55 protein-coding genes and 1 tRNA gene (2 of these 56 only partly in view) are annotated in these 55,139 nt (G+C 64.4%); 36 read left to right on the top strand and 20 right to left on the bottom strand.

The genetic code is table 11. The annotated features are described in order from the left end of the window. From F8R15_RS09730 to F8R15_RS09720, 3 genes are all read left to right on the top strand, one after another. On the top strand, positions 1–181 hold the final stretch of the coding sequence (locus F8R15_RS09730) for a DUF6691 family protein (RefSeq protein ID WP_152844432.1). The gene continues 470 nt to the left of window position 1, outside the view; only the last 181 of its 651 coding nucleotides appear in the window; the start codon falls outside the window, past its left edge; the stop codon is at positions 179–181. Positions 182–222: 41 nt separating this feature from the next. Then, positions 223–975, top strand: coding sequence for a sulfur transferase domain-containing protein (locus F8R15_RS09725; RefSeq protein ID WP_152844431.1), 753 nt, complete (start codon positions 223–225; stop codon positions 973–975). Positions 976–1,044: 69 nt separating this feature from the next. Then, a complete protein-coding gene (locus F8R15_RS09720) occupies positions 1,045–1,836 on the top strand; it encodes a hypothetical protein (protein WP_078570904.1) in 792 nt (263 codons plus the stop codon). A 9-nt stretch (positions 1,837–1,845) separates the two neighbouring features. Here the strand turns inward: F8R15_RS09720 and F8R15_RS09715 are convergent, their stop codons facing one another. Further along, a complete protein-coding gene (locus tag F8R15_RS09715; protein ID WP_152844430.1) occupies positions 1,846–2,430 on the bottom strand; it encodes an ImuA family protein in 585 nt (194 codons plus the stop codon). 111 nt (positions 2,431–2,541) lie between these two features. Further along, the gene (locus F8R15_RS09710; protein WP_152844429.1) at positions 2,542–3,360 is read right to left on the bottom strand and encodes an alpha/beta fold hydrolase; all 819 of its coding nucleotides are present in this window, start codon (positions 3,358–3,360) and stop codon (positions 2,542–2,544) included. A 327-nt stretch (positions 3,361–3,687) separates the two neighbouring features. On the opposite strand from F8R15_RS09710, the gene F8R15_RS09705 reads away from it, so the two are divergent. Next, positions 3,688–3,894, top strand: a complete 207-nt coding sequence (locus F8R15_RS09705) for a cold-shock protein (RefSeq protein WP_078520927.1) — start codon at positions 3,688–3,690, stop codon at positions 3,892–3,894. 78 nt (positions 3,895–3,972) lie between these two features. Here F8R15_RS09705 and F8R15_RS09700 read toward each other — a convergent pair whose 3' ends face one another. Continuing rightward, complete coding sequence (locus F8R15_RS09700; protein WP_152844428.1) at positions 3,973–4,584, bottom strand: thioredoxin family protein; 612 nt, start codon at positions 4,582–4,584, stop codon at positions 3,973–3,975. Positions 4,585–4,878: 294 nt separating this feature from the next. Then, on the bottom strand, positions 4,879–7,629 hold the full coding sequence (gene acnA, locus F8R15_RS09695; RefSeq protein WP_152844427.1) for an aconitate hydratase AcnA: 2,751 nt from the start codon (positions 7,627–7,629) through the stop codon (positions 4,879–4,881). Between the two features lie 284 nt (positions 7,630–7,913). On the opposite strand from acnA, the gene F8R15_RS09690 reads away from it, so the two are divergent. The 6 genes from F8R15_RS09690 to F8R15_RS09665 all read left to right on the top strand — a co-directional run bounded on the left by F8R15_RS09690 (position 7,914) and on the right by F8R15_RS09665 (position 11,974). Beyond that, positions 7,914–8,780, top strand: coding sequence for a DUF1223 domain-containing protein (locus F8R15_RS09690; RefSeq protein WP_368731028.1), 867 nt, complete (start codon positions 7,914–7,916; stop codon positions 8,778–8,780). 206 nt (positions 8,781–8,986) lie between these two features. After that, the gene (gene rpsF, locus F8R15_RS09685; protein WP_078520924.1) at positions 8,987–9,340 is read left to right on the top strand and encodes a 30S ribosomal protein S6; all 354 of its coding nucleotides are present in this window, start codon (positions 8,987–8,989) and stop codon (positions 9,338–9,340) included. Between the two features lie 22 nt (positions 9,341–9,362). Then, positions 9,363–9,587 carry a 30S ribosomal protein S18 gene (gene rpsR, locus F8R15_RS09680; protein ID WP_038073027.1) on the top strand — a complete coding sequence of 75 codons (225 nt, stop codon included), beginning with the start codon at positions 9,363–9,365 and terminating at the stop codon, positions 9,585–9,587. A gap of 12 nt (positions 9,588–9,599) precedes the next feature. Next, positions 9,600–10,223: a 50S ribosomal protein L9 gene (gene rplI / locus F8R15_RS09675; RefSeq protein WP_078520923.1), complete on the top strand. Its 624-nt coding sequence runs from the start codon at positions 9,600–9,602 to the stop codon at positions 10,221–10,223. Positions 10,224–10,432: 209 nt separating this feature from the next. Then, positions 10,433–11,596, top strand: a complete 1,164-nt coding sequence (locus F8R15_RS09670; RefSeq protein ID WP_152844426.1) for a YihY/virulence factor BrkB family protein — start codon at positions 10,433–10,435, stop codon at positions 11,594–11,596. A gap of 87 nt (positions 11,597–11,683) precedes the next feature. Then, a complete protein-coding gene (locus F8R15_RS09665) occupies positions 11,684–11,974 on the top strand; it encodes a hypothetical protein (protein ID WP_152844425.1) in 291 nt (96 codons plus the stop codon). 109 nt (positions 11,975–12,083) lie between these two features. On the opposite strand, the gene tig is transcribed toward F8R15_RS09665, so the two are convergent. The 3 genes from tig to F8R15_RS09650 form a co-directional block, all read right to left on the bottom strand. Further along, positions 12,084–13,412, bottom strand: a complete 1,329-nt coding sequence (gene tig / locus F8R15_RS09660) for a trigger factor (RefSeq protein ID WP_152844424.1) — start codon at positions 13,410–13,412, stop codon at positions 12,084–12,086. A 501-nt stretch (positions 13,413–13,913) separates the two neighbouring features. After that, complete coding sequence (locus F8R15_RS09655; protein WP_152844423.1) at positions 13,914–14,846, bottom strand: hypothetical protein; 933 nt, start codon at positions 14,844–14,846, stop codon at positions 13,914–13,916. A 119-nt stretch (positions 14,847–14,965) separates the two neighbouring features. Further along, positions 14,966–15,049 (bottom strand) — tRNA-Leu (locus F8R15_RS09650). A 173-nt stretch (positions 15,050–15,222) separates the two neighbouring features. On the opposite strand from F8R15_RS09650, the gene F8R15_RS09645 reads away from it, so the two are divergent. Both F8R15_RS09645 and F8R15_RS09640 read left to right on the top strand, forming a co-directional pair. Continuing rightward, entirely contained in the window at positions 15,223–15,762 is a 540-nt protein-coding gene (locus tag F8R15_RS09645; protein WP_172976198.1) for a Hint domain-containing protein, read from the top strand. A 211-nt stretch (positions 15,763–15,973) separates the two neighbouring features. Then, entirely contained in the window at positions 15,974–16,705 is a 732-nt protein-coding gene (locus F8R15_RS09640; RefSeq protein WP_152844421.1) for a Crp/Fnr family transcriptional regulator, read from the top strand. Positions 16,706–16,711: 6 nt separating this feature from the next. Here the strand turns inward: F8R15_RS09640 and F8R15_RS09635 are convergent, their stop codons facing one another. Next, complete coding sequence (locus tag F8R15_RS09635; protein ID WP_078520910.1) at positions 16,712–17,467, bottom strand: Crp/Fnr family transcriptional regulator; 756 nt, start codon at positions 17,465–17,467, stop codon at positions 16,712–16,714. 215 nt (positions 17,468–17,682) lie between these two features. Between F8R15_RS09635 and F8R15_RS09630 the strand changes: the two genes are divergently transcribed. From F8R15_RS09630 to F8R15_RS09615, 4 genes are all read left to right on the top strand, one after another. Then, positions 17,683–17,880, top strand: coding sequence for a hypothetical protein (locus F8R15_RS09630; RefSeq protein ID WP_078550005.1), 198 nt, complete (start codon positions 17,683–17,685; stop codon positions 17,878–17,880). 76 nt (positions 17,881–17,956) lie between these two features. Next, positions 17,957–19,357 carry a surface lipoprotein assembly modifier gene (locus F8R15_RS09625; protein ID WP_152844420.1) on the top strand — a complete coding sequence of 467 codons (1,401 nt, stop codon included), beginning with the start codon at positions 17,957–17,959 and terminating at the stop codon, positions 19,355–19,357. Positions 19,358–19,641: 284 nt separating this feature from the next. Further along, positions 19,642–22,059: a calcium-binding protein gene (locus tag F8R15_RS09620; RefSeq protein ID WP_152844419.1), complete on the top strand. Its 2,418-nt coding sequence runs from the start codon at positions 19,642–19,644 to the stop codon at positions 22,057–22,059. A 26-nt stretch (positions 22,060–22,085) separates the two neighbouring features. Continuing rightward, on the top strand, positions 22,086–22,691 hold the full coding sequence (locus tag F8R15_RS09615; protein ID WP_152844418.1) for a hypothetical protein: 606 nt from the start codon (positions 22,086–22,088) through the stop codon (positions 22,689–22,691). A gap of 181 nt (positions 22,692–22,872) precedes the next feature. Here F8R15_RS09615 and F8R15_RS09610 read toward each other — a convergent pair whose 3' ends face one another. From F8R15_RS09610 to F8R15_RS09600, 3 genes are all read right to left on the bottom strand, one after another. Then, positions 22,873–24,177 (bottom strand): HlyD family type I secretion periplasmic adaptor subunit, encoded by a 1,305-nt coding sequence (locus F8R15_RS09610; RefSeq protein WP_152844417.1) that lies wholly within the window; start codon positions 24,175–24,177, stop codon positions 22,873–22,875. Beyond that, on the bottom strand, positions 24,174–25,904 hold the full coding sequence (locus F8R15_RS09605) for a type I secretion system permease/ATPase (protein WP_368731027.1): 1,731 nt from the start codon (positions 25,902–25,904) through the stop codon (positions 24,174–24,176). Before F8R15_RS09605 ends, F8R15_RS09610 begins: the two co-directional genes overlap by 4 nt. A gap of 129 nt (positions 25,905–26,033) precedes the next feature. Beyond that, positions 26,034–27,599: an NAD(P)H-hydrate dehydratase gene (locus tag F8R15_RS09600; RefSeq protein ID WP_152844416.1), complete on the bottom strand. Its 1,566-nt coding sequence runs from the start codon at positions 27,597–27,599 to the stop codon at positions 26,034–26,036. A 186-nt stretch (positions 27,600–27,785) separates the two neighbouring features. On the opposite strand from F8R15_RS09600, the gene F8R15_RS09595 reads away from it, so the two are divergent. Together F8R15_RS09595 and glnA are read left to right on the top strand one after the other, a co-directional pair. Further along, positions 27,786–28,124, top strand: a complete 339-nt coding sequence (locus F8R15_RS09595; RefSeq protein WP_152844415.1) for a P-II family nitrogen regulator — start codon at positions 27,786–27,788, stop codon at positions 28,122–28,124. Positions 28,125–28,195: 71 nt separating this feature from the next. Then, positions 28,196–29,602: a type I glutamate--ammonia ligase gene (gene glnA, locus F8R15_RS09590; protein WP_098411178.1), complete on the top strand. Its 1,407-nt coding sequence runs from the start codon at positions 28,196–28,198 to the stop codon at positions 29,600–29,602. Positions 29,603–29,664: 62 nt separating this feature from the next. Here the strand turns inward: glnA and F8R15_RS09585 are convergent, their stop codons facing one another. After that, positions 29,665–30,174 (bottom strand): GNAT family N-acetyltransferase, encoded by a 510-nt coding sequence (locus F8R15_RS09585; protein ID WP_152844414.1) that lies wholly within the window; start codon positions 30,172–30,174, stop codon positions 29,665–29,667. Positions 30,175–30,428: 254 nt separating this feature from the next. Between F8R15_RS09585 and F8R15_RS09580 the strand changes: the two genes are divergently transcribed. The 14 genes from F8R15_RS09580 to F8R15_RS09515 all read left to right on the top strand — a co-directional run bounded on the left by F8R15_RS09580 (position 30,429) and on the right by F8R15_RS09515 (position 43,318). Further along, positions 30,429–30,860, top strand: coding sequence for a glyoxalase superfamily protein (locus tag F8R15_RS09580; protein ID WP_152844413.1), 432 nt, complete (start codon positions 30,429–30,431; stop codon positions 30,858–30,860). 81 nt (positions 30,861–30,941) lie between these two features. Beyond that, complete coding sequence (locus F8R15_RS09575; RefSeq protein ID WP_152844412.1) at positions 30,942–31,496, top strand: sugar O-acetyltransferase; 555 nt, start codon at positions 30,942–30,944, stop codon at positions 31,494–31,496. A 64-nt stretch (positions 31,497–31,560) separates the two neighbouring features. Next, positions 31,561–32,490, top strand: coding sequence for an ACP S-malonyltransferase (gene fabD, locus F8R15_RS09570; protein ID WP_152844411.1), 930 nt, complete (start codon positions 31,561–31,563; stop codon positions 32,488–32,490). A gap of 220 nt (positions 32,491–32,710) precedes the next feature. Beyond that, positions 32,711–33,448, top strand: a complete 738-nt coding sequence (gene fabG / locus F8R15_RS09565) for a 3-oxoacyl-[acyl-carrier-protein] reductase (protein ID WP_078521048.1) — start codon at positions 32,711–32,713, stop codon at positions 33,446–33,448. 215 nt (positions 33,449–33,663) lie between these two features. Then, positions 33,664–33,897, top strand: coding sequence for an acyl carrier protein (locus F8R15_RS09560; RefSeq protein WP_075775036.1), 234 nt, complete (start codon positions 33,664–33,666; stop codon positions 33,895–33,897). A 108-nt stretch (positions 33,898–34,005) separates the two neighbouring features. Next, a complete protein-coding gene (gene thpR / locus F8R15_RS09555; protein ID WP_152844410.1) occupies positions 34,006–34,578 on the top strand; it encodes an RNA 2',3'-cyclic phosphodiesterase in 573 nt (190 codons plus the stop codon). A gap of 120 nt (positions 34,579–34,698) precedes the next feature. Beyond that, on the top strand, positions 34,699–36,108 hold the full coding sequence (locus F8R15_RS09550) for a GGDEF domain-containing protein (protein WP_152844409.1): 1,410 nt from the start codon (positions 34,699–34,701) through the stop codon (positions 36,106–36,108). Positions 36,109–36,230: 122 nt separating this feature from the next. Next, entirely contained in the window at positions 36,231–37,493 is a 1,263-nt protein-coding gene (gene fabF, locus F8R15_RS09545) for a beta-ketoacyl-ACP synthase II (protein WP_078550030.1), read from the top strand. Continuing rightward, positions 37,493–38,659: an endolytic transglycosylase MltG gene (mltG, locus tag F8R15_RS09540; protein ID WP_152844408.1), complete on the top strand. Its 1,167-nt coding sequence runs from the start codon at positions 37,493–37,495 to the stop codon at positions 38,657–38,659. The genes fabF and mltG overlap by 1 nt, the downstream gene beginning before the upstream one ends. A 106-nt stretch (positions 38,660–38,765) precedes the next feature. Next, positions 38,766–39,182, top strand: a complete 417-nt coding sequence (locus F8R15_RS09535; RefSeq protein ID WP_253732505.1) for a hypothetical protein — start codon at positions 38,766–38,768, stop codon at positions 39,180–39,182. Beyond that, the gene (locus F8R15_RS09530) at positions 39,064–41,577 is read left to right on the top strand and encodes a glycoside hydrolase TIM-barrel-like domain-containing protein (RefSeq protein ID WP_172976197.1); all 2,514 of its coding nucleotides are present in this window, start codon (positions 39,064–39,066) and stop codon (positions 41,575–41,577) included. Before F8R15_RS09535 ends, F8R15_RS09530 begins: the two co-directional genes overlap by 119 nt. A gap of 1 nt (position 41,578) precedes the next feature. Further along, a complete protein-coding gene (locus F8R15_RS09525; protein ID WP_152844406.1) occupies positions 41,579–41,875 on the top strand; it encodes a hypothetical protein in 297 nt (98 codons plus the stop codon). 77 nt (positions 41,876–41,952) lie between these two features. After that, positions 41,953–42,759, top strand: coding sequence for a serine O-acetyltransferase (gene cysE, locus F8R15_RS09520; RefSeq protein ID WP_152844405.1), 807 nt, complete (start codon positions 41,953–41,955; stop codon positions 42,757–42,759). 124 nt (positions 42,760–42,883) lie between these two features. Further along, entirely contained in the window at positions 42,884–43,318 is a 435-nt protein-coding gene (locus tag F8R15_RS09515; protein WP_152844404.1) for a DUF4174 domain-containing protein, read from the top strand. 72 nt (positions 43,319–43,390) lie between these two features. Here F8R15_RS09515 and F8R15_RS09510 read toward each other — a convergent pair whose 3' ends face one another. The 4 genes from F8R15_RS09510 to F8R15_RS09495 all read right to left on the bottom strand — a co-directional run bounded on the left by F8R15_RS09510 (position 43,391) and on the right by F8R15_RS09495 (position 47,681). After that, a complete protein-coding gene (locus tag F8R15_RS09510; protein ID WP_152844403.1) occupies positions 43,391–44,761 on the bottom strand; it encodes a pyruvate dehydrogenase complex dihydrolipoamide acetyltransferase in 1,371 nt (456 codons plus the stop codon). 12 nt (positions 44,762–44,773) lie between these two features. Next, complete coding sequence (locus tag F8R15_RS09505) at positions 44,774–46,162, bottom strand: pyruvate dehydrogenase complex E1 component subunit beta (RefSeq protein WP_152844402.1); 1,389 nt, start codon at positions 46,160–46,162, stop codon at positions 44,774–44,776. Positions 46,163–46,176: 14 nt separating this feature from the next. After that, positions 46,177–47,202 (bottom strand): pyruvate dehydrogenase (acetyl-transferring) E1 component subunit alpha, encoded by a 1,026-nt coding sequence (gene pdhA / locus F8R15_RS09500; RefSeq protein ID WP_078520888.1) that lies wholly within the window; start codon positions 47,200–47,202, stop codon positions 46,177–46,179. A 182-nt stretch (positions 47,203–47,384) separates the two neighbouring features. Continuing rightward, positions 47,385–47,681, bottom strand: a complete 297-nt coding sequence (locus F8R15_RS09495) for a septum formation initiator family protein (RefSeq protein ID WP_152844401.1) — start codon at positions 47,679–47,681, stop codon at positions 47,385–47,387. 278 nt (positions 47,682–47,959) lie between these two features. Here F8R15_RS09495 and F8R15_RS09490 point away from each other — a divergent pair, with 278 nt between their 5' ends. Further along, positions 47,960–48,907 (top strand): glycosyltransferase family 92 protein, encoded by a 948-nt coding sequence (locus F8R15_RS09490; protein ID WP_172976196.1) that lies wholly within the window; start codon positions 47,960–47,962, stop codon positions 48,905–48,907. Here F8R15_RS09490 and F8R15_RS09485 read toward each other — a convergent pair. The 3 genes from F8R15_RS09485 to pgk form a co-directional block, all read right to left on the bottom strand. Further along, a complete protein-coding gene (locus F8R15_RS09485; RefSeq protein WP_152844399.1) occupies positions 48,866–49,822 on the bottom strand; it encodes a hypothetical protein in 957 nt (318 codons plus the stop codon). The genes F8R15_RS09490 and F8R15_RS09485 overlap by 42 nt on opposite strands. 182 nt (positions 49,823–50,004) lie before the next feature. Beyond that, entirely contained in the window at positions 50,005–50,898 is an 894-nt protein-coding gene (locus F8R15_RS09480) for a fructose bisphosphate aldolase (RefSeq protein WP_152844398.1), read from the bottom strand. A gap of 223 nt (positions 50,899–51,121) precedes the next feature. After that, entirely contained in the window at positions 51,122–52,318 is a 1,197-nt protein-coding gene (pgk, locus tag F8R15_RS09475; protein ID WP_078570940.1) for a phosphoglycerate kinase, read from the bottom strand. Positions 52,319–52,498: 180 nt separating this feature from the next. Between pgk and F8R15_RS09470 the strand changes: the two genes are divergently transcribed. Together F8R15_RS09470 and F8R15_RS09465 are read left to right on the top strand one after the other, a co-directional pair. Then, the gene (locus tag F8R15_RS09470) at positions 52,499–53,005 is read left to right on the top strand and encodes a peptidylprolyl isomerase (protein ID WP_078540619.1); all 507 of its coding nucleotides are present in this window, start codon (positions 52,499–52,501) and stop codon (positions 53,003–53,005) included. Beyond that, entirely contained in the window at positions 52,998–53,603 is a 606-nt protein-coding gene (locus F8R15_RS09465; protein WP_078540620.1) for a peptidylprolyl isomerase, read from the top strand. Before F8R15_RS09470 ends, F8R15_RS09465 begins: the two co-directional genes overlap by 8 nt. Positions 53,604–53,717: 114 nt before the next feature. Here the strand turns inward: F8R15_RS09465 and F8R15_RS09460 are convergent, their stop codons facing one another. After that, positions 53,718–54,653 (bottom strand): nucleoside hydrolase, encoded by a 936-nt coding sequence (locus F8R15_RS09460; protein ID WP_152844397.1) that lies wholly within the window; start codon positions 54,651–54,653, stop codon positions 53,718–53,720. 195 nt (positions 54,654–54,848) lie between these two features. On the opposite strand from F8R15_RS09460, the gene F8R15_RS09455 reads away from it, so the two are divergent. Next, on the top strand, positions 54,849–55,139 hold the 5' portion of the coding sequence (locus F8R15_RS09455; RefSeq protein ID WP_078570942.1) for a hypothetical protein. It continues 483 nt past the right edge of the window; 291 of the gene's 774 nt are visible here — the first part of the coding sequence; it begins with the start codon at positions 54,849–54,851; its stop codon lies beyond the right edge, outside the window.

The raw sequence follows: 55,139 nt of genomic DNA, 5'->3' as shown, positions 1-55,139 counted from the left end.
CGGGCTGCCGGAATGGGTGATCCTGCTGGCGCTGATCATCATCGCCGCCGTGGGCTTCCGCCTCGGCACGATCCTCGAGCGGTCGCGCGGCGGTCCGTTCACCGCCGAAGAAGTCTGCGCCCCGGATGACGAGGCCGACGAGTTCGCCCTGACGTCGGCATCGGCAGATGCGCGCGGGTAACGGTTTGTAATACGGACGAAATTCTAGGGAGGAAAAAGTCCATGAAACTGCATAAGAAACGCAAGAGCCTGCTACGCGCCGCGATGGTGCCGGTGACTGCGGTCGCGATGAGCGCCGCCGTTCCCGCCACCTCCAGCGCGCAGGCGACCAACCCCTGCGCTCCGGCCGTGACGAACCCCTGTGCGCCGGCCAACCCCTGCGCACCGGCGGCCGCCAACCCTTGCGCACCGGCGGCTGCAAACCCCTGTGCGCCCTCGGCGGCCAAGGCCGCGGATGCGGCTAGCGACGCGGCGCCGATGGCCAGCGGGCCCTATGACACCACCGTCAAGGCAACCCAGGCGCCCTATGGCGACAAGATGCCCCCGATCGTCGACAACTACCTGCGCGCGACGCCCTATGTCGGCACCGGTGGCTTCATCGACCCGACGGGCATTCCGATGCTCAAGATGCTCGGCTTCAAGACCGTCGTGAGCCTGCTCAAGCCCGACGAAGGCGCGCCGAACGAGGGCGATCTCGTGCAGAAGGCCGGGATGAACTACATCCAGATCTCCGTTCCGACCAAGGCGCCGACCGAGGAACAGGTCGCCGAATTCGCGAAGATCGTCGAAGATCCGGCGAACTATCCGATCCTGCTGCATTGCGAGAGCTCGAACCGGGTGGGCGCGATGTGGGCGCTGTACCGCGCGTCGAAAGGCGTGCCGAACGAGATCGCCATCGAGGAGGGCCGTCAGGTCGGTCTGAAGACCTCGCGCGAACCGGCTGTGCGTGAAATGCTCGGCATGGAGCCGCTCTGAGCGCAGATGCCGCGATGACAAGGACGGGGTCAGCGCCTAGGCTGGCCCCGTTCGCATGAGGAGAGACCGATGACCCGACCCGAAACGCCCTCCGAGATGTCACCCGACAGCGCCAACCCGGCGACGCCCGCACCCACGCTGCGCATCGCCAATCCCGGGATCGAGGGGCTGCCGCGTGCGCGCCTGGAAGAGATGCACGACGCGGCCGAGACCGTGCTCGAATGCGAGACGGTGCTGGCGAAATCGGGGATGAGCGTGGTGTCGGAAGTGCTGCGCGGGCAGGGGGATTTTCTGGTCTGGTCGCGCTACCCGCAGGGCGATGTCTTCGACACCGAGACGCATTGCCACTATTTCTACCACGCCCATGATGCGCGTGAGATGGCTGAGGGCGAGAACGGGCATTTCCACCTGTTCATGCGGCCCGAAGGGATCATTCCGGGGTTGGAGCCGTGGGACCTGCCCGGTGCGAAGATCCCCGAGGACCGGGCGGCGCGCTTCGTTCATATCGGCGCGATCAGCGTGGATGCGAAGGGCCGGGCGATCCGCATTTTCACCACCAATCGCTGGGTCACGGATGAATGCCTCTACCGCGCCGAAGACATGATCCGGCTGCTCGATCATTTCGCGATCGAACTGGCGCACCCGAACTGGGCGGTGAACCTGTGGCTGAGCGGAATGGTCACGCTCTATCGTCCGCAATTCGCGGCGCTTCTGCGGGCCCGCGATGCGCAGATCGAGGCATGGCTGGCGGATCATCCGGGCAGCGAGGTGCTGGAGGATCGCGGCTTGCAGAATATCAGTCAGTGGCCCGTCGATCCGGTCGCCCAGATCGGCGCGATCGAGGACAAGCTCGACCTCTGAACCGCGGGGCTACACCGGCACGCTCGAGGGCGCGCAGTCATTGACCGAGAGGATCTCGGGCGCGCGGGTCTTCGCGTTCCACTCCACCTCCCAGGCGCGGCAGGGGCCGGATTTGTTCTTCAGCTGCCGCCAGCGCAGCCGGGGCGAGTCCACCCCCTCGCGCAGCAGCTTGTCGTAGATGGGCATCGCGTGCCAGCGCGTCTCCGCCGCGTTCGAGCCGCCATCGGGCAGGATCAGGCACAGCCCCGTCGCGCGGCCCTCCTTGGCGGCCAGTTGCAGTCGCCGCCCGGCCGTCAGCCCGATCTCGCGGGGCAATTCCCCGATCACCAGCGGCACCGAGCCGTCGCGCAGCGCCTCTTCCATCACGGCGAGCGTGTCGGTCTGGTCCTTGCCGCGCGCCAGCAGAAGCCGCGCCGGATCGAAGAAGCTCACCAGCCCGCGCGGATTGAGCCCCTCGCGGCGATGCCGCTCGTTCACCCAGAGGATCGGCCCCGTGGTGCTGGCGCAGGCCGCGCAGGCGAAGCTCGTGGTGCCGATGCCGCAGACCTCATGGGTGCGGCCTTCGCGCAGGGGGAACGGGTAGGGCGTGGTCATCGATGCGGCGGCGGATCCGGGTGAAACAAAACATGAACATTGTAGGCAAGAGAAACCCGGCCTGCAAGGGATCGCAGGCCGGGCAAACAGAATGCCGAAAGCGGCGCGGCGTTATCTCAGGAACTCGAGCAGCGCGATGTTGAACTCTTCCGAATGGGTCACGTTGCAGCCATGCGGCGCGCCCTTGATCGTGAAGAACTGGCTGTCGGGGATCGCGTGGTAGGTTCGCGCGCCGGAGCCTTCGAGCGGCACGATCGCGTCGCTGTCGCCGTGGATCACCAGAACGGGCACGCGCACCGCCTCCAGATCCTCGCGGAAATCGGTGGTGCCGAACGCCTCCATGCAGCCAAGTGCTGCGCTCTGGTCGGACTGGTTGCACAGGGTCACCGCCTGTTCGCATTCCTCGGCAGAGGCTTTGAGATCGCCGTCGACGCTGTAGAAATTCTCGACGAATTGCGGGAAGAACGCCTCGCGCCCGTCGCGCAGGCCCTGTTCCATCTCGCCTGCGGCTTCCTTGGTCAGCGGACCGTCGGGATTGTTCTCGCTTTGCATCAGGCAGGGCGTCACGGCGGAGGCGAAAACAGCGGCGCGCAGCCGGTCCTCGCCGTGGTTGCGGATGTAGCGCGCGACCTCGCCGCCGCCCATCGAGAAGCCCACCAGCGTAACGTCGCGCAAATCCATCGCGGTGAGGATCGCATCGAGATCGGCGGCAAGCGTGTCGTAATCGAAGCCTTCGGTGGGTTTTTCCGCCAGACCGAAGCCGCGGCGGTCATAGGTGATGACGCGGTGACCGGCGGCGATCAGGGCCGGGACTTGTTTTTCCCACGCCTTGCCCGAGAGCGGCCAGCCGTGGATGAGAACCACGGGCCGACCCGAGCCGCCATGGTCGATTGCGTTGAGTTGGCCGGGGCCGAGCGGGGCTGCTGTCATGGGGGTCCTCCTGCGTCTTCAGCGTTTGAAGATCTCACCTGTTCACTGAAGTAACGCAGGCGACGCAGGCAAAGGTCCGAAATCTCATATATTTTTTGCATGTTTTCACGCCTCGGCGGGAGGGCGCCGAATTCCGTCGATCGCGGTGCCGTGCAACCCCCTCACATGCTTTGATCATTGCAATTAGCGCCCGTTCGCCTTATGTGTTCTCTCGCTACGTTTGATTCCCAGATGCACTGTCTCCTTACGGCTTCAGTTTGCTTTCAAGAACTGACTACGCCGAGCTGACGCATTTCGCAGGCAGCATAATTTAATAGGAGACTCACGATGGCCGAAGGTACCGTGAAATGGTTCAATAGCACCAAGGGTTATGGCTTCATCGCACCGAACGATGGCGGCAAAGACATCTTCCTTCACATCTCCGCCGTTGAGCGCGCTGGCATCCAGCGTCTCGATGACGGTCAGAAAGTGACCTACGATCTGGAAACCGGCCGTGACGGCCGCCAGTCGGCAGGTAACATCGCGCTCGCGTAAGCTGAGCCCGTGTGACGGTTTGAGACGGCCCGTGCAATCGCGCGGGCCGTTTTCATTTGGGCTTTCTAAAGGGCCCGATCACCAGACGTCCGGGTCGATGCCCTTCGCGCTGAGCTCCGAGAACTTGTCCTGCAAGAAGCGCTGGAACGGTTGATCCGCGTAAGCGCCGCTCGCGACATATTCGAGTCCCGACAGATGGTGGAAGGGCTTGAAATAGCCCGGCATTCTGAAGGCTTCGGCCTCGCTCAGGCTTTGCGCGCCCGCATTCGCGGCCGGGATCAGCACCTGCGTCGGCGTGAAATTCACCGCCCATTTCTGCGCCAGCGCGCGTTCCTCCAGAGCCTCACCGTCGAAATCGGTGACTTCGCGCGCACCCCAGAGATCGAGCTGCACGACCATGTAGCTCTTCTCGATCAGCCCGGTGATCTCGGGCCGCTCGAAATTCACCAGATGCATCTCGCGGCAATAGGGGCAGCCGCGCTGCTCGAAGAGCACCAGAAGCCCCTTGCCCTGATCGGCAGCCTCCTGAAGATCCTCCCCGAGATCGAGAAAACCCTCGTGGAAGAAGGGCTGCTGATAGAGCCCGCCATCGCCCATCACCGCCTCGGCCTGCACGGGCCGCGCGCCTCCCAACGCGCCTCCCACTGTCATCGCCCCGACTGTCAGGGCCAACATCTCGCGTCTGTTCATCGCGTCGTCCTCCCTTTTGAGAGGGGAAGTATAGCACAGGCGGTGGGTTTGGCGGGAATTACGCGCTGAGCGCCGCGCCCGGCCTCGGGTGGGCGCTCGTGAGATGCGGGCGAGGGAACTTTATTTCTCCATCGCCCCGACGGCCTAGTCTCAGTGGTGCAGTGCAGTCGCGCCCTCCCGGGGGGGGGTCGGGCGCGGCCCGGGCTGGCCGCCCGGGCGAAAGTCGGATCGCTCCTCCCAAACGAAAAAGGCCCCGCGCTCGCGGGGCCTTCTCCAATCTCGTGACCGTCAGCCTCAGGCATTGGCGAGGTTGCGCAGCACGTAGTGCAGCACGCCGCCGTTCTTGAGGTATTCGATCTCCACCGCGGTATCGATCCGGCTCTTGAGCTTGATCTCCTTGGTGGTGCCGTCCTTGTAGGTGATGGTGCAAGGCACGATCGACTGCGGCTTGATTTCGCCTTCGAGACCTTCGATCGAGACCTCTTCCTCACCGGTGAGGTTCAGATCCTTGCGGGTCTGGCCTTCGGTGAACTCGAAGGGGATCACGCCGAAGCCGACGAGGTTGGAGCGGTGGATACGCTCGAAGCTTTCCGCGATCACGGCCTTGACGCCGAGCAGGTTGGTGCCCTTCGCCGCCCAGTCGCGCGAGGAGCCTGCGCCGTATTGCTCGCCACCGAAGATCACCAGCGGCTTGCCGGCTTTCTCATAGGCCATCGCCGCGTCGAAGATCGATGTCTGCTCGCCATCGGGGCCCTTGGTGTAGCCGCCCTCGACGCCGTCCAGCATCTCGTTCTTGATGCGGATGTTGGCGAAGGTGCCGCGCATCATGACTTCGTGGTTACCACGGCGCGAACCGTAGCTGTTGAAGTCCTTCGGCGCGACCTGACGCTCGACCAGGTATTTCCCGGCCGGGGTGTCGGGCTTGAACGAACCCGCGGGCGAGATGTGGTCGGTGGTCACGAAATCGCCCAGCACGGCGAGGATACCCGCGTCCTTGATGTTCGAGATCGTGCCGGCTTCCGGCGACATGCCTTTGAAGTAGGGCGGGTTCTGGATGTAGGTCGACTGCGGCGGCCAGTCATAGGTTTCGCCGCCTTCGACTTCCACGCCCTGCCACTTCTCGTCGCCTTTGAAGACATCGGCGTATTTCTCGATGAACTTCTCGCGGGTGACGACCTTCTCGACGAGATCGGCGATCTCTTTGTCCGAGGGCCAGATGTCTTTCAGGTAGACGTCCTTGCCGTCCGGCGTCTGCGCGATCGGGTCGCTCGACAGGTCGATGTTCATGTCGCCGGCCAGCGCGTAGGCCACCACGAGGGGCGGGGACGCGAGGTAGTTGGCGCGCACGTCGGGCGAGATCCGGCCTTCGAAGTTCCGGTTGCCCGAGAGCACCGAGGTCGCGATCAGGTCGTTGTCGTTGATCGCCTTCGAGATTTCCGGCTGGAGCGGACCCGAGTTACCGATACAGGTGGTGCAGCCGTAGCCCACGAGGTTGAAGCCGACCGCGTCGAGATCTTCCTGAAGGCCAGCGGCTTCCAGATATTCCGACACGACCTGCGAGCCAGGCGCCAGCGAGGTCTTCACCCACGGCTTGCGGTCGAGGCCCAGTTCACGCGCCTTGCGCGCCACGAGACCCGCGCCGATCAGCACATAGGGGTTCGAGGTGTTGGTGCAGGACGTGATCGAGGCGATCACCACCGAACCGTCGCGCAGTTCGTAATCCTCGCCCTCGACCTTGGCAGTCTTGCCGATGGTGACCGATTTGGTCGCGATCGGGCCTTCGGCGGCCATGTTCTTGGCTTCCGACGAGATGTCGATGCCACGGTAATCGGCAACCACGCCTTCGAACGCGTCGGCGGCGTTGGTCAGCGCGACGTAGTCCTGCGGACGCTTCGGACCCGAGATCGCCGGAACGATGGTGTTCATGTCCAGCTCGAGCGTCGAGGAGTAGACCGGCGCGTAATCCGCGTCGCGCCACATGCCGTTTTCCTTGGCATAGGCTTCGACCAGCGCGATGCGGTCCTTCTCGCGGCCCGTCTGCTCGAGATAGCGCAGCGTCTCGTCATCGACCGGGAAGAAGCCACAGGTCGCGCCGTATTCGGGCGCCATGTTGGCGATGGTCGCGCGCTGAGCCAGCGGCAGGTTGTCGAGGCCGTCGCCGTAGAATTCAACGAACTTGCCGACCACGCCGTGGGCGCGGAGCATTTCGACGACTTTCAGCACGAGGTCGGTGCCGGTGGTGCCTTCGACCATGGCGCCGGTCAGCTTGAAGCCCACGACTTCGGGGATCAGCATCGAGATCGGCTGGCCGAGCATGCCGGCTTCAGCTTCGATGCCGCCCACGCCCCAGCCGAGAACGGCCGCGCCGTTGACCATGGTGGTGTGGCTGTCGGTGCCGACGAGCGTGTCGGGATAGGCGACTTCGGTGCCGTCCTGATCCTTGTCGGTCCAGACGGTCTGGGCGAGATATTCGAGGTTCACCTGGTGGCAGATGCCGGTGCCCGGCGGAACCACGCGGAAGTTCTCGAACGCGGTCTGGCCCCACTTGAGGAACTTGTAGCGCTCGATGTTGCGCTCGTACTCGCGGTCGACGTTCATCTGGAACGCGCGCGGGTTGCCGAATTCGTCGATCATCACCGAGTGGTCGATCACGAGGTCGACGGGCACGAGCGGGTTGATCTTCTGTGCGTCGCCGCCAAGGCCCTTGATGCCGTCACGCATTGCCGCGAGGTCGACCACGGCCGGAACGCCGGTGAAGTCCTGCATCAGCACGCGGGCGGGGCGGTAAGCGATCTCGCGCGGGTTCTTGCCGCCTTGCTCGGCCCATTCGCCGAAGGCTTTGATGTCGTCGGTCGAGATCGTGAAGCCGTTATCCTCGAACCGCAGGAGGTTCTCCAGAACCACCTTCAGCGAAGCGGGCAGCTTCGAGAAATCACCCAGGCCAGCCTCGGTGGCGGCGGGGATCGAGTAATAAGCATAGGTTTTCGAACCGACGCTGAGTTCGCGGCGGGTCTTTGCGGTATCCTTACCGGTAACGATGGGCATGAGAATGGCCTCCCTTCAAGGGTCCTAAGGGTGTCGCTGGCGTGTGTTTGCCCCAAGCGCGCGATCCGTTCAAGAGGGTCGGGGCATTTTTAGTATACCATTGCACACAAAAACACGCGACTGGAGCGACCCAGCGTCATCTTGAACCGCGCATGGGCCGTATACGTTGGACATATGATCGTTTCGCGCGCCCGGACAGAAAGAAATCTCTCAAAACATTGATTAGGCATGGTCTGAGCAGAAACGCTAGGTATAAAGACGGCGAAGTGAGGAGTGTTTTTCGAGTGCGCGCAGGACGTTTGACCGCGATGGGAGCTGCTTTCGCCGCAGGGCTGGTAAGCTTTGCGGAATTTGCGTCTGCCCAAGGGGCAGCCGACGCGCCGCCCGGGATGCGTCTCAACGCCTCCGAGGCGCTTCTCGACCAGATGGCCTCCGAGAAATCCGACACGCCCGCGAAGCCGAACCCCGTGGCGCCCGATCCCGACACCGAAGGCGAGCACGACCCGGTCGTGGTCGAGCTTTATACCTCGCAAGGCTGTTCGTCCTGCCCGCCGGCGGATGCGCTTCTCAAGGAGCTCACGGATCGGGACGATGTGATCGCGCTGGCGCTGCATGTCGATTACTGGGACTATCTCGGCTGGAAGGATCCCTTTGGAAAGCCTGAGTTTTCCGCCCGGCAGAAATCCTATGCGATCGCCGCGGGCGAGCGCACGGTCTACACCCCGCAGATGATCATCGCGGGCCGCGAGGCCCTGATCGGGCCGCAGGAAGCGGCGCTCGATACCGCCATCGCACGCGAAAGCGACGCCCATCCCGAGGTCGACCTGAAGATCACGGGGAAGGGCGATCATTACGAGATCGCGCTGAGCCCGGTTGATAAGCTGGAGACGCCCGCGATGGTGCAGCTCGTGCGCTACAAGCCCTCCGCCACGGTGGACATCCTGCGCGGCGAGAATGCCGGGCGCACGGTGACCTACAAGAACATCGTCACCAGCCTGACCGGCATCGCCGAATGGGACGGGCGCGCGCCGGTGACGCTCTCGGTCGATCTCGACGGGGACGCGCCCGCCGTGGTGATCGTTCAGGAATCCCGCCCCAGCAAGAACGGCCCGCTGCCCGGTCCGATCCTCGCCGCAGGTCAGCTCGACTGACCGGGCCGGGTCGAGCTGCGTCTCGAGCCCGTCAGGGCAGGGCGCAATCGCCCCTTTGGCACCCTGATTTTTCCTTGCATCCAGACGCGCATCCCGTATAAGGCCGCATCTTCCGCGTTTGCTATGAACCGGCGGAGCCTCTCGTGTTGGGTTGCGGAAGTGTCAGACGCCCAACTTTGAAGCCGCCTCGAAATACAGGAGTTCGCATGCCGCTTTACGAGCATGTCCTCATCGCGCGTCAGGATCTGTCCAACGCGCAGGCCGAAGGCCTTGTCGAACATTTCTCCACGGTCCTGTCGGACAACGGCGGCAAAGTCGTCGATTCCGAATACTGGGGCGTGAAGACCATGGCCTACAAGATCAACAAGAACCGCAAGGGCCACTACGCCTACCTGCGCACCGACGCCCCGTCGGCAGCCGTGCAGGAAATGGAGCGTCTGGCCCGTCTGCATGACGACGTGATGCGCGTCCTGACCATCAAGGTCGACGAGCACGAAGAGGGCCCCTCGGTCCAGATGCAGAAACGTGACGAACGCGACAACCGTCGCGAGCGCCGTTGATCGGTAGACAGGAGTAGACACCATGGCAAAACCGTTTTTCCGCCGTCGTAAGGTCTGCCCGTTCTCGGGTGAGAACGCGCCGAAGATCGACTACAAGGACACCCGTCTTCTGCAGCGCTACATCTCTGAGCGCGGCAAGATCGTCCCCGCCCGCATCACCGCCGTTTCGGCGAAGAAGCAGCGTGAACTGGCCCGCGCGATCAAGCGCGCCCGTTTCCTCGCCCTGCTCCCCTACGCCGTGAAATAAGGAGACCGACCGATGGAAGTGATCCTTCTCGAACGCGTGGCCAAGCTCGGCCAGATGGGTGACGTCGTCACCGTCAAGGACGGCTTCGGCCGTAACTACCTGCTGCCGCAAGGCAAGGCACTGCGCGCCAACGAATCCAACATCAAGAGCTTCGAAGAGCGCAAAGCGCAGCTCGAGGCCCGCAACCTCGAAACCAAGAAAGAAGCCGAAGCTCTGGCGTCGAAGATCGACGGCGAGACCTTCGTCGTGATCCGTTCGGCTTCGGACGGCGGCAACCTCTACGGTTCGGTCACCACCCGCGACGCGGCGAACATCGCCTCCGAGCAGGGTTTCTCGGTGGACCGCAAGCAGGTCATCATCCGCCAGCCGATCAAGGTTCTCGGCCTGCATGACGTCGAAGTGCACCTGCACCCCGAAGTCGTCGCCGAGATCCAGCTCAACGTCGCACGTTCGCCCGAAGAGGCCGAACTGCAAGCGTCGGGCAAGTCGATCCAGGACGTGGCGGCCGAGGAAGAGGCTGCAGCCGAATTCGAGATCGCCGAACTGTTCGACGATATCGGCGGCGCGACCTCCGACGACGACGAGGGCGGCCCCGTTGCCACCCCCGAGTCGGCCGAAGACGAAAACAACGCCTGATCGGTCGCTTCGACCTTTCAGTCCGAAAGACAGAGAACCGCGCCTTCCGGGGCGCGGTTTTTTCATGCTTGCCTGTCAGGGTAGTTCTGCTGAAATATGTCTAATGACATAGTCGGGCCGCGACGTGCGGCGCAGACCCCGGAACCGCGTGCCGCAATCCGGCGTTGGCCCCTAAATGGCCCTCGGGGCTTTGAAAACAGGGGACATGCATGACGAAACGATCGGGGCAGGGCCCACGCGATGACGCATCGAGCCGACGCGACCGGCTCGTGCAGGCGGGGCTTCTGGGCTTCGGCGCCTATCTCATGTGGCGGCGCTATCAGGACGATCGGCAGGCCGCGATCCACGGGCCCACGGAAGGCCGCAGCGCCCGTCATGTCCCCGCGACCCGCACCGACCGCTATGACCGGCCCGCCGACCGCGCGCTGGGACGTCAGGCGGAAAGCCCGTTCGATATCCCCCGCGCAGGCTGGAAGGCCATCGCCAAGCGCGCTTACGGTCAGATCGACGAGGACCGCGTGCTGGCCGTCGCCGCGGGCGTGACCTTCTACGCGCTGCTCGCCCTGTTCCCGGCCCTGACCGCCACCGTCTCGATCTACGGCATCTTTGCGGACCGCCAGACCATGTTGCAGGATCTCGATGCGCTCAAGAACGTCATCCCGCCTGAGGCGCTGACGTTGATCCGCAACCAGTTGGAACAGCTGATCGGGTCCAGTTCCAACGCGCTCGGGTTGGCCTCGATCTTCGGTGTCCTTCTGGCGCTATGGTCGGCCAATGGCGGCGCGAAGGCGATGATCGGCGCGCTCAACGTGGCCTATGGCGAAAAGGAGCGGCGCAGCTTCGTGCAGCTCAACGCCTTCGGGCTGGGCATGACGATCACCGGGATTGTCATGGTCTGCGCGCTGATCCTCGTGGCGGCCGTGCTGCCCGTGATGCTCGACTACATCCCGATGGGCGGGGCGCTGGATGCGGTGCTGCGCTGGGGACGCTGGCCCGTGATGGCGCTGGTGCTGGTGGGGATGCTGATGCTGCTCTATCGCTACGCGCCCGCACGCAACGCGCCGCGCTGGATCTGGGTGGTGCCGGGGGCGATTGCGGCGTCGATCTTGCTGCTGATCGTCTCGGCGGGCTTCTCTTTCTACACCTCGAACTTCGCGAATTACTCCAGCACCTATGGCTCGATCGGTGCGGTGGTAGTGCTGATGATGTGGATCTGGCTCTCGACGACGGCGGTGCTTCTGGGGGCCGAGATCAACTCCGAGGCCGAACATCAGACCGCGCACGATAGCACCATCGGCGCGCCACGTCCTTTGGGCGCACGCAATGCCGTGGTCGCCGATGCGGTGGCGCCTGCGCCCGCGCGCAAGCGCTGAGCGGGGCGGGGCGCGCAAAACGAGCCTCAAAATCGCCGTTTTTACAGGGAATCCTGTCCGGGCAAGCAACCCTGACGAGGCCCTGCCATGCGGCTGTTATCGATCCTGCACTTCGCGCTGACCCACACGATCCTCGTGACGGGCGGACTTCTGTACCTGCACGATCCCGAAGGCGCGCGCGACCGGCTCGCATCGGCGGGCGAGGTGCTGCGCACCGCGATTTACGACCGGGTCGCACCGGCCAATCCGGCGGCGGATCGCACGGCGTCCCTGCAGGTGGATCGCGCGGCTCAGAAGCTGCGCGAGGTGGCGACCGCGACCGATCTGCCCTCGCTGATCCCGAACGCGAAATTCCTGAAAGTACCGTCCGCGGAGTGAGCCGGGAAGAGAATGACGGCGGGCGCGCCCCGCGCCACATCCCCTCCGCGAACGCAAAAGGCCGCCCCGAGAGGCGGCCTTCGCTATTACTGGGCAGAGTGTCCGAAGATCACAGCTCGTCGAGCTTCTCGATCTCTTTCTGCAGCTCTTCCTTGGTGACTTCCTTGTCGTCCACCTTGGCTTCGCCAGCGATGTAGTCGACGACCTTGTCTTCGAAGAGCGGCGCGCGCAGCTGCTGCTGCATCTGCGGGTTCTGCTGCACGAATTCGAAGAAGGCGCGCTCCTGACCCGGGTACTGACGTGCCTGGTTCATGATCGCCTGAGTCATCTCGGCGTCGGAGACCTCGATCTCCTGCTTGCGACCGATTTCGGCGAGCAGCAGGCCAAGGCGCACGCGGCGCTCGGCGAGGGTGTTGTGCTCCTCGGTGGTCTCGATCTCGCCGTGGTCATGGCCGTGATCGTCCGGGTTCTCTTCGTGATAGAGCTGGTGCGCGATCTGCTTGGCCTCGGCTTCCACGAGCGAGGGGGGCAGGTCGAATTTCACCTGATCGTCGAGCTGGTCGAGCAGACCGCGCTTCATCACCTGACGCGCAGCACCCTGGTACTCGGCTTCCAGACGCTCTGCGACCTGCGCTTTCAGCGCGGCGAGGTCATCGGCGCCGAACTGCTTGGCCATCTCGTCGTCGATCTCGGCAGCCTTCGGCGCCTTCACTTCGTGGACCTTGCACTTGAACAGCGCTTCCTTGCCCGCGAGATGCTCCGCACCGTATTCGGTCGGGAAGGTCACGGTCACTTCGACGTCGTCACCGGCTTTCGCGCCGACGAGTTGCTCTTCGAAGCCCGGGATGAACGAACCCGAACCGACTTCCAGCGGGTAGCCGTCGCCCTTGCCGCCTTCGAACGCTTCACCGTCGACGAAGCCTTCGAAGTCGATCACGACCTGATCGCCGTTCTCGGCCTTGCCTTCTTTGGTCTCGAAGTTCTTGGCGGTCGCGGCGAGGCTTTCCAGCGCTTCGTTCACTTCGCCTTCGTTGGCCTTCACGACCAGACGCTCGAGCTTGACGCCCGACAGATCGACATCCGGGATTTCCGGCAGCGCTTCGTACTCGACGGTCACGACCACGTCGTCACCCTCTTTCCAGTCTTCGCCGTCTTTCATCTCGATTTTCGGCTGCATCGCGGGGCGATCGCCGGTTTTCTCGAAATGCTCGCTCATCGCGCCGTCGACCGATTCCTGCATCGCTTCGCCGAGGATGCGCGGGCCGAATTGCTTGCGCAGCATCGCCATCGGAACCTTACCCTTGCGGAAGCCCTTCATCTCGATCTCGGGCTGCGCTTCGGAAAGCTTCGCGGTGACCTTCTCGTCGAGTTCCTTGGCGGTGATGGTGATCTCGTAGCCGCGCTTGAGGCCGTCGTTCTGGGTCTCGGTGACCTGCATGGTTTGTCCTTTGTCTCTGGGCGCCGCGCGGATCGCGGCCGGTTCTCGAATTTCAGGCGTCCTTCTATTGAGCCTCAGCCATGGTGGCAAGGCGAAAAGGGGCTGCGGGGCGGCCTCCGGGCGGGGAAATACGCGCGCGGGCGGGCGCGTGCGAGGAGATGCCGGGAACACAGGATCGGGAGCGGGCAGGGCGGGCGCTGACAAAGCGGCGCAAGGTGCGGCGCGCGGCTGCGGCGGATCGGGAGGGAAGTTGCAGCCGGGACGCACCACCCCACAATGGTCGCCCCGGCCGCGAATCCGGGATTGCGCCGAGCCGGCGCGTTGTCGTGATTTCTCTCCGCTTCGGCGGATCCGCCCCCTTGTTTGCGGAGCCCAAGCGAAGACGTCACGATCTCCCTGAAGGACCACTTTAAGTCGGAAGTGTTTGAAACTCAGCGGTCATTTTCGGACAGATCGCGTCTTTGCGCCCCGTGTTGCGCCCGGAAAACCGCTCTGTCGTCCTCACGCGACGGCGCGCCAGCCGCGCTCGACGCATTCGAACTTCACCGCCTGTCTGCGGAAATGGTCGCGCACGAACTCGGGCGAGAGCCATAGCCGGCCCCGCCTGCGCGGCAATTCCCACCCAAGGTGGCCCGCCTCTTCGGCCTTCTGGACCATGCGCTTGATCTTCGAGACGGAAATCAGGAATTGCTCCGCCAGAGCGGCGATGCTGACCGGCTCGAGATAGATGCGCCCGTCGGTCTCGCGCAGGTCGGTCAGCATGCGGATCAGCGCATGGAGCAGGATGCCGCCAGTGTCGGAGCCGAGGAAATGCGCCATCGAGGGCGGCGGCGCGCACCATTCGGGATCGGCGCGGATGATCTCGACCATGTGCCGCTGCATCGCGAAGGGAAGATCGGGATCGTTGCGCGCCGCTGCCAGCCGCGCGCCACCGTCGAGCATGTCGAGGCAATGCAGATGCCCCTCGCACCAGCGCCGCATCCCCTGTTCGGCCATGAGCGTGGTGGTGACGGGCCGCAAGCGCCCGTCGCCTTTGTGCTCGGAGGGCGGGGCGAGTAGGCCATGCACCTCCATCTCACCCAGATACTGGCTCAGGGTCTTGCGGTTGATTTCGACATGGGGCGTCAGCGCCGCAAGAAGTCGTCCCGGCGTCAGCTTAGGCGCCTCCGGCTCCGTCTTCGCCCGCATCGCCAGCGCGAAACTGGTCTGGCTGACGAGCCAGCGCCGATGCGAGGCCATGTGCCGCGCAATCCGCGGCGTCTGCGCCTGCACGTCGAGCAGCATCGTCGCCACGGCCTTCTGTGTGGCGAAGAAATTCGGATTGGCCGCAATCGTGTCGCGGCTGAGCGAGTGGCTGGAATTGGGCCTGTGCGAGCCGGTCTCCGGCGCGTCTTCGACAGGCCGCCGGAGCGGCATTTGCGGGCCTTCGACCATCACGCCTCCCACGCTTTCGGTCACCAAAGCGGGGGCGTACCGGGCCCGCGCAGCCATCCGAAATTAGCACGCTCGCGTGATAAGGCGAGGGTATCTTGTGATATTTCGCAAGTGGGGAGTGGTGCGGGTGAAGGGACTCGAACCCCCACGCCAAAGGCGCCAGAACCTAAATCTGGTGCGTCTACCAGTTCCGCCACACCCGCATCAGGGGCGTAATAGCAACAGCCTGCGGGCTCGGAAAGAGGAAGATGCGATTTTGCTCGTCTTAACGCGATGGTGAGGGTTAGCCTTTATCCAAAGGCGCGTCAGACGCCGAAGTTACGAGTAGGCAAGAGCAGGTATCGCCATGGGACAGGCACCAGGGCGGGGGGATGGCATGGCCATGCTCCGCCAGATCATCGAATCCAATCCACGCCACGCATTGCCGGGTCCGGCTGGCCCGGACGTGACAGAGCGCGCAGCGCCCACCGAGGCGCGCAAGCCGAAGCTGGATCTCAGCGCGGGGATCGCCGCCGGGGCGCGGGTCTACACGCTCGACGGGGCCATCCCGATCGAGTTTCTCGAACCCGGCGACCGGATCGTGACGCGCAGCGGGACATGCAAACTCAAGGCGTTACGGGCGGGCGACTATGTGGGCGCGCTGATCCGCATCTCGCCCGGCGCGCTTGGCCATGATCGGCCCGGGGCGCCGCTTCTGATTGCGCAGGGCGCGCAGCTGATGATGCGCGACTGGCGGGTGCAGGTGATCTACGGCAAGCGTGAGGCGCTTCTGCCCGCACAATCTGTCGTCGACGGCCACTATGTCACGCTCGGCCAAGGCCGCGCGCGGCTCTTCGTGCTGGAATTCGAGACGCCCGAAGTGATCTATGTCGATGGTGTGGAAATCGCTGCCGCAGTGGCAAGCGTCGACGCCTGATCGACGCGGAATTCCCGACAATTTTCATAAGTCTCAGAGGGTTGCGAGGCGTCGTCTCCTCACATCTACGATAGTGATTTGACATAAATGTACCTGATCACGCGCTTGTGTTGACAGGATGATATGTCATTTGCATAGTCTTATTATGCACTAGGGGACGAGTACGCAGTTTCGCTGCGAAACGCGTGGTTAAATCTGTTCGGAGATTTTGATGACGGCACCTTTGCGAAATGCAGAGGCGATCTTGCATTGCGCGGGTTGCGCTGGACGTAACCATGGCGTGTGCGGATCCCTCTCGGATCGAACCCTCGCCCGGGTCGCGCAACGGGCGCGCACGATCTCCGTCGCGGCCAATGACCGGCTTTGCGAGGAAGATGTCTCCTGCCACCACATCGCGCTGGTTCAGAGCGGCATGTTGCGGATGCAGAGCCATTCGCTCGCGGGGCGTCGCAAGATCACCGGGCTCGTCGTTCCGGGCGACAGCATCGGTCAGATCATCCGGGGCACGCGGGACACCGCGATCGAAGCCGTGATCGACACCAAACTTTGCCTGTTCGAGGCGGCCAATTTCGCTCAGCTGATCGAGCAGGAGCCCGAATTGCGCCGGGCCCTGTGTCATCAGGCGGAAAACTGGACCGAGAAAGCGCGGCGGTTGAGCTTGCTACTGGGCGCCTATGGGCCTGCGAGCCGACTGCGCGCGCTGCTGCTGCTGGCGCCCAGTATCATGCCTTGGAAAGCCCTGCCTGACGGGGGTGGCGTGTTGACGATGCTGCTGCCGCGTCAGGACATCGCCGATCTCATCGCCACGACGCAGGAGACGGTCAGCCGCTCGCTGCATCAGTTCCAGAAAGACGGGCTGATCGATATCCTGAACGCTAGGCAATTCCGCCTGAACGACCTCGAGGCCCTGTCCGAAGGCCTGGAGGAGATCCTGCACCAGTGAGCGCGCTCACTCGTCGCGCATCTCCAGCGAATTTCCCGAGATTTCGATAAGCCTCTCCAGATTGGCGAGCTCGACATCGTAAGGCGTGACGATCCGGATCGCGCCCGTGCGCTCGAGCTGGTGAAACGCCCGGCTCAGCGATTCCGGCGAGGTGCCCAGCAGATGCGCTATATCGACCCGCTTGATATGGATATGCAGGTTCAGCTGGATGGGCGCATGCGCGGTGCCTTCCAGGGTCCGGTATTTGTGGCGGCTCAGGATGATCAGGAGCGAGGCGAGCCGCTCAACGACTTTCGAGCTTCCCAAGACCATCACCCACTCGCGCGCGGCGTCGAGCTCGTCGAGAATGCTCAGCAGGAACAGCCGCTCCGCCTCATGCGAGCGGGCGATGATCGCTTCGAATTTCTGCCGGTCGCAGGTCAGAACCGCCCCGTCGCTGAGCGCCTCGATCCGGTAGCCGGAGGGGCCGTTGAAGGCGCGCCCGAACATGTCCGACGGCGTGATCAGCCCGATGATGTGGCGGTGCCGGTCCTGCAGGGTTTTCGACATGGCGAGAAACCCGTCGGTCACGAAGCCGATCCGGTCAGCGACCTCGCCGTCTTCGATCAGCACATCGCCCGGCGAAAAGCGAATGCTTTGCCAGAGCGGCATCATCTCGCTGCGCAAATCCTCCGGGAGTACGTCGAGCAGGCGCTGCAATTTGCCCTGCGCCACCACGCCCTCGATCTCGACCGGCTGTCCGGACTTCGGATGCTCGTTCATGCGTCTCCTCTCCCTGTCGCAGGAAGAATTCTAGTCCGGGTCAGACCGGGATGCGAGAGCTACGAGGTCGAAAAGCCGGGATTGTGCCGCTCTTTTCTGCGCCTCTCATCATGAAGTTGCAGGAAAAATCGCGCGGCACTGGTAGCACGTTGATCGGCATCAAAGAATCACGCTGAACAGTCACGGTAAAATATCTTGCAACAAAGGAGAGACAGATGAAAAACCTGCTTATCATTCTTGGCGTGACTGCGGCTCTGGCTGGCTGCGAGACGATGACCGGTCCGGCAGCGTCCGACATGACCGATGAGGCTATGATGGCCCCGGCGGGCACTTCGACGGACACCACGGACACCTCGGGTACGCACACCAACACGAACACGCAAGATCGTTCGCGCGAGCAAGCGTCGCAATAATCTGACACGGGCGGCGAGGGGCTGATGCATCTCGCCGCCCGCATTGTCTGGGGCGCGCGACCTCAAAGGGGTGACAATGACCGAAGGCCATATCGACGGGCGCAAACTGCGGCGCGCCTGGCGTTTTCTGTGTGGCGGGGCGATGGCCCTGCTGCTTGTCTTGGGGCCCGGTCCCGCGGTCGCGGAGGCTCCCGTCGCTGGTGCTATCACCGACGCGGCGCTGTTGCAGGTGCTGCGGTCGGGCGATTGGCCCGCGGCGGAGGCAGCGGCGCGCGCGCGCTTGGCGCGCAATCCAGACGATGTGGGCGCGCTTGTCGTGCTGGCGCGGGCGCTGCGCGGGCAGGGCGACGCGGCAGGCGCGAAGGCGGCGGCGACCCGCGCCAATGCGCAGGCCCGGACGCAGCAGGAAAAATATGTCAGCGCGGTCGAGATGGCGGCGGCGAGCTACGATCTCGGGCATCCGTTCGCAGCCCAGCTCTGGCAACGCCGCGCAATCGAAATGGCGCCCAATGATGCAGTGCGCGCGTCGAGCGTGCGGGACTATCGCGTCCTGTCCGCGGCCAATCCGTGGAGCTTCTCCGTAGCTTTCGACGCGGGCGCGTCCAGCAATGTCAACAATGGCAGTCTCGCGGATACCGTCGATATCGGCGGTATCGACTTCACGCTCAATCCCGATGCGAAGGCGCTGTCGGGCTATGAGATTTCGCTGTCGCTGAAGGCACGCTACAAATTTGCAGGGTTTGGGGAGTTGCCCGCGAGTTTCGGGGCGCAGATCTACACCAAACAGGTGGTCCTGTCGGGCGATGCGAAGGACTCGGTGCCCGATGCGCGTGGCTCGGATTACGCGTTTAGCGCGGTCGAGGCGACGTTGGGGCAGGCGCTCAGCCCGGCCGATGCGCCGTTGCGCTATCGCCTCGATCTTCTCGCGGGCAAGAACTGGTATGGCGGCGACGATCTGAGCAACTATCTGCGGGTTTCGGGCAGCGCGCAGTGGGGCGATCCGCGGCGTTCGCTCACGCAGGTGACGCTCTCTGGCGAACGGCAGTTGCGCCTCGACAGTTTCCGCAATTCGGCGAATGTCGTCACCGCGAGCCTGAGCCATCACCGGCGGCTTGAGGGAGGGGATCGGCTGGGGCTGTCCTTTGCCCTGCGCGACGCGTCCTCGGAGGCGGTCGAGATCGATCATCGGGCGATGCTTGCGGGCGTGTCTTACGATTTCGCCAAGCCGCTGGCCGGGACCGTCACCGTCGGCGCGGCGCTGGAACTGGAGCGACGCGATTATGACGCGACGCTTTACGGACCCGGCGCACGGCGCGACACGCGCGGGCGGCTGGCGCTGCAATTCGGGTTCCCGAAGCTCGAATTCTACGGCATCTCGCCGACCCTGCGGCTGGAGGGCGAAGAGACCCGCTCCAATGTCGATTTCTACGACAGCTCGCAGGTGAAATTGCGGCTCGGACTGCGGTCGAATTTCTGACCTCACGCCCCGGTTCGGGGCTTTCATCTGTAAATATTGCGATTTCTGCGACTAAGTGGCCACGCTGCCCATCTCCTCTCGGTTTCGTTGACACACATCAATGCGAATCACGAAGTGATCACGGGAATGTGATCCGTGGCTGACGGTAAATTCGCAGTGAAATCAGAGGGATAAGTCTCTATTTCCTGACTGGACGCCATTTGACGTGGGGACGCGGCGGATGACGGGAGGGCAGGTGCCTGAGGGGTCATCGGTTCGCTCATATGGATAGAGGGGACGCAGATATGGCGACACAAATTGACCCAGGTAACGTCGACGATTGGGACGAACCGCTGAACACCGACCCGATGTTCCGCTCGTCGCATGTTTTCAGCACGGCGGATATCACGGTGACCTTCGACGGGATGACGGTCGGGAACTCCGAAGACCCGCAGGCGGTCTTCGATACCGTCGACGATCCGAACGATCCCGAGGATACCAAGATCACCAAGGAGGGGGTGACGCTTTATCCGATCGACAGTGAATTCGGCTATTACGTCAGTGATTTTCAGAATGCCGAGCAGAAAGAGCTCGATGGCGACTATGCCGAGGGTTGGGCGGGCGATATCTACGACTCCGAGGGCAATCAGCTAGGTCTCGTGATCTCGGATTCACCCACCGACACGTTCAAGACGCCCGCCGTCTACGGCACTTGGCTCGCGGGTCTGGGCGGCAACACGGTGAAAGCCTCGACCGAGCATTACGTCGTGATGCAGAACATCCTGTCGGACCAGCGTTTCCCGGGGGATACCGAGGCGCTCTATCCGCTCGACGACGAGCTTTTCATCGTCGGCGGTGAATATGATGGGAAGTCGGTGCGCGGCCTGCTCGAGGGAGAATATGAAGGCATCACGATCACCGACACCAATGGTGACGGCAAGGTCGACATCAAGGATATCCTCTCTGCCAACGAGACCGAGATCGACAGCAATATCGCGGTCAGCAGCGACTACTCGGTGACGCTGAAGGATGACGGCAAGCTGCTCTATCGCTGGGGTAACACGATCAAGAAGCCCAATGATGTGCGTCTTGAAGCGACGATGGACCTGCCCGACGAGTGGAGCGAGTATAACCCCTACACCTCGCTGCGTAACATCTACCACGTGACCGAGGCCGAGCTGGTCGTGCATCACACGATCACCAACAACCCCAACGACCAGATCCGTCCCGAGGATTTCGAGAACGAGGCCGCGATCGGCACGTTGCCGGAATATATCATCGTGCCGGACTACAACCTTGACGGGCAGGGTGCCCGTGAGGTCTGGATCACCGCCGATGACTACTATGCGGGGGATGGCACGCTCTACGAGGCGGGCACGATCCTGCGCGACGATCTTCTGGCGCAGCAATGGGCAGCGAGCGATCTCGCGACGATCGGGGCCGAGGATGGGGCGGCGGGCTTCACCAACGCGTGGTACACCACGATGGACCGCGAACCCTTCGAGCCGGTCTTGAACGTAGATGGCACCGAATATGCCGATAGCGGTCCGCGCTGGCGTCTGAAGACCGACAAATATGGGCAGGATCTGCCCTCGGTGGTGATCCCGATCGACCCGAGCGACGAGCCGCCTCCCACCAATGACGAGGTGAAATACGAGGTCGGCGCAGAGACCCAGACGGTGATCAACCTGCTTGATTGGGGCTATCCCGCCCAGCCGCTCTCGGTCAGCTCGGGCTGGCAGAACAAGCCCGGCGAGGTGTCGGTCAACGGGATGAACTATTCCGATGGCTTCGATATGGCGGTCTACATCAAGGGCGACATCAAGCCCGCGACGATCTACAGCGCCGAGCTGCTGATGGATTACGAGCTGGTCACGCCCTACGCGGTCGGGGCTGATGTCGTCGGCACGGACGGGAATGATTTCCTTGTCGGGATCGGCTCGAACGCCTTCACGGGCGGCGCGGGCACCGATCTCTTCGTGCTCAGCTACGGATCCTCGGTCGAGGGCGTGCCGCTGACCGCGAGCACGATCAGCGATTTCGAAGTCGGCACCGATGCGATCGGCCTGATCGGTCTGGGCGTCTCGGACACGAATTTTGCCGACAACATCTCGCAAGTGGTGAATGGGACCAATCTTGAAATCTACCTCGATACGGATGGAGCCGAAATCGGCGCCGAGCCGGTTCTGATCGCAACGCTGACCGACGTGGCGGGCGATCTCGGGCCGAGCGGAGGGCTCGTCATGGAGGAAGACTTCCTTCTGGCCAACCCGGGTGCGGGCGATGATCCGGGCACAACGGGCCCCAACGAGATCATCGGTACCGATGCGAGCGAGACGCTGATGGGGACCCCGGGCGACGACATCATCACGGCGCTGGGCGGAAACGATATCCTCTACGGCCTTGCGGGCACCGACCTGCTCGACGGGGGTGCCGGGCTCGATCGTCTCTATGGCGGTCTGGACGCGGATGGGTTCGTCTTCGCAGAGGGCACCACGCTCGACATCGTCTACGACTTCGAAGACGGGGTCGACATGATCGCACTCGACGGGGGGCTGACCTTCGCCGACCTCGAGATCACCAGCTACCGCACGACGGGCACTCAAATCACCGCAGGTGACGACCGGATGATCCTGCGCGATGTGGATGTGAGCCTGATCACCGAGGATGATTTCACAACCGTCGATCAATTTGTCGCCGACATGACGCTCGTGAGCGTCTGATCCGGGTTTCTAGAAGGACAATACGAATGAACTACAAAGTAACTTTCATCGCACTGGCGGCTGCGGCCGCCACTCTCTCGGCCTGCGGCGGCAGCGGAACCACGGTCAACACCGCCCCCACCTATGCGGAACTCGTGGCGCGCGCCGATACGGCGGCGGCTGGGGTCGTGGATCTGAGTACCGGGGATGTGACTGGCGGACGCGACGATGTGCCGAATTCGGGTACGGCCAGCTACACCGGTTACGTCAAGGGCGACCTTGACAGCGGCGGGACGTTAATCGGCGAGCTATCGCTCGACGCGAATTTCTCGGGCGGGACGGTCACCGGCTCGGCGACGAATTTCCAGCACTCGACGAAGGACGCCTATACCGGCTCGCTTACGCTTTCCGGCGGGACGATCACCGATAGCGGCGTTGTCGGGACGGCCGATACCTTCGGAGGCAGCCTCGATGGGACGCTCTCCAACGGTGGCACCGATTACACCACCTCGATTTTGCTCGACGGCGAATTCGTCGGCGGGAGCGGAGCAACGCTGCCCGACAATATTGCTGGCTATGCAGACGGCACGCTTGATGACGGGGTGACGAACGATGCGTTCACCGGAGCGTTCATCACCACGCAAACGCCCTGACCACCCCCACTTTCATCAGTGGTACCGGAAAGGCCCGGCGGAGCGATCCGTCGGGCCTTTCTCTTTCCTCCCTCGTGGCGCAACGCTCTGCCATCGATCACGAAAACGGCCCGGCGAGGTATCCGCCGGGCCGTTCATCTTGATCGTTAGTAACGCTGCCTAGGGGAGGCTAGATGCCCCCTCATTCCCCCCGGAAGGCGCGGTTGAAATAGATCGTCAGCGGCTGGGTCAGGTAGGACAGCGGCGTGCGCGCATCGGTCTTGAGGAAAGCTTCCACCGGCATGCCGGGCATCAGCTTGACCTCGGGCAGGGCGGCCAGAGCCTCCGGGTAGGGCTCCACCGTCGCCTCGTAATAGGTCTCGCGGTTCGCCTCGTCAGTCTGCACGTCGGGCGAGACCCGCAGCACTTCGGCCGGGATCGCGGGCGTGGTGCGACGGTTGAAGGTCGAGAATTGCAGCGAGACCTGCTGACCGGAATAGACCTGATCGATGCTCGTCGGATCGACGCGGACCGAGACATAAAGCGGCTGATCGCTCGGCACGAGGAACATCATCGGCTGGGCGGGCTGGATGACCGATTGCAGCGCGAAGACCTGCGAGCCGAACACCACGCCATCGACCGGCGCGCGCACGTCGAGCCGTGCGAGCTTCTCGCGCAGGGTGTTTTCGCGTTCGACCAACGAAATCTCGTTATATTGCAGGTCGCGCAGCTGGGTGATCGCGGCCTCGCGGCGATCCTCGGACAGGCCCACGACTTCGATCTCGAGCGCCGAGATCCGCACGCGGGCCTCCGCGATGACCGAGTTCAGCCGCCCGATCTCGCCGGTCAGCTTGGCATGTTCGCGCTGGGTGGCGAGCACGCGCGAGGCTTCCATCAGCTTGCGCTCATAGAGGCTCTGCTTGTCCTCCAGCTCCTGCGACACGAGGTCGAGCTGTTCCATCAGCGAGACGCGCTGCGCCTCGACGCCTTCGATCTGCTTTTCGATCTGCTGCTGTTGCTCGCGCAGCTGGTTGATTTTCTTGGCCATCGTCGCCTGACGCGCGGCAAAGAGGTTGCTCTGGCCTTCGCGTTGCTGGGAGACCTGCTCGGGATCGAGCATCGGGAAGTCGGGCAGGACCGCGAAGTCGACCTTTGCCAGATCGTCGCGCTCGGCGGCCAGCCGCGCTTTGCGCACCGCGATCTCCAGAAGCTGCGCCTGCACGATCGCAAGCTCGGAGCGCAGGAAGGTCCCGTCGAGGCGCAGCAGTACGTCGCCCGCATGCACCTGATCGCCGTTATGAGCGAGGATTTCGCCCACGACGCCGCCATCGGGGTGCTGGATCACCTGCCGTTCGCTCTCGACCTTGACCACGCCGCGGGACACGACCGCGCCGTTGATCTTCGCGCCGACGCTCCAGGCGCCCATGCCGCCGACGAGGAGGGTGATCGCGCCGAAGCCTGCGGCGAGCAGAAGTCGGCTATTTGCGAAATCGGGAGATTTGCTCATTTCTCGGCCCTCATCGTCAGAATGCGTTGCACGTCCTGCGCGTTCTTGATCATCGACTGGATGACCTCGTCGCGCGGCCCCTGCGCGGTGATCTGACCACTCTCGAGGATCACGAGGCGCGAGCAGGCTTTGATCGCATTGGTGCGGTGGGTCATCAGCACGACCGATTTGCCTTCCTCGGTCATCGCCTTCACCACGGCGTTCAGCGCCTCGGAGCCCTCGGAGTCGAGCGCCGAGTTCGGCTCGTCGAGCACCAGAAGCACCGGATCGTTGTAGAGCGCACGGGCCAGACCCAGCCGCTGACGCTGCCCGCCCGAGAGCTGCGCGTCGCGCGCGCTGATCTGGGTGTCATAGCCCTTGGGCAGTTGCAGGATGATCTCGTGGATATGCGCTTTCTTTGCGGCGGCCACGACCCGCTCGGCATCCGGCGATTGCGCCATCTGCGCGATGTTCTCGGCGATGGTGCCGTCGAAGGTCTTCACCACCTGCGGCAGGTAGCCGATGAACTGGCCGAGCCGTTCGGGGCTGTATTGGTCGAGTTTGGCGGCGGCGAGGCGCACCTCGCCCGCGGTGGGGGAGACGAGACCCACCAGCGCCCGCGCCAGTGTCGTCTTGCCCGAGCCGCTTTTGCCGATCACGCCGATGGCTTCGCCCGGCGCGACATCGAAGCTGACATTGAACAGGATCGGACGCTCGCCGCGCTTGCGCGAGACCGAGACGCCGCGCACCGAGAGATTGCCGGTCGGGGCGGGCAGCTCGGTCGGCTGGCGCGGTTCGGGCACGGAGCCCAGAAACGCCCGCAGCGAAGCCCAGCCGTTGCGTGCGCGGTGCAGCAGCGTCCATTGGCCCAGCACCTGCTCGACCGGGGCCAGCGCACGGCCCAGCAGGACCGAGCCCGCGATGATCGCGCCCGCCGTCATTTCGTGATTGAGCACCAGCCAAGCGCCCACGGCCAGCACCGCCGATTGCAGCAACATCCGGAAGCCCTTGGAGAACGCGCCGAACGCGCCGGTCCAGTCGGCCGCGCGCAGCATCTTGCGCTGGCCTTCGGTCTGGGTGTCCTGCCAGCGCGCGCGCATGGTCTCTCCCATGCCCTGCGCCCAGAGGTAATCGGCCCCGTCCTCGACCTGACGCGCGATCTGGTTGCCCGCGAAAGAGGTGCCCTGCGCTTCGGTCAGGCGGGTCTGGGTGATCCAGTGGTTGAGCAGCGAGGTTACGACCAAAAGCGCACCGCCCGCCAGCGCCAGCCAGCCCAAAAGCGGGTGGAAGATGAAAATCGCGGCGGCGAAGACCGGCGTCCACGGAATGTCCAAGAGCGACAGCAGCACCGGCGAGGCGAAGACGGTTTTCACCGCATCGAGGTCCTGCAACGCGCTTGCGCCCTTGTCGGTGCGCCCAAGCGCTGCGCGCTCCAGCGAGGCGCGGAAGACCCGGTCGGAGAGATTGGCGTGAAGCCGTGCGCCGACCCGCGCCATCACGCGGGCGCGGACGAATTCCAGAATGGTGTAGAACAGGTAGAGGAACACCACGAGGCCGAACAGCGCGACCAGCGTCTCTTCCGAGCGCGAACCGATCACGCGGTCATAGACCTGCAGCATGAAAAGCGGCCCGGTCAAAAGCAGAAGATTGGTGAAAAAGCTGAACAGAACAGCCGAGCCGATCAGCCCCCGGCTCCCGGAAAAAGCGCGCCGCATTTCCGACCGCGCGCCCGAAGAAGAAAGTCCCACGCCAATACCCCAAAGTTGCGTATCCCCGCGTTCATTTTCACGACGCGGTGAGGGGCATCATTGATTGATGTCAATTTTGCGCGAGCCGGGTTGAAAAAGCTGCGCGGGCAGCCGGGCGCGCGGGTGGCGTCAACCCTGCGCCATCAGCGCGCGCAGCACCTGCGGGACCGCTTCGGGGAGGTCCTCGGCGATCAGGCCGGGGCCGAAGCTGCGCGCCGCTTCCACATGGAGCCAGGCGGCGGAGGTCGCGGCGTCGAAGGGTTTGAACCCGCGCGCAAGCAGCCCTGCGATTAGCCCCGCCAGCACATCGCCTGCGCCTGCGGTCGCAAGCCACGGCGCCGCGCGGTCCTGCGTCGCCGAATGCAGCGCGACGCGCCCGTCGGGGTCCGCAATCGCGGTGTCGGTCCCTTTGAGCAGCACCGTACAGCCCGCGCGCGCAGCGGCTTCGCGGGTGGCGTCCAGCTTGGAATAGGTCGGATCGTCGCCCGACAGCTTCTCGGCCAGATCGGGGAACAGCCGTTTGAATTCGCCCGGATGCGGGGTCAGCACGCAGGTCGCGTGAAGCTGGCCGAAAAGCACGCTCGGATCCTCGGCAAAGGCGCTGAGCGCATCGGCATCGAGCACCGTCGCCCGTTTGCCCCAAAGCGCGGCCGGCACCATCTCCTGCGCGCGCGCCATGCCCAGACCGGGGCCGAGGCAGAGCGCGTTGAGACGGTCGTCGCCCAGCATCCCGCGCAAACTATAGGCGTCGGGCAGGGCGTTCAGCATGATCGCGTCGAGATGGGCTGCATTCTCGGCCAGCGCCTTGGGCGGGCAGGCGAGCGTCACCAGCCCCGCGCCGATCCTGAGCGCCGCGCGCGCCGCCATCCGCGCCGCCCCGCCTTTGCCCGCGCCGCCCGACAGGACCAGCGCATGACCGTGGCTGTATTTGTGGCCCGCCTGCTTCATCAGGAAATTCGACGGGCGGTCGATCAGCTGTGCGGCGCCCGCAATCGCATCCTGCGGCAGGCCGATATCGGTCACGACCAGATCGCCGCGCATCGACGCACCGCCGCCGGGCCGGTCGGGCCCGTCCGAGGGGTCGAGGTAATGGCCGCATTTCGCGCGGTGGAAGCTGACGGTCAGATCGGCGGGGAAAGCGCCCCCGAGATTGCGCCCGCTATCGGAGGAAATGCCGCTGGGAATATCGACCGCGACAAAGCGCGGGCGCGGTCCCGAGGGATTGGAAAAGCGTCGCGGATAAATCCCGCGCCATGTCTTTGCGGTGTCCTCGGGCATCGGACGGGTCAGGCCGGTGCCGAACAGCGCGTCGATCACCAGCCCGCCCTCCAAATCGTCGATCCGGTCCTCGATCGCGGCATCGTCCCACGGCATAACCGCGCCGATCTGCACCCAGCGGTCGTGATTGGTCTGCGCATCGGGGGGCAGGCGGGTCGGGTCGCCATAGGCGTAACAGGCGATGGTCCAGCCGCGCTCGGCCAGGAGGCGCGCGATCACGTAGCCGTCGCCGCCATTATTGCCCGGACCGCACAGCACCACCGCCTGCGAGGGCCCCGGATCGGGCCAGCGCGAGAAGATCGCCGTGACGACGCTTTCCCCGGCGCGCTCCATCAATTCGAGGCCCGTCACCGCGCCGCTCTCGATCTCGGCGCGTTCGCATTGGCGCATTTGGCTCGCGGTCAGGATTTCGGGCATGGTCCTCGGGTCTTCAAAGGAATCGTTTTCAAACTGCTGCTTTTTTGTGCTACTTGCACGAATTGCGGGCGCGGCTTTCGGAATTCCGATCCCCATTCCGCTCCCGTCCAGCCTAGCCGATTGCGGGGGCTTTGGGAAAGTGGTCTGAGGGGGTCGGAACGAAGACCTGACGGAGGAGTCGGCGGCATGAAAAAGGTGGAGGCGATCATCAAGCCCTTCAAACTCGATGAAGTGAAAGAAGCGCTTCAGGAAGTTGGTATTCAGGGCCTTTCGGTGATCGAGGTGAAAGGGTTCGGGCGCCAGAAAGGCCATACCGAGCTTTATCGCGGCGCCGAATATGTCGTGGATTTCCTGCCCAAGGTGAAGATCGAGATGGTGCTGCCCGACGACCTCGTCGACGCCGCCATCGAAGCGATCACGAACGCCGCGCGCACCGAGAAGATCGGCGACGGCAAGATCTTCGTCTCTCCGATGGAGCAGGCGATCCGTATCCGCACCGGCGAGTCGGACGACGACGCGCTGTAACTTCCGCCATTCCCGCCGGGCCTCGTTGCGGGTCCGGGGATAACCCAAGCTCAACGAAAGGGTAATGTGACATGAGCATCAAGGACGCTCTCAAACTGATGAAGGACGAAGACGTCGAATACGTCGACGTTCGCTTCACCGATCCGCGCGGCAAGCTGCAGCACGTGACGCTGATGCATACCGAGGTCGACGAAGATTTCTTCGAAGAAGGCTTCATGTTCGACGGCTCCTCGATCGCGGGCTGGAAGTCGATCGATCAGTCCGACATGAAACTGATCCCGGACGCGTCCTCGGTCTATATCGACCCCTTCTACGCCGAGAAAACCATGTGCGTGCACTGCACCGTGGTCGAGCCCGACACCGGCGAACCCTATGCCCGCGACCCGCGCGGCACCGCCGAGAAGGCCGAAGCCTATCTCGTCGCCTCGGGCATCGGTGACTCGGCCTTCTTCGGTCCGGAAGCGGAATTCTTCCTCTTCGACGACGTGAAGTTCTCGGTCTCGATGAACAAGGTCTCCTACGAGGTCGACGCGCTCGACGCAGCCTGGAACACCGACACCGATTACGAGATGGGCAACATGGGCCATCGTCCGGGCGTCAAGGGCGGCTACTTCCCGGTCAACCCGGTGGATGACGCGCAGGACCTGCGTTCGGAAATGCTCTCGACCATGAAGCGCATGGGCATGAAGGTCGACAAGCACCACCACGAAGTGGCTTCGTGCCAGCACGAGCTGGGTCTGATCTTCGGGACGCTGACCAAGCAGGCCGACGACATCCAGAAGTACAAATACGTGATCCACAACGTGGCGCACGCCTATGGCAAATCGGCGACCTTCATGCCGAAGCCGATCGCGGGCGACAACGGCACCGGCATGCACGTGAACATGTCGATCTGGAAGGACGGCAAGCCGCTGTTTGCAGGCGACAAATACGCCGACCTGTCGCAGGAAGCGCTGTATTTCATCGGCGGTATCCTGAAGCACGCGAAGACGCTCAACGCCTTCACCAACCCGTCGACCAACTCCTACAAGCGTCTGATCCCGGGCTTTGAAGCTCCGGTTCTGCGCGCGTATTCGGCACGTAACCGTTCGGGCTGTGTCCGTATTCCGTGGGCTGAATCCCCCAAGGCAAAGCGCGTCGAAGCCCGTTTCCCCGATCCGTCGGCGAACCCCTACCTGTGCTTCTCGGCTCTGCTGATGGCTGGCCTCGACGGCATCAAGAACAAGATCGACCCGGGCCCGTCCTCGGACAAGGACCTCTACGATCTGCCGCCGGAAGAACTGGCCGCGATCCCGACCGTTTGCGCCTCGCTGCGTGAAGCGCTGGAATCGCTCGAAGCCGATCACGACTTCCTTCTGGCCGGTGACGTGTTCACCAAGGACCAGATCGAGGGCTACATCGCACTGAAATGGGAAGAAGTGTACGCGTTCGAGCACACCCCCCACCCGGTGGAATACAAGTACTACTACTCCTGCTAAACGGGAGAGGGACAGTGATAGGAAGGGGCGTCCGGTCGGGCGCCCCTTTCGCTTTGGGCCGGTCAGGGTAGCCGCAGCGAATAGACGTTGTTGAGGTAACCCTCGTCGCCGATGCGGAAATGGGTTTCGCCGATCTGCTCGAACCCCTGCGAGAGGTAGAAGGCGATGGCTGGCGTGTTCTCGGCATTCGTGGTGAGCCAGACGGACGGGGCCGCACAGTCGCGGCAGTGCTGTAGGGCGGCTTGCAGCAGTCGCTTGCCGATTCCTGTCCCGTGGTGGCGCGGCTGCACGTAGAAGGTTGCGATTTCCATGTCGGAGCAGCCCTCCACCGGGGGTGTGCTGGCGGAAGAGACGCGGATGAATCCGTCGATCCCTTCGATATTTTCCGAGACCAGAATGAATTCACCGGGATCGCGGATCAGGGTCTCGAATTTCGCCGGGGTGAAGGCGGAGAGGGCGTAATCGGCGAAGAAAGCGGTCACGCCGCGCTTGAGATAGGTGCCGATCCAAACTTCGATCGAGATGGCGGCGAGGCTCGAGGCGTCGGAAATCGTGGCTCTGCGAAGGGTCATGCCTGACAGATCGGGAATTGGCGGGGACTGTCAAGCGCAGGGGCGGCCGCGCTACAGGCAAAGAGGCGTCCGGGCCCCGCCACTTGACAGACGCGCCTGCGCCGCCCATCTGTCGGGCCTTGGCTGCCGGATGCCAGCCGCCCGCGGGGTGTGACCCATGGTGAAATCCGGTTTACGATCGCTCTCCATTCTTTCGGGGGCTCTTCGGCAATGCGGGCCCCGAAGCGGTGGATCATCCCCGTGGAGACGAGAAGATGACTGTAAACACAGTGAAAGACGTGAAGGCGCAGGCGCGCCGTCTGGCTGATGCGATGGCGCGCGCGGGCAATCCCGTTGCGCTGTCGAAAGCCTATGAGCTGACCGCGCTGGCGGCGGGTCATGCCGATTGGAACACGATGGTGGCGGCGCTCAAACGCGCCGAACCCGCGGCGCAGGCGCCGGGCTATGCCCTCGGCGATACGGTGCGCGGGCGCTATCTGGGGCATCCGGTGAGCGGGCGCGTCCATGCGCTGCGCCGCAAGGGCGCGACCCATTACGACATCGAGATCGCGCTGGACGAGCCAGTTGATGTCGTTGAAAGCCCGGCCTTTTCCTCGATGCGGCGGCGCGTGCGCGCGACCATCGGCGCCGATGGGCGCTCGATCGGGCGGCGCTCTGACGGGGTCGCGCATCTCGAACTGGACTGAGGAGAAGGGGCACATCCAGCGCCCCTTTTTCTTTGCGCGCGGCTGGGGCAGGATCATCCGGCGATATGGCGGGGAGGGATCATGCGCTCTGAGAAGGACAAGATGCTGGCGGGCGAGTTGTATCGCGCCGAGGGCCCGGAGATCGAAGCCGATGTGGCACGTGCAAGCGCATGGATGGACCGGTTCAACGCCACCGTGGCGCATAGCGCCGAGGACTGCCACGCGCTCCTGTCGGAGTTATTTGCCGACGTCGGGCAGGGAACGCGCATCCGCCCGCCATTTCATTGCGATTACGGCAGCAATATCCGGCTCGGGGCCGGGGTCTTTTTGAATTTCGGCTGTGTCATTCTCGATGTGGTTGCGGTCACGATCGGCGATCGCACACAGATCGGGCCGAAGGTGCAGATCCTGACCGCAGATCATCCCCGCGATCCGGAGACGCGCCGAACCGGGCTAGAATTCGGGCGGCCCGTGCGGATCGGCGAGGATGTCTGGATCGGCGGCGGCGCGATCATCCTGCCGGGGATTACGATTGGCGATGGCGCGTTGATCGGTGCGGGGGCTGTCGTGACGCGCGACGTGCCTGCGGGCGCGACGGTGGCGGGCAACCCGGCGCGGATCATCGGCAAGGCTTAGCGAAACTTGCCCCGCCGCGCCCTTCTCGCTAAGGGAAACCAAAGATCAATCAGGAGGATCAGGCATGAGCCGCGCATTCGTATTCCCCGGTCAGGGCGCACAGGTCATCGGCATGGGCAAGGCTTTGGCCGACGCCTATCCCGCGTCGAAAGCGGTGTTCGAAGAAGTCGATGACGCGCTCGGGCAAAAGCTGAGCACGCTCATCTGGGAAGGCGAGCAGGACGAGCTGACGCTGACCGCCAACGCGCAACCCGCGCTGATGGCGACCTCGATCGCAGCCCTGCGCGCGCTGGAGGCCGAAGGCTATGCGGTCACCGATGCGGCCTATGTTGCGGGTCACTCGCTGGGCGAATATTCCGCGCTTTGTGCGGCGGGTTCGCTGAGCCTGGCCGATACCGCGCGCCTGCTGCGCGTGCGCGGCGATGCGATGCAATCGGCGGTGCCGGTGGGCGTAGGCGCGATGGCCGCGATCCTCGGGCTCGATTTCGAGGCCGCGTCGAAAGTCGCAGCCGAGGCTGCGCAGGGCGAGGTCTGTCAGGCGGCCAACGACAACGATCCGAGCCAGGTCGTGATCTCGGGCGACAAGGCGGCGGTCGAGCGCGCCACGGTGCTCGCCAAGGAAGCGGGCGCGAAACGGGCCGTGATGCTGCCGGTCTCTGCCCCGTTCCACTGCGCGCTGATGCAGCCTGCCGCGGATGCGATGGATGCCGCGCTGGCCGGCGTCGAAATCAAGGCGCCGGTCGTGCCGCTGGTCGCCAATGTGCGCGCCGAGGCGGTGAGCGACCCGGCGCTGATCCGCGAGCTGCTGGTCGAGCAGGTCACGGGCTCGGTGCGCTGGCGCGAGAGCGTGGCGTGGATGGCCGGTCAGGGCGTCGACGAGGTCTGGGAAATCGGCGCGGGCAAGGCGCTGTCGGGCATGATCCGCCGGATCGCGAAAGAGGTGACCTGCCGCGCGGTCGGCACGCCGGAGGATATCGCTGCGCTGAAGGGCTGAGGGCTACGCCGGGGGATCCTCCCCCGGACCCCCTGGGATATTTCCGCCAAGAGGAAGCGCAGGCCGACCGGTTCGAAACCGAATTGGTCGGCTTTTTCATACGTTTGTGATCGCGATGGGTTGTCGCCCCGACGTGCGCAACTATGGCGTGTAGCACTTAGAGTTCCCTAACGGCGCTTTCGCTGCTAAGAGAGCGCCAACTTAGATATGAGGTAGCATGATGTTCGATCTGAAAGGCAAACGCGCGCTTGTCACCGGGGCTTCTGGCGGGATCGGCGCCGAGATTGCGCGGGCGCTCCATGCGGGCGGCGCGTCGGTGGCACTGTCGGGCACGCGGGTCGAGCCGCTCGAGGCACTGGCTGCCGAGCTGGGCGAGGGCGCGTATGTTTGCCCGGCGAATCTGAGCGATCCGGAATCGGTCGAGGCGCTGCCGAAAGCGGCGATCGAGGCGATGGGCGGCTTGGATATCCTCGTGAACAATGCCGGCATCACGCGTGATCAGCTGACGATGCGGATGTCGGACGAGGATTGGCAATCGGTGATCGACGTGAACCTGACGGCGGCGTTCCGCCTGATGCGTGCGGTTCTTCGCCCGATGATGAAAGCGCGCTGGGGCCGGATCATCAACATCACCTCCGTCGTCGGGCAGACCGGCAACCCGGGCCAGGTGAACTATGCGGCCGCCAAGGCGGGTCTTGTCGGCGCGTCGAAATCGCTCGCGCAGGAAGTCGCGACGCGCGGCGTGACGGTGAACTGCGTGGCGCCGGGCTTCATCGAGACGCCGATGACGGAAAAGCTCACCGAAGCTCAGAAGGACGCGATCCTGTCGGGCATCCCGGCCGGACGCATGGGTACGCCGGAAGAAATCGCGGCTGCGGTGCGCTACATCGCAAGTCCCGAGGCGGGCTACGTCACCGGTGCGGTGCTGCACGTCAACGGCGGTGGGACGATGGCCTGACGTCTTTGTGACCCTAGGGCACGAAGGCCTTTGATAGGATAGAGAAACGTCTTGCCATGGGCCACGGCAATCGCTAAGAGCGCTGCAGACGGGCCGGGCGTAAAAGCCACGGCTCTGAATTGCGGTCTTCGGGTTGACCCGGGGCGCGCGGGTTGAGACGCTCGTATTCGAGCAAGCATGAACGGGCTAGGCCCTATAAACTTTGAGGAATTGACATGAGCGACATCGCTGATCGCGTGAAGAAGATCGTCGTGGAGCATCTCGGCGTGGAAGAGGACAAGGTCACTGAGAGCGCCTCGTTCATCGACGACCTCGGTGCGGACAGCCTCGACACGGTCGAGCTGGTCATGGCCTTCGAAGAAGAGTTCGGCATCGAGATCCCCGATGACGCCGCCGAGAACATTCAGACCGTCGGCGATGCGGTGAAATTCATCTCGGAAGCGCAGTAAGCCTTTTACGGCTGACGCTGAGAGAGAGTTAAGAGCGGCGCTTCGGGGAACCGGAGCGCCGCTTTTCTTTTGCGTAAAGCGCGTGCGCATGCGTTGGGGGGAGGGAAGATGCGGAGTTTCGTCGCGATCGAGCTGCCCGACGCGCATGTCGAGGCCATCGAGCGGTTGCAGCAGGCTCTGGGTGCGGGCCGGATCGTGCAGCCCGACAACCTGCACCTGACGCTGGCCTTTCTGGACGAGATCGACGCAGGCCAGCTCGAGGCGCTGGACGAGGGGCTGCGGGCCATCGACTGGGCGCCCGGGCCGGAGCTGGTGCTGACGGGGCTGGAGATTTTCGGCAGTGCCGCGCGACCGGAGGCGTTGGTGCTGAGTGTGCAGGCCGATCCCAACCTCGATCGCTGGCATCGCGCGGTGATGGGCGCCGCGCGTCTGGCGGAAATCGACCTGCCGCGGCGGCGGTTTCGTCCGCATGTTACCCTGGCGCGGTTCGGCAAGCGTGCATCCCCGGGGGATTTGCTGCGGTTGGGGAGACTCATGGCGGCCGAAGGCGCTGTGAAGCTGCCCGCTTTCACGCCCGAGCAGGTGGCGTTGATCCAGTCCACGCTGGGACACGGGCCGCCGCGGCATAACGTTTTGATGCGCTATCCGGATGAAAAATCTGTGCAATTCGCGAAGACCTGACCGAAAGTGCAATCGCGTCCGCGTGGCTGTTAACCCTTCGTTAACGAATTAGGCGTCCCTTGGAGAGGTCGCGGGTGCTTATGTAAAATGCCCTTCTGCCCGCGCAGTTGAGGTCACGTTATGTCTGTGTTTCGCCGGGCTCGGGTTCTGATCCGTCCTCTTTTGGTTTTCGCCGCCGCGCTTGCGGGGTTGGCTCTGCTGGCGCAGATGGCCACCGCGCTGTCGGGCGAGGATATGGTCGTGCGCGCGCTCACGTCGTGGAACGCGATGGGCGCGTGGACGGCGTTGACCATTCTGGCGATGGCGGGCGCGATTGCGTTTCGGCGCGAGGCACCGAATGTGGCGCGCGGGCTGGCGGCGGGAACGCTGTTGCTGTGCCTGTTCTCGAACTTTGCGGAGGTCTATGACCTGAGCGGCGCGGGGGCGATCGGGGGAGGCGCGGCCGCGCTCTTGGGGATCACCGCGGCGGGGTTCTTCGCGCTGGAGGCGGGTGCCTATCTGTTTGGAACGATTGCCTATCTGACGGTGTTCGGCGGGGCTTTGATGTACCTGCTGTCGCACAGTATCGCGACCAGCCGGCTGGCGGAGGGCGTGTCGATCGGGGCGGCACTGGCGATCATGTGTCTCGCCTATGCGGGGCTCATCTGCCGTAGCGATCGTGGGGTGATGCGGGTGCTGCTCAACGAGCATGCGTCGGGGCGGCAGGCACGGGCGCAGATGCTTCTGGGGGTCGTCGCGCCCTTCCTGCTGGGCACGTTCTACCTGCTCAGCGATCAGGGGAGTCAGGTGCGCGCGGAGCTGCTGTTGCTGGTCGCGACCATCGTGGGGTTGAATATCGGGCTGATCATCCTGATGGCAGTTTCGCTGGAGCGGGTGGATCATGCGCGGCGCAAGGCCGAGCGGGAACTGGTGAACCGGGCGATGCGCGACGGGCTGACGGGGCTGTTCAACCGGGAGATGCTCGGGCGGCGTTTCGCACAGTATTTCGCGCAAGGTATGCGCGAGCAGGTGCCTTTCACGGCGCTGATGATCGACCTCGACCATTTCAAGCAGATCAACGATCTGGGCGGGCATTCTCTGGGTGATCGCGTTCTGCGCCGCACGGCGCGGGCGATGCGGGCGCAGCTGCGGCTGGAGGATACGATGGCGCGGGTCGGCGGCGAGGAATTCGCGGTGATCCTGCCGGGGGCGGGGCTGGCCGAGGCGCTCGAAGTGGCGGAGCGGTTGCGTGTCTGTGTGGCGGGACTGCGTTTCGAGGATCAGTACGGCGCGGCGCTGCAGGTCACTGTCTCGATCGGGGTGGCCGAATGGGAGCGCGGCGAGGAGCTGCGGAGCCTCTATGCGCGCGCCGACGGGGCGCTCTACGCGGCGAAGAATGGCGGGCGCGACCGGGTGTTGCTGGCGCCGCCCACCGCTCAGATGCGCTGCACCGCGCTGACGCTGCCGCCCCTGAGCACGGGGCGGGCGCCGACGGCTGTACCGACGCTCCCGGCACGGCAGACTGAACCGGTTCGTGCCCCGCAACGCTAGCCCCCCTCACGCGCCGTCCGTCCCGAACGGTAACCCGCCTGTCGCAATGGGTTATGATTGCGCCTTTGCGCGCCCCCGTGTATCAGGTCTGCCAAGATATTTGGCTGAGAAAGAGGTCGGGCATGCGTCGGGTAGTAGTCACGGGTCTGGGAATGGTCACGCCGCTGGCTTGCGGCGTCGAGGAGACCTGGTCGCGGCTTATCGCGGGACAATCGGGGGCGGGGACGATCTCGCGCTTCGATGCGTCCAATGTGACCACGAAATACGCCTGCGAGATTCCGCTGGGCGACGGGTCCGACGGCACGTTCAATGCCGATGACTGGATGGAGCCGAAAGAGCAGCGCAAGGTCGACGATTTCATCCTCTACGGGATGACGGCGGCGACGCAGGCGGTGAAGGATTCCGGCTGGGAGCCGCAGGACGAAGAGAGCCGTCTGCGCACCGGTGTGATGATCGGCTCGGGGATCGGCGGCCTCAGCTCGATCGCGGATACGGCCGTTCTGATCAAGGAAAAGGGCGTCCGCCGCGTCAGCCCGTTCTTCATTCCGGGCGCGCTGATCAACCTCGTCTCGGGGCAGGTCTCGATCCGCTTCGGCTTCAAGGGCCCGAACCATGCGGTCGTCACCGCCTGTTCGACCGGCGCGCATGCCATCGGTGATGCGGCGCGTCTGATCATGCTCGGCGATGCCGATGTGATGGTCGCAGGTGGCGCGGAGAGCCCGATTTCGGAGATTGGCATCGCGGGCTTCAACGCCTGTAAGGCGCTGTCCACGAAGCGCGGCAACGAGCCGGAGGCTGCGAGCCGTCCGTGGGATGCCGACCGCGACGGGTTCGTGATGGGTGAGGGCGCGGGCTGCGTCGTGCTCGAGGAATACGAGCACGCCAAGGCGCGCGGCGCGAAGATCTATGCCGAGGTGCTGGGCTATGGCCTGTCGGGCGACGCCTATCACATCACCGCGCCGTCCGAGGATGGCGATGGCGGCTTCCGTGCGATGAAAGCCGCGCTGGAGCGGGCCGATCTGAACCCCGATCAGGTGGATTACATCAACGCGCATGGCACTTCGACCATGGCCGACGTGATCGAACTGGGCGCGGTGCAGCGCCTGCTGGGCGACGCGGCCTCGAAAGCCACGATGAGCTCGACCAAGTCCTCGGTCGGCCACCTTCTGGGGGCTGCCGGCGCGGTGGAGGCGATCTTCTCGATCCTCGCGATCCGCGATCAGATCGCACCGCCGACGCTGAACCTGGAAAATCCGCCGGAAGAGGCCGTGATCGACCTCGCGCCGAAGACCGCGGTCAAGCGCAAGATCGACGTCGCGCTGTCCAACAGCTTCGGCTTCGGTGGCACCAATGCGAGCCTCGTGATGGGCAAGGTGGATAGCTGATGTGGCGTAACATCGTCTCGAATTTCCTGACGCTGCTGATCGTCATTCTCGTCGCGCTTGGCGGGTTGGTCGCCTGGGCGAAGAACCAATATGTCGAGCCCGGCCCGCTGGCCGAGGCGATGTGTCTGCGCGTCGCGCCGGGCGAAAGCCTGCAGGGAGTGTCGTCCAGTCTGAAAGACAAGGGGGCGATCTCGTCCTCCTATCTGTTCCGCACGGGTGCGCAGTATGAGGAAAAGGCCGACAAGCTGAAATTCGGCTCCTACCTGATCGAGCCGAACGCCTCGATGCAGTCCATCGTCGGGCAGATCACCTCCGGTGGTCCGTCGACCTGCGGGTCGGAACTGGTGTTCCGGATCGGGGTGAACGGCAACGAAGTGCTGCTGCGCGAGCTGGACCCGACCACGGGCGATTACCAGAAGGTCGCGGAGTACAATCCCGAGAGCGAGAAGCCGCCCGAAGGGTTCGAGGACAAGGCCGACCGTGCCGATGTCCGCACCCGCGTGACGGTGGTCGACGGTGTGACCAGCTGGCAGATTGTGCAGGGGCTGCAGGAAGCGAGCTTCCTGTCCGGCAAGATCGACGGGGTGCCGGGCGAAGGCACGCTCGCGCCTGACAGCTACGAGGTGACGCGCGGGGCCGACCGGCAAGCGCTGATCGGTCTGATGGCCGATCGTCAGTCGAAAATCCTCGCCGACGCCTGGGACGGACGCGCAGACGGGCTGCCCTATGACGATCCGCAGCAGGCGCTGACTATGGCCTCGATCGTCGAGAAGGAAACCGGTGTGCCCGAAGAGCGCCCGGAAGTGGCGAGCGTCTTCATCAACCGTCTCGAGAAGGGGATGCGGCTGCAGACCGACCCGACGGTGATCTACGGCGTGACCGAAGGCAAGGGGGTGCTGGGCCGCGGCCTGCGCCAGTCCGAGCTGCGCAAGGCCACGCCCTACAACACCTATGTCATCGACGGGCTGCCGCCCGGACCGATCGCGAATCCGGGCAAGGCGGCCATCGAGGCGGCGATGCATCCCGATTCGACCGACTACCTGTTCTTCGTGGCCGATGGCTCCGGCGGACATGCGTTCTCGAGCACGATCGAGGAGCATAACAAGAACGTAGCGAAGTGGCGCGAGATCGAGAAACAGCGTCAGGAAGATGCGTCAAGCAACTGATAAACAAAAAAGAACCCCGGTTTTCGCCGGGGTTCTTTTTTGACTGGAGCGCACAACCCAGAATTTAGAGCTTGACTTTGCGAACGCTCTCGGGTAGAGATTTGGCATGCTAGGAAAAGTGGGCAAGCGCCGCGGGGAAACCCGACGGCGTTTTTTCATGTCTCTCGAACGGACCAACTTGGAACGGGTGGGTTCGTCAGTGATGCAAGACAACAAAGTGAACGAGGCGGGGGCGCCGGTCGATCTTCTGGATCAGACCGAAGCGCTCTATCGGGACGTGGCCGAGGAGCTGGCGCAGGCGCTGCAGGGGGTGCGGCGCGGCGACATATCCGAGGCGAAAGCGGCGGTGCAGGCGGTCAAGGACCTCCGCACCGCTTTTCATTTGGTGATGGAGGAACGATCGCGTGTCGAGAAACTCCGCAGACAGCTGGCAGGTGTCGCCGCCGGACGCGATGGCGCGCTCGACTTCGATGCCGCCAGAGCTGAAATCGGGCGCCGCCTGGCTCGCCTCCGCGACGCCTGAGAGCGTCGAGGCGTTTCTCGACGGGCTCGACGACAATGCATTGCTCGCGCTGCCCTGGATCTTCGAGTTCTGGGCGTTGGATCATCAGCTTCCGCCCGAAGGGGATTGGAAGTCCTGGGTGATCATGGGCGGACGCGGCGCGGGCAAGACGCGGGCCGGGGCCGAGTGGGTGCGTGCGCAGGTGGAAGGCGCACGCCCGCTCGACCCCGGAAGGGCGCGGCGCGTGGCGCTGGTCGGCGAGACCTTCGATCAGGTGCGCGATGTGATGGTGATGGGGGAGAGCGGGATATTGGCCTGCTCTCCGCCCGACCGCAGGCCCGACTGGGAGGCGGGGCGGCGTCGGCTCGTCTGGCCGAACGGGGCCACGGCGCAGGCCTTCTCGGCTCATGAGCCCGAGGCGCTGCGGGGGCCGCAATTCGACGCGGCCTGGGTCGATGAGATGGGCTGCGCCGCGATCGACAAGGGGACCAACGAGCCGAACAAGTTCCTCGATCCGAAAAGCTCGGAAAGCGCGCTGCCGCATTACTCGGATGGGCGGCGCGATGATTACATCCAGATGCAATATCTGCGAGCGATGACCGAGTATTGGGGGGAAACGGCCAACAATCCGATTTCGGAATATTACGGCGGGCCGATGGTGGATTTGGCGCGCGCCCATGTCTGGGCGTGGGATGTGCGGCCCTATCCGCAATTTCCCGGTCTGCCGGAGGTATGGGACGATGCGACGAATTACGCGCGGGGGCATTGGATTTCGGGGCGGGCGACGGCACAGCCTCTGGCGCATGTCGTGGGCGAGATTTGTGCGCTCGCGGGGGTCGAGGTGTTCGATGTGAGCGCGCTGCACGGGGTGGTGCGCGGATATGCGATGCCTGGGGGGATCTCGCCGCGCGGCGCGTTGCAGTCGCTGAGCCTGATCTACGGCTTCGATGCGGTGGAGCGCGACGGTGAGTTGGTGTTCCGGATGCGCGATGCATCGGTGGATGCGGAGGTGGTGCCTCCGCTGCTGGCGTTGGACGGCGACGATCAAAGCCTGGAGACGCGCCGTGCACCGGAGGCGGAGATCGCGGGACGCGTGCGACTGGCCTATGTCGAGGCCGATGGTAGTTTCGAGACCCGCGCCGTGGAAGCGATCTTCCCCGATGAGGAGAACGGGCCGGCTTCTGCGAGCGAGGCGCCTCTGGCGCTGACGCGGGCGGAGGGAATGCGCGTCGTGAACCGCTGGCTCTCGGAGGCGCGGGTGGGGCGCGATACGGCGCAGTTCACGCTTCCGCCGTCGATGGGGTGGCTCGGGCCGGGGGATGTCGTGGTGTTGCAAGCCGAGGAGGGCGCACGGCGCTACCGGATCGACCGGATGGAGCGTGCCGAGGCGATCCGTGTGGAGGCGGTCCGGGTCGAGCCGGGGATCTATGAGGCGTCGGAGGAAACCGACGAGGTGGCGCGGATCGAGAGCTTCACGCCGCCTGTGCCGGTCACACCGGTATTCCTTGATTTGCCATTGCTGACAGGCGCGGAAGACCCTTATGCGCCGCATCTGGCGGTAACGGCGAGCCCTTGGCCGGGGGCGGCAGCTTTGTATTCCGCGCTCGAGGATGCGGGCTATGCGCTTAATACCAAGGCCGAAACCCAAGCGGCGATCGGTGTGACACAGACAATCTTGCCGCATGCGCAGACCGGGCTCTGGGATCGCGGGCCGAGCCTGCGCGTGAAGATGCTGTCGGGGGCCTTGGAAAGCGCGAGCGAAGAAGGTGTGTTGGCGGGACTGAACGCGATGGCGATCGGGGATGGCTCGTCGGATCGCTGGGAGGTGTTCCAGTTCCGGGCCGCCGAGCCGGTAGAGCCGGGCGTCTGGGACGTCGATTGGCGCTTGCGCGGGCAGGCGGGCAGCGATGCGCTGATGCCCGATGCCTGGCCGGAAGGCTCGGTGGTCGTGCTGCTCGACGGGGCGCCGCGCCAGATCGAGGTGTCGCCCTCGGCGCGAAATCAGGCGCGTCACTACCGGGTGGGACCGGCCGGGCGGGGCTATGACGATCCCTCCTATATCCACACGGTTCAGGCCTTTGTGGGCATCGGGCTGCGGCCCTTGTCGCCCTGTCATTTGCGCGCGCAGGCGCTGGGCAGTGATCTGCGGCTGAGCTGGGTGCGGCGGACCCGGATCGGGGGCGACGACTGGGAGGCGCTGGACGTGCCTTTGGGCGAGGTGTCGGAGCGCTACCGGGTGCGGGTGCTCGAGGGTCAGGCGATCCGACGCGAGGTGATCGTGAGCGCGCCGGGTTGGACCTATGGCGCGGCAGAGCGCGCGAAAGACGGGATGATCGGCGCGCCGAGCTTCGAGGTAGCGCAGATCTCGGACGTCTTCGGGCCGGGGTTGCCAGCGCGGCTGACCTGGACCGGGTGAGATGCGCGCTTTGCTGGACGGCGATCTGATGGTGCTGGCGCGGGTGGTGATGCTTTGGCCCGAGGCGGGGCGCGCGGACCGGCTTCAGCGGCTCCTTGACCGGGTTCATGCGGCGGATCGCTATTGCAAGCGGTTCCGCCGCGCGCATCCGTGCTGGGGCAATGGCTCGATCCTCAGCATGGCGCTGGGCTTGCCGCGGGCGAAGGCGGGGCCCGGCGATCCGGGCTACCTGCGCGCGCTGGGCTTTGTATGTGCCGGGATGGCCGAGTGGCGCATGGGGCGCCAGCCGCGAAAGTGAAATGACGTAAAGCCCCTTCCTCTATCCGACGGAAAGCCTATGTGTTAGGTTCTTGCGCGCGAAGAGGGAGTTATCCGATGAACAAGCAAATGGCCAAAGTTGCAACTGTCGATCCGGTCTGGACGCAGATTTGCGACGAGGCGCGGGCCGCCGTGCGGGACGAGCCGCTTCTTGGCGCGCTGATCCATGCTGGGCTGTTGCACCACCCGACGCTGGAGCGCGCGCTGGCCTATCGTTTCTCGATGAAACTGGCCTCGGCAGAGATGAGCGAGCAGATCCTGCGCGAGATCGCTGAGGAAGCTTTCGCCGCCGATCCCGATCTGGGGCAGGCGGCGCGGGCCGATCTGGTGGCCGTGCATGAGCGCGACCCGGCCTGCCACCGGCTGATCCAGCCGCTGTTGTTCTTCAAGGGCTTTCAGGCGCTGCAAAGCTACCGGATCGCGCACTGGCTGTTCACGAACGGTCGCCGCGACATGGCCTATTTCGTGCAGATGCGCACCTCCGAGCTGTTCGGCGTGGACATCCATCCCGGCGCGAGGATAGGGCGCGGCATCATGATGGACCATGCCCATTCGATCGTGATCGGGGAAACGGCTGTCGTGGGCGACAATGTCTCGATGCTGCATTCGGTGACGCTCGGCGGGACCGGCAAGGAAGACGAAGAGCGTCACCCGAAGATCGGCAATGGCGTGCTGATCGGGGCGGGCGCGAAGGTGCTCGGCAATATCCATGTCGGCGATTACAGCCGGATCGCGGCGGGTTCGGTCGTACTCTCCGACGTGCCGCGCTGCACGACGGTGGCCGGAGTGCCCGCGAAGATCGTGGGCGAGGCGGGCTGCGACCGCCCCGCGCGCGAGATGGATCAGCTTTTGCACAGCAAGTGAGCGCATCTCATAGAATAGACAGGCGGGGCTTCGGCCCCGCTTTTTTCATGTCTGGCACCTGGCTAAAGTGAACCCTGGCCGGGGCGCAGGGCGTAGCTCTCGTGACAGATCACAGGAGAGCGACATGAAACCGATTTGGATGACCGGGCTCGCGGCCCTTCTCGTTTGCGCGCCGGCGGGACTTGCCAGTGCCAGCGCGAGTGTCGACTTTCAGACGCTGCCAGCGGATCAAAGCGACCTCGCGCCGTATCGCTGGGATCGCCGCGTGGTGCTGATCTTCGCCCCGTCCGAGACCGATCCGCAGTTTCGCGCGGCGCGCAAGATGGTGGAGGCGCAGGCTGCGGGAATTTCGGAACGTGACATCACCATTCTCGCCGACACGACACCGGAAATGGCTGGCGCTTTGCGCGGCAAGTTCGGGGTCGACGGGTTTCGGATGCTGCTGATCGGTAAGGACGGCGGGGTGAAGATGGACCGCGCGGAACCGATCTCCGCGGAGACGCTGTTCTCCACCATCGACGCGATGCCGATGCGTCAGCGTGAGATGCGAGGCGACTAAAATGTTGAGGATAAACGAAGGCCCGGACCTCGCGGTCCGGGCCTTCTGTCATTTTCAGTGAAGGGCGTGGCCTCAGGCCAGCATCAGCATCGGGTTCTCAAGGTTCTCGCAGATCGCCTTCATCAGCTCCGCGCCGAGCGCCCCGTCGATCACGCGGTGATCGACCGAGAGCGTCATCGACATGACCGTGGCCACCTCGATCTCGCCTTCGGCATTCACGACCGGCTGTTTGATCCCTGCGCCGACGGCGAGGATCGCGCCATGCGGCGGGTTGATGACCGCGTCGAAATTCTCGATCCCGAACATGCCGAGATTGGAGATCGCGAAGCTGCCGCCCTGATATTCATGCGGCGCGAGCTTGCGGTCGCGGGCACGGGTGGCGAGGTCCTTCATCTCCGCGGACAGCGTCGAGAGCGACTTCATCTCCGCATCCTTCAGCACCGGGGTGAACAGTCCGCCTTCGATTGCGACCGCGACGGCCACGTCCGAGGGCTTCAGCTTGAACACCTTGTCGCCGGCCCAGACCGCATTCGCATCCGGCACCGATTGCAGCGCCAGCGCGCAGGCCTTGATGATGAAGTCGTTGACCGAGAGCTTCACGCCGCGCCCCTCGAGCTGCTTGTTCAGCTGCGAGCGGAATTTCATCAATGCGTCGAGTTTGACCGAACGGCGCAGATAGAAATGCGGGATCGTCTGCTTGGCCTCGGTGAGACGCGCGGCGATGGTCTTGCGCATCCCGTTGAGCTCGATCTCCTCGTATTCGCGACCCTCGTACATCTTCGCGATGGTCGAGGAGGAGACGGATGCCGCCGCAGGGGCAGGGGCCGCAGCCTCCGCTTTCGGTGCGTCCGCCTTGGCCGGGGCTGCCTTGCCGCCTTCAGCGGCTTCGACATCGGCCTTCACGATACGACCTTTCGGACCCGAGCCCTTCAGCGCGGCCAGATCGACGCCCTTGTCGGCGGCGATGCGGCGTGCGAGCGGCGAGGCGAAGACGCGCTTGCCATCCGCATCCTGCGGGGCGGCGGGCGCTTTTTCCGTCTTCGGCGCGGCGCTTGCACCTTTCGAGCCACCGGTTTTCGCGCCGCTTTTCTCGGCGGGCGCGTTGTCGGCTTCCTTGGTCTCTTTCGCATCCTCGGCGGCTTCGGCTTGCGCCTCACCGGGAACGGGGCTCTCGGCCTCGTCCACGGCGGAGGCATCCTCGCCCTCTTCCAGCAGCACGGCGATCGGGTCGTTGACCTTCACGCCGGAGGTGCCTTCCGAGACGAGGATCTTGCCGATCACGCCCTCATCCACAGCCTCGAATTCCATCGTGGCCTTGTCAGTCTCGATCTCCGCGATGATGTCGCCCGAGGAGACTTCGTCCCCCTCTTTCACGAGCCATTTCGCGAGCGTGCCTTCCTCCATCGTGGGCGACAGGGCGGGCATCAAAATCTGGGTTGCCATTGCGCTATCCCCTTACCGGTAGGTGACTTTTTTGACCGCATCGACGACCTCGTCCGAGGTCACGAGCGCCATTTTCTCGAGGTTGGCCGCGTAGGGCATGGGCACGTCCTTGCCGGTGCAGTTGATCACCGGCGCGTCGAGCCAGTCGAAGGCGCGCTCCATGATCACGGCCGACAGGTGGTTGCCGAAGCTTGCCACGGGGAAGCCTTCCTCGACGGTCACGCAGCGGTTGGTCTTGCGCACCGAGGCGAGCACCGTGTCGTAATCCACCGGGCGCAGGGTGCGCAGGTCGATCACTTCCGCGTCGATGCCCTCTTTCTCGAGCTTGTCGGCGGCCTCCAGAGCGTGGCTCATGCCGATGCCCCAGCTGACGATGGTGACATCCGACCCTTCGCGCCAGATTTTCGCCTTGCCGAAGGGGATGGTGAAGTCCTCCAGATCCGGCACCTCGAACGAACGCCCGTAAAGGATCTCGTTTTCGAGGAAGATCACCGGGTTCGGGTCACGGATCGCCGATTTCAGTAGGCCTTTCGCATCGGCCGCCGAATAGGGCTGCACGACTTTCAGACCCGGAACATGGGCATACCATGCGCCGTAATCCTGGCTGTGCTGAGCCGCCACGCGGGCTGCCGCGCCGTTCGGGCCTCGGAACACCATCGGTGCGCCCATCTGGCCGCCCGACATGTAGAGCGTCTTCGCTGCCGAGTTGATGATCTGGTCCATCGCCTGCATGGCGAAGTTGAAGGTCATGAATTCGACGATCGGGCGCAGGCCGCCAAAGGCCGCGCCGACGCCGAGACCGGCAAAGCCATGCTCGGTGATCGGGGTGTCGATCACGCGGCGGTCGCCGAACTCGTCGAGCAGGCCTTGCGTGACCTTGTAGGCGCCTTGGTATTCGGCGACTTCCTCACCCATCACGAAGACGGTGTCGTCGGAACGCATTTCCTCGGCCATCGCATCGCGCAGCGCCTCGCGGACGGTCTGCGTCTTCATCGGCGTGCCTTCGGGCCAGTCCGGCGTGGTGTCGGGCTTGGGCATGTCGTCGTCCGAGGATTTCGCCTGAGCGGGAGCCTTCGCGGGCTCGCCTTCGTCGTCGCTTTCGGCGGCGTCCGACCCGGTATCGGGCGCTTCGGCCTCTTCGGCGGCGGAGGCGTCTTCGCCTTCTTCCAGCATCACTGCGATCGGGTCGTTGACCTTCACGCCGGAGGTGCCTTCTGCGACGAGGATTTTGCCCAGCGTGCCTTCGTCGACCGCTTCGAACTCCATCGTGGCCTTGTCGGTCTCGATCTCGGCGATGATGTCACCGGCCGAAATCTCGTCGCCCTCTTTCTTGAGCCATTTCGCCAGCGTGCCCTCTTCCATCGTGGGCGAGAGCGCGGGCATCAGAATCTTGGTTGCCATCTGTCTTTCCCCCCTCAGGCGTTCTGCGGCGCGACATCGGTATAGATGTCGGTGTAAAGTTCATCCGCGGAGGGCTCGGGGCTCTCCTTGGCGAAATCGGCGGCGCCGTTGACGATCGCCTTGATATCCTTGTCGACCTGCTTGAGCTCGTCCTCGGTCGCATGCTTGCCGGTCAGCAGAAGCTGGCGGATATGCTCGATCGCGTCGCGCTCTTCGCGCATCTTCTGCACCTCTTCGCGGGTCCGGTATTTCGCCGGGTCCGACATCGAGTGGCCGCGATAGCGATAGGTCTTGATCTCGAGGATGTAGGGGCCCTTGCCCGAGCGGCAGTGCGCGACGGCCTTCTCGCCGGCCTGCTTCACAGCCAGCACGTCCATCCCGTCGACTTCCTCGCCCGCGATGCCATAGGCGATGCCGCGTTCGTAGAAGTCCGGCGACTTGGTCGCGCGCTTCACGCTGGTGCCCATGGCATATTGGTTGTTCTCGATCACGAAGACGACCGGAAGGTCCCAGAGCTGCGCCATGTTGTAGGTCTCTGCGACCTGACCCTGGTTCGCCGCACCATCGCCGAAATAGGTGAAGGTGACGTTGTCGTTGCCCTTGTACTTATCCGCGAAGGCGAGGCCCGCGCCGATCGGCACCTGCGCTGCGACGATGCCGTGGCCGCCGTAGAAATGCTTCTCTTTCGAGAACATGTGCATCGAGCCGCCCTTGCCCTTCGAGTAGCCGCCATCGCGGCCCGTGAGCTCGGCCATCACGCCTTTCGGGTCCATCCCGCAGGCGAGCATATGCCCGTGATCGCGATAGGAGGTGACGCGCTTGTCGCCTTCCTTCGCCGCAGCCTCGAGGCCCACGACCACCGCTTCCTGCCCGATATAGAGGTGGCAGAAGCCGCCGATCAGACCCATGCCGTAAAGCTGACCCGCCTTCTCTTCGAAGCGCCGGATCAGCAGCATGTCATGGTAATATTGCTTGAGTTCCTCGGCCGAGACATTCGCGCCCGCTTTGGCGCCGCTCGCCGAGCCTTTCCGTGCTGCCATTGGTCAGACCTCCCTTGGCCGGAATAGTTTAGCGTTAAACCATTCCTTACAGCAATGCCGGGCCGAAGGCAATGACTCCACGGTATCGCGGGGCAGGAATGGCGTTCACTTTCCAACTAGGGCCGGTGGGGCGGTTTTCGAGCGATGTTTGTGCCGCGAAAATGGGCAGACCGGGAAGCCTCTCAGCGGATCACGATCTCGTCCGAGCGCATCGCGCCCAGCACTTCGCGCGCCCGGCTGTCGAGGAGGTCCAGATCGAGGTAATCGTCGGACAGGCGATGGGTCAGATTGGCCATCCGGTCGACCTTGGCGCGCAGCGCATCGCGCTCGGCGCGCTTGGCGTCGATCTCCGCTTCGATCTGCACGCGGCTGAGAATGCCGTAACGCCCCTGCACGGCGGCAAAGGCGAAATAGGCGCCCAGCACCACTGCCACGGTCACGAAAATCAGAGGCCCGATCGTGGGGCGTCTCATCACCATTGTCCTGCCTCGCTTCTTCGCTGGTCGCGTGCCTGTCCCCCAGACCCGCGCCACGGCCTCTGACGGGCCCTGTGTCTCGAATCATGTCACATGTGATTCGTCATTGGAATCCCCCGGATGATCAATTCTGCAAAGATTTCGCACGACGTTGCGCGCTGGGTTGTGCATCGGGTTGCGCATTCAGCGGTCCGCCTCGCACGCGTGGCCCCGCATGCGCGCGGACTTGCCCCGGCGCGCGCATCTGGCTAGGCAGGTTTGGCAGCAGGAAAGGCGCGTATGTGAGCATCTCCGGGTTCATCAAGGCGGTCGGGTCGAAGAAGATGCGTCTCTTCGGCATCACCGCGCCGCCCGCAGCCGAAGGGCGCGAGGGGATCGCTCTCGTCGCCATCGTGAAGAACGTGGGCGACTACATCCTCGAATGGCTGGAATTCCACACGGTTGCCGGCGCGCGCCACGTCTTTCTTTATGACAATGGCTGCACTGACGACACGCTGGCCAAGATCGCCGCGTCGCCCTTCGCGGCGTCTGTTGCCGTGACCCCCTGGCGCATGGCGGGCTACGACCCGGCCACGGAGCGCCGCATCTCGCAGCAGGTCGCGGCCTATGCCCATGCGGTGACGACCTTCGGCGCCGATTTCGAGCGGATGGCCTTCATCGATATCGACGAATTCCTCGTCCCCGATCCCGGGCTGAGCCTGATGGAGGCGATCACGCAGCATGGCGATCACTCCAACATCTCGCTGCCCTGGCACATGTTCGGCCATGCGGGCCACGACACGCGCCCCGAGGGCTGGGTGACGCGCGCCTTCACCGACCGCGCGCCGGTTCCCTACGCCCGCGACAGCGATCTCCTGCGCTTCAAATGTATCGTCGACCCGTCCCGCATCTCCGCGGTGGGCGTGCATAGTTTCGAGACCGTGGATATGGGCGAGCGCACCGCCAACGCGGCGGGGCAGGTGGTGTCGAACCGCGCCCGCAAGCAGGAGAGTTTCTTCACCTCCAGCCCGCTGCAGCTGAACCACTACTACCTCCTGTCGAAAGCCGAGCTGGAGACCAAACTCGCGCGCGGCCCGATCAATTTCGGCGGCGCCGAGGGCTATCGCAAGCGCGTTCTGGAGAAAGTCACCGAGATCGAACGCGCGCCTGTCGAGGATCGCAAGGCGGTGGCGTATTTTGACGCGCTCTCAGCCCAGGGGGGGGGCGGCGCGGGTAATAATCTCGGTTAACTGCCGCGCGAGGGCGGCCGGTTCGACCGTCGCGCGCATCGCCTCCATCCGGTCCAGCGCGTCACGCCAGAGCGGCCCGCCATAGCTGTCCTGTGCCAGCCGGAACGTCTTGGTGATGCTCTCGGGCGTCGGGTCGGTCAGAAACGGATAATCCGCACCGAGCATTTCCAACGCATCGTCGACATCGCGATTGACGAGGATATTCGCGTTGCAGGCCGCGGCGGTGAAGCCCTTCGTAAACGGTTTGTAGCCGCGCTCGACCCCATGCGCGGTTTGGCTCTCGGGGCGCACACCGTAATGCAGCGCGAAGCTCCCGATCCGAGGCAGGGCGCGTTCGAAATCCTCGACGGTCGTGATGTCGATCTGCTCGACCGCATCGTGGATCGCTTCGGGGATCATCGCATTGTCAGCCCGGCCGATATAGCCGCAGCTGAAAGCGTGGCGCTCCGGCAGCGACACCGACAGAAGGCGTGGGTCGAAATGGTGATGCAGCAGCTCGACCGGGCAGGACAGTCCCTTGTCCGCGCAAAGGTCTCGCAGCGCCTGTTGGCCGCGCAGTGAGGCCGCAATCAGCAGGTCGAACAATTCGGGCCGCACATGGCGCAGCTTCATGTCGACCACATCCTGCGCGACGGTGATCCCGCGTTTGCGCAGCGGGGCCAGATGCGCGCGCGTCAGGTGCTTTGCCGCGGATTTCACGAAGATACACAGCGCGCCGCACGGAATGCTGCGCGCCACGGCGCGCATCGCAATCGGCGGCATCACGAGCGCATGGAACGGGCGCACAGACAGAGTGATCCCCGGATCCAGATGGGGGCTCAGCAATTCGACCAGCTGCTCGGCCCGCATATAGGCCGACCCACGCTGCGCGAGCGGCCGCGCCATGCGACGAAACAGAACGACATGTCGTTGCACGGACCCTGCGCCTTTCCTGTCTGGGGTGTTCAGCTTTAGCGTGTCCCGGCGCGACGCCGCAAGGTCGCCTGTGATTCAAAAAAGCGGGCCGCCTCCCGACGCCCCGCTTCGGCTTGGTTCAAATATCCCGGAGGAACTCCCGCAGGGAGTGGGGGCAGAGCCCCCTGATCGGTTAACTGATCTTACCCCGCCACAGACGCCGCATGGATCGAGGTGATCGCCTCTTCCAGCATCGCGTTGAACTCTTCATCCGACTGCTGGGCTGAGAGGCCCTCGGTCAGTGCGCGCGAGAAGGAGGCGATCATTCCGGTGTTCTTGGCCAGCTTCTCATTCGCCTCGTCGCGCGAATAGCCGCCCGAGAGCGCCACGACCTTCAGCACCTTCGGGTGATCGACCAGCGGCTTGTAGCGGTTCGGCTCGGTCGGCAGCGAAAGCTTCAGCATCACCTGCTTGCCCTCGGGCACCGTGTCGAGATGGCTCAGGATCTCGGCCAGCAGCATCTGCTCGGCGTCGTCCTTGTCGGAGATCGAGATCGTCACTTCCGGCTCGAGGATCGGCACGAGCCCGTGGCTCAGCACCTGCATCCCCAGCTCGAACTGCTGATCGACGATCGCCTTGATGCCGCCGACATTGGCCGCCGAGATCACCGAACGCTCCTTGGTGCCGAAGATGCCCGCCTTGACCGCGCGCGACAGCAGATCGTCGAGGCCCGGGATCGGCTTCATCAGCTGCACGCCGTTCTCTTCGGCTTCCAGCCCCTTGTCGATTTTCAGGAAGGGCACCACGCCGCGCTTTTCCCAAAGGTAGGTGGCGGTGGGCGTACCGTCGATCTCGCGATCCATCGTCTGCTCGAACAGGATCGCGCCGACAACTTTCTCGCCGGTGAAGGCGGGGGATTTGATGATCCGCGCACGCATCTGGTGGATCAGGTCGAACATTTCCTCTTCGCCGTTATAGGCGTCTTCCTCGATCCCGTAGAGCCGCAGCGCCTTGGGGGTGGAGCCGCCCGATTGGTCGAGGGCTGCGATGAAGCCGTTGCCCTCGCGCATCTGTTCGGTCTGCTTGGCGTTGGACATGGGAATTCCTCCTGCGGGATATGGTGTTGCCAGAAGGGATAGTTTCCGCGCCGGGGCGATGCAACGCTGGTGACGCTAACATCGCGAAATGGCGTGAATTTTGGCGTGACCTCGCCGCTGCGCGCCGTCCTGCGCCGCGAAAAGACGCGCAAATGAAAAGGGCCGGGGCGCTCTCGCAGCCCCGGCCCGATCGGTCTCTGCGCCCTGTCACAGGGCGCGAAGCTCAGTTCTGCTGGTCGAGCGCGGCTACGCCCGGCAGGACCTTGCCTTCCATCCATTCGAGGAAGGCACCACCCGCGGTCGAGATATAGGAGAAGTCCTTCGCCGCATCGGCCTTGTTGAGCGCGGCCACCGTATCGCCACCGCCCGCGACCGAGATCAGCTTCTCGTCGCGGGTCAGTTCTGCCGCTTTCGCCGCCGCCGCATTGGTCGCCGCATCGAAGGGCGCGATCTCGAACGCGCCGAGCGGGCCGTTCCAGATCAGTGTGCGCGAGTTCTCGAAGACTTTCGTGATTTCCTCGACCGATTTCGGACCGGCATCGAGGATCATCGCATCCGCCGGGCAGGCGTCATTGGCCACGGTCTCGTTCTCGGCGCCCGCCTTGAACTCGCGCGCCACGACCACGTCGACGGGCAGGTGGATCTTGCAGCCCGCGTCCTTGGCCTTTTCCATGATCTCTTTCGCCGTGTCGGCCATGTCGCGCTCGGCCAGCGATTTGCCGACATCGATGCCCTGCGCCACGAGGAAGGTGTTCGCCATGCCGCCGCCGATGATCAGGTGATCGACCTTGGCCACCAGATTGCCCAGCAGGTCGAGCTTGGTCGAGACCTTCGCCCCGCCCACGACCGCCGTCACCGGGCGCTCGGGGTCGCCAAGGGCCGCCTCGAGCGCCTTCAGCTCGGCTTCCATCAGGCGACCGGCGGCTGCGGGCAGGATCTTCGCGATGCCTTCGGTCGAGGCGTGCGCGCGGTGCGCAGCCGAGAAGGCGTCGTTGACATAGACCTCGCCGAGCGCGCCCATCTCGGCGGCCAGCATCGGATCGTTCTTCTCTTCGCCTGCGTGGAAGCGGGTGTTCTCCAGCAGAAGAACCTCGCCCTTCTGAAGCGCGCCCACGGCTTCCTTCGCGGGGCCGCCGACGCAGTCCTTGGCGAATTTCACCGGGAAGCCGAAGGCCTTCTCCAGCGCCGGCACCAGCGGCTCGAGGCTCATCTCGGGCACGACCTGACCCTTGGGGCGACCGAAATGCGCCAGCAGCACCGGCTTGCCGCCCTTCGACATGATGTCCTGCACGGTCGGCACGATCTTCTCGATGCGCGTCGCGTCGGTCACTTTTCCGTTCTCCACGGGCACGTTGATATCCACGCGCACCAGCACGACCTTGCCGTCCAGATCGACCTCGTCGAGGGTTTTCCAAGCCATGAAATCACTCTCCCTATCTGCGCAGGGGACCATCATGAATGTGGCCCGCTCCCGCGGCTTGCGTTCTTCATGCCTGCGGCGATGGGTCGCGTCAACACGGCTGACCGAACTGCGGCGCTTTGTCCTTGCCGCGCAGGGGCCTCGCTCCTATGGTCGGGCCAAATTTCAATGGAGGACCCAATGGCCGATATCAAGGATCCCGAGAACACGATCATCATCGAGCTCAAGGACGGGCCGGTCGTGATCGAGCTGCTCAGCGACGTCGCCCCGAAACATGCCGAGCGCATGAAGCAACTCGCCCGCGACGGCGCCTATGACAACGTGGCCTTCCACCGCGTGATCGAGGGCTTCATGGCCCAGACCGGCGATGTCGCGAACGCGAATATGGAAAAGGACTACAATCCGGGCCGCGCGGGCACGGGCGGGTCGCAATATCCCGATCTTCCGGCGGAATTCTCGAAGCTGCCGCATGATCGCGGGACGCTGGGCGCGGCGCGCTCGCAGAACCCGAACTCGGCCAACTCGCAGTTCTTCATCAACTTCAAGGACAACCATTTCCTCAACGGTCAATACACGGTCTATGGCCGCGTGATCTCCGGGATGGAGAATGTCGACAAGATCGCACGCGGCGAGCCGCCGCAGAACCCCGACCGGATGATCTCGGTGAAGGTGGCCGCCGATGCGTAATATCCTGCGCCGCACCGTTCTCGCCGCCGCCGCCAGCCTCGTCGTCGCAGCGCCGGCTGCCTTCGCACAAGACAGCTCGGGCGTGGCCGATACCGGCGGGCCGAAGCTCGTCCTGCAGATCGGCGGTCAGACCGAGGGCAAGGTCGTGATCGACCTGCTCACCGACAAGGCCCCGAAATCCGCCGAACGCCTGATGACGCTCGCGAAGGAAGGCAAATACGACGATGTCGTCTTCCACCGCGTGATCGACGGCTTCATGGCCCAGACGGGCGATGTGCAGTTCGGCAAGAAGGGTGGCGACACCTCGATGGCCGGGATGGGCGGCTCCGATCTGCCCGACCTGCCTGCGGAGTTTTCGAACATCTCCTTCCAGCGCGGCATCGTGGGCATGGCCCGCTCCGCCGATCCGAACTCGGCCAATTCGCAGTTCTTCATCATGTTCGCCCCCGCCCCCCATCTCGACGGGCAATATACCGTCGTGGGCCATGTCGTGAGCGGCATGGATGTGGTCGACAAGATCAAGAAGGGCGACGCCGCGCGCAACGGCGTGGTCGATGACCCCGATTACATCGTCAAGGCGACGGTGGAAGACAAGTAAACCGGGCAAGGGGGCTTCGGCCCCCTTTCTCTTGCGCAGGCTGCCACGTTCGGCTTGGCCCAAATATCCCGGGGGCTTCGCGTCAGCGAAGCGGGGCAGCGCCCCTCCCAGCTTTCAGAGCCGCGCGATCCGCTCGGTCAGGAGCGTGTAGAACCCGTTCGCATCCAGATCGCCCATGAACATCGCATTCGGCGCCCGGTCGGTCACGCGCCACCAGTCGGCGACGGTCATGCCCATGGTCAGCTCGGACGTGGTCTCGATCTCGACATTGATATGCCGTCCCATGAACAGGTCGGGCTTGAGCAGATAGGCGATCACGCACGGATCGTGCAGCGGCGCGCCCTCGGAGCCGTATTTCGCCATGTCGAAGCGCTCGAAGAAATCGGTCCAGCTGGCGACCGCATGGCCGACGCGCGTGCCGAGATTGCGGAACGCCTCGACGCGGGCGCGGGTGGTGAGCGCCTTATGCGTCACGTCGAGCGGCATCACCACCAGCGGCACACCGGATTTGAACACGATCTCGGCGGCCTGCGGATCGACATGGATATTGAATTCGGCGGCGGGCGTGGTGTTGCCCACCTCGAAATAGGCGCCGCCCATCAGCACGATCTCTGCGATCTTCTCCGCGATGTCGGGGGCGCGTTGGAGCGCGGTCGCGATATTGGTGAGCGGGCCCAGCGGGCAGAGCGTCACGCTGCCGGCGGGATGGGCGCGCAGCGTCTCGATCAGGAAGTCGACCGCGTGTTGGTCCTGCAGCGGCATCTGAGGCTCGGGCAGTTCGATCCCGTCGAGCCCGGTCTTGCCATGGACATATTCCGCCGTGACCAGGTCGCGCGCGAGCGGCCGGTCGCAGCCCGCATAGACCGGCACATCCGTCCGCCCGGCCAGTTCGCAGACCACGCGCGCGTTCTTCGACGTCAGCGGCAGCGGCACGTTCCCGGCAACACAGGTGATGCCCTGAACTTCGAGGTCGGGGCTGGCCAGCGCCAGCAGGATCGCCACCGCGTCATCCTGTCCGGGATCGGTATCGATGATGATCTTGCGCGCCATTTTCGCCTCCTTCGCGGGTCCGGCGCGACCTTGGCGTGGCGGCGCGGCGATGTCCAGATATGGGTGCGGGTGACCCTCGGGCACACCAAATCGACATTACCTATGCGTGTGTTCGCCCCGAACCTTTCCTGCGGACGGCCACATTTGGCCACAATCGGTCTCTAGACCACTATCTGCAGGGAAGGACACCCAGACATGAACCAGCATCACATCTTCATCGCAGCGCCCGCTTCGGGTGGAATGAGTGGCCAGATGGCAAGAACGCTTGGCTGTGGGCAGGACGCTTTGGCCCGCGCGGGCTACGGTCCGGCGGTGATCGGGGCTGCGGCTGGCGGGCGTGTCCATCTCGATTCGCAATTGATCGGCGATGCGGCGGCGGGGCTCTATCACCTCTTCGCCCGGGCTCAGGAACGGGCCGAGCGGTTCCGCGAGGCGCTGAGCGGTTCGGTCGGGCGCGTGGTGCTCTATGCGCCGAGTTATGAAGAC

The organism is Thioclava sp. JE_KL1 (genome assembly GCF_009296265.1).
Lineage (GTDB): Bacteria > Pseudomonadota > Alphaproteobacteria > Rhodobacterales > Rhodobacteraceae > Thioclava.
Note: the sequence above shows the minus strand (reverse complement) of the source record. Positions and strands in the feature narration are given on the sequence as shown.

Excerpts from the sequence above, each read along its gene's own strand:
- mltG (WP_152844408.1), top strand. The coding sequence starts at position 37,493 with ATGTGGCGTAACATCGTCTCGAATTTCCTGACGCTGCTGATCGTCATT.
- F8R15_RS09700 (WP_152844428.1), bottom strand. The coding sequence starts at position 4,584 with ATGAACAGACGCGAGATGTTGGCCCTGACAGTCGGGGCGATGACAGTG.
- F8R15_RS09615 (WP_152844418.1), top strand. The coding sequence starts at position 22,086 with ATGAACTACAAAGTAACTTTCATCGCACTGGCGGCTGCGGCCGCCACT.
- F8R15_RS09645 (WP_172976198.1), top strand. The coding sequence starts at position 15,223 with ATGGCCATGCTCCGCCAGATCATCGAATCCAATCCACGCCACGCATTG.
- F8R15_RS09560 (WP_075775036.1), top strand. The coding sequence starts at position 33,664 with ATGAGCGACATCGCTGATCGCGTGAAGAAGATCGTCGTGGAGCATCTC.
- pdhA (WP_078520888.1), bottom strand. The coding sequence starts at position 47,202 with ATGGCAGCACGGAAAGGCTCGGCGAGCGGCGCCAAAGCGGGCGCGAAT.
- F8R15_RS09580 (WP_152844413.1), top strand. The coding sequence starts at position 30,429 with ATGACTGTAAACACAGTGAAAGACGTGAAGGCGCAGGCGCGCCGTCTG.
- fabD (WP_152844411.1), top strand. The coding sequence starts at position 31,561 with ATGAGCCGCGCATTCGTATTCCCCGGTCAGGGCGCACAGGTCATCGGC.
- acnA (WP_152844427.1), bottom strand. The coding sequence starts at position 7,629 with ATGCCCATCGTTACCGGTAAGGATACCGCAAAGACCCGCCGCGAACTC.
- F8R15_RS09510 (WP_152844403.1), bottom strand. The coding sequence starts at position 44,761 with ATGGCAACCCAGATTTTGATGCCCGCCCTGTCGCCCACGATGGAGGAA.
- fabG (WP_078521048.1), top strand. The coding sequence starts at position 32,711 with ATGTTCGATCTGAAAGGCAAACGCGCGCTTGTCACCGGGGCTTCTGGC.
- pgk (WP_078570940.1), bottom strand. The coding sequence starts at position 52,318 with ATGGCTTGGAAAACCCTCGACGAGGTCGATCTGGACGGCAAGGTCGTG.
- F8R15_RS09535 (WP_253732505.1), top strand. The coding sequence starts at position 38,766 with ATGCTAGGAAAAGTGGGCAAGCGCCGCGGGGAAACCCGACGGCGTTTT.
- F8R15_RS09665 (WP_152844425.1), top strand. The coding sequence starts at position 11,684 with ATGCGGCTGTTATCGATCCTGCACTTCGCGCTGACCCACACGATCCTC.
- F8R15_RS09525 (WP_152844406.1), top strand. The coding sequence starts at position 41,579 with ATGCGCGCTTTGCTGGACGGCGATCTGATGGTGCTGGCGCGGGTGGTG.
- F8R15_RS09710 (WP_152844429.1), bottom strand. The coding sequence starts at position 3,360 with ATGACAGCAGCCCCGCTCGGCCCCGGCCAACTCAACGCAATCGACCAT.
- thpR (WP_152844410.1), top strand. The coding sequence starts at position 34,006 with ATGCGGAGTTTCGTCGCGATCGAGCTGCCCGACGCGCATGTCGAGGCC.
- rplI (WP_078520923.1), top strand. The coding sequence starts at position 9,600 with ATGGAAGTGATCCTTCTCGAACGCGTGGCCAAGCTCGGCCAGATGGGT.
- F8R15_RS09705 (WP_078520927.1), top strand. The coding sequence starts at position 3,688 with ATGGCCGAAGGTACCGTGAAATGGTTCAATAGCACCAAGGGTTATGGC.
- F8R15_RS09495 (WP_152844401.1), bottom strand. The coding sequence starts at position 47,681 with ATGGTGATGAGACGCCCCACGATCGGGCCTCTGATTTTCGTGACCGTG.
- F8R15_RS09465 (WP_078540620.1), top strand. The coding sequence starts at position 52,998 with ATGCGTAATATCCTGCGCCGCACCGTTCTCGCCGCCGCCGCCAGCCTC.
- F8R15_RS09550 (WP_152844409.1), top strand. The coding sequence starts at position 34,699 with ATGTCTGTGTTTCGCCGGGCTCGGGTTCTGATCCGTCCTCTTTTGGTT.
- F8R15_RS09505 (WP_152844402.1), bottom strand. The coding sequence starts at position 46,162 with ATGGCAACCAAGATTCTGATGCCCGCGCTCTCGCCCACGATGGAAGAG.
- F8R15_RS09625 (WP_152844420.1), top strand. The coding sequence starts at position 17,957 with ATGACCGAAGGCCATATCGACGGGCGCAAACTGCGGCGCGCCTGGCGT.
- F8R15_RS09610 (WP_152844417.1), bottom strand. The coding sequence starts at position 24,177 with ATGAGCAAATCTCCCGATTTCGCAAATAGCCGACTTCTGCTCGCCGCA.
- F8R15_RS09470 (WP_078540619.1), top strand. The coding sequence starts at position 52,499 with ATGGCCGATATCAAGGATCCCGAGAACACGATCATCATCGAGCTCAAG.
- cysE (WP_152844405.1), top strand. The coding sequence starts at position 41,953 with ATGAACAAGCAAATGGCCAAAGTTGCAACTGTCGATCCGGTCTGGACG.
- fabF (WP_078550030.1), top strand. The coding sequence starts at position 36,231 with ATGCGTCGGGTAGTAGTCACGGGTCTGGGAATGGTCACGCCGCTGGCT.
- F8R15_RS09720 (WP_078570904.1), top strand. The coding sequence starts at position 1,045 with ATGACCCGACCCGAAACGCCCTCCGAGATGTCACCCGACAGCGCCAAC.
- F8R15_RS09635 (WP_078520910.1), bottom strand. The coding sequence starts at position 17,467 with ATGAACGAGCATCCGAAGTCCGGACAGCCGGTCGAGATCGAGGGCGTG.
- glnA (WP_098411178.1), top strand. The coding sequence starts at position 28,196 with ATGAGCATCAAGGACGCTCTCAAACTGATGAAGGACGAAGACGTCGAA.
- F8R15_RS09460 (WP_152844397.1), bottom strand. The coding sequence starts at position 54,653 with ATGGCGCGCAAGATCATCATCGATACCGATCCCGGACAGGATGACGCG.
- rpsF (WP_078520924.1), top strand. The coding sequence starts at position 8,987 with ATGCCGCTTTACGAGCATGTCCTCATCGCGCGTCAGGATCTGTCCAAC.
- F8R15_RS09670 (WP_152844426.1), top strand. The coding sequence starts at position 10,433 with ATGACGAAACGATCGGGGCAGGGCCCACGCGATGACGCATCGAGCCGA.
- F8R15_RS09585 (WP_152844414.1), bottom strand. The coding sequence starts at position 30,174 with ATGACCCTTCGCAGAGCCACGATTTCCGACGCCTCGAGCCTCGCCGCC.
- F8R15_RS09595 (WP_152844415.1), top strand. The coding sequence starts at position 27,786 with ATGAAAAAGGTGGAGGCGATCATCAAGCCCTTCAAACTCGATGAAGTG.
- F8R15_RS09480 (WP_152844398.1), bottom strand. The coding sequence starts at position 50,898 with ATGTCCAACGCCAAGCAGACCGAACAGATGCGCGAGGGCAACGGCTTC.
- F8R15_RS09655 (WP_152844423.1), bottom strand. The coding sequence starts at position 14,846 with ATGGTCGAAGGCCCGCAAATGCCGCTCCGGCGGCCTGTCGAAGACGCG.
- F8R15_RS09630 (WP_078550005.1), top strand. The coding sequence starts at position 17,683 with ATGAAAAACCTGCTTATCATTCTTGGCGTGACTGCGGCTCTGGCTGGC.
- F8R15_RS09600 (WP_152844416.1), bottom strand. The coding sequence starts at position 27,599 with ATGCCCGAAATCCTGACCGCGAGCCAAATGCGCCAATGCGAACGCGCC.
- F8R15_RS09725 (WP_152844431.1), top strand. The coding sequence starts at position 223 with ATGAAACTGCATAAGAAACGCAAGAGCCTGCTACGCGCCGCGATGGTG.
- F8R15_RS09620 (WP_152844419.1), top strand. The coding sequence starts at position 19,642 with ATGGCGACACAAATTGACCCAGGTAACGTCGACGATTGGGACGAACCG.
- F8R15_RS09640 (WP_152844421.1), top strand. The coding sequence starts at position 15,974 with ATGACGGCACCTTTGCGAAATGCAGAGGCGATCTTGCATTGCGCGGGT.
- F8R15_RS09715 (WP_152844430.1), bottom strand. The coding sequence starts at position 2,430 with ATGACCACGCCCTACCCGTTCCCCCTGCGCGAAGGCCGCACCCATGAG.
- F8R15_RS09515 (WP_152844404.1), top strand. The coding sequence starts at position 42,884 with ATGAAACCGATTTGGATGACCGGGCTCGCGGCCCTTCTCGTTTGCGCG.
- F8R15_RS09575 (WP_152844412.1), top strand. The coding sequence starts at position 30,942 with ATGCGCTCTGAGAAGGACAAGATGCTGGCGGGCGAGTTGTATCGCGCC.
- tig (WP_152844424.1), bottom strand. The coding sequence starts at position 13,412 with ATGCAGGTCACCGAGACCCAGAACGACGGCCTCAAGCGCGGCTACGAG.
- rpsR (WP_038073027.1), top strand. The coding sequence starts at position 9,363 with ATGGCAAAACCGTTTTTCCGCCGTCGTAAGGTCTGCCCGTTCTCGGGT.